The 55,906-nt window shown below is 55.7% G+C and carries 58 protein-coding genes and 5 tRNA genes (2 of these 63 running past the window's edge); 33 read left to right on the forward strand and 30 right to left on the reverse strand.

Going from position 1 to position 55,906, the window contains the following annotated elements:
* The 7 genes from HRR99_RS05805 to HRR99_RS05835 form a co-directional block, all read left to right on the forward strand.
* Window positions 1–1,625 carry the 3' portion of a hypothetical protein gene (locus HRR99_RS05805; RefSeq protein WP_233123089.1) on the forward strand. It extends 376 nt beyond the left edge of the window, so only the last 1,625 of its 2,001 coding nucleotides appear in the window; its start codon lies beyond the left edge, outside the window; it ends in the stop codon at window positions 1,623–1,625.
* Window positions 1,626–2,245: 620 nt separating this feature from the next.
* The gene (locus tag HRR99_RS05810) at window positions 2,246–2,773 is read left to right on the forward strand and encodes a hypothetical protein (protein ID WP_233123090.1); all 528 of its coding nucleotides are present in this window, start codon (window positions 2,246–2,248) and stop codon (window positions 2,771–2,773) included.
* Window positions 2,774–2,787: 14 nt separating this feature from the next.
* Window positions 2,788–3,714 carry a glycoside hydrolase family protein gene (locus HRR99_RS05815; RefSeq protein ID WP_233123091.1) on the forward strand — a complete coding sequence of 309 codons (927 nt, stop codon included), beginning with the start codon at window positions 2,788–2,790 and terminating at the stop codon, window positions 3,712–3,714.
* 175 nt (window positions 3,715–3,889) lie between these two features.
* On the forward strand, window positions 3,890–4,126 hold the full coding sequence (locus HRR99_RS05820) for a hypothetical protein (protein ID WP_233123092.1): 237 nt from the start codon (window positions 3,890–3,892) through the stop codon (window positions 4,124–4,126).
* A 117-nt stretch (window positions 4,127–4,243) separates the two neighbouring features.
* Complete coding sequence (locus HRR99_RS05825; protein WP_233123093.1) at window positions 4,244–4,591, forward strand: hypothetical protein; 348 nt, start codon at window positions 4,244–4,246, stop codon at window positions 4,589–4,591.
* A gap of 281 nt (window positions 4,592–4,872) precedes the next feature.
* Window positions 4,873–5,697, forward strand: a complete 825-nt coding sequence (locus HRR99_RS05830) for a polysaccharide pyruvyl transferase family protein (RefSeq protein WP_233123094.1) — start codon at window positions 4,873–4,875, stop codon at window positions 5,695–5,697.
* Window positions 5,698–5,740: 43 nt separating this feature from the next.
* A complete protein-coding gene (locus tag HRR99_RS05835) occupies window positions 5,741–6,829 on the forward strand; it encodes a class I SAM-dependent methyltransferase (RefSeq protein ID WP_233123095.1) in 1,089 nt (362 codons plus the stop codon).
* 489 nt (window positions 6,830–7,318) lie between these two features.
* Here HRR99_RS05835 and HRR99_RS05840 read toward each other — a convergent pair whose 3' ends face one another.
* The 7 genes from HRR99_RS05840 to HRR99_RS05870 all read right to left on the reverse strand — a co-directional run bounded on the left by HRR99_RS05840 (window position 7,319) and on the right by HRR99_RS05870 (window position 11,976).
* Window positions 7,319–7,735 carry a hypothetical protein gene (locus HRR99_RS05840; RefSeq protein ID WP_233123096.1) on the reverse strand — a complete coding sequence of 139 codons (417 nt, stop codon included), beginning with the start codon at window positions 7,733–7,735 and terminating at the stop codon, window positions 7,319–7,321.
* A 9-nt stretch (window positions 7,736–7,744) separates the two neighbouring features.
* Window positions 7,745–8,410 carry an SOS response-associated peptidase gene (locus HRR99_RS05845; RefSeq protein ID WP_233123097.1) on the reverse strand — a complete coding sequence of 222 codons (666 nt, stop codon included), beginning with the start codon at window positions 8,408–8,410 and terminating at the stop codon, window positions 7,745–7,747.
* 460 nt (window positions 8,411–8,870) lie between these two features.
* On the reverse strand, window positions 8,871–9,065 hold the full coding sequence (locus tag HRR99_RS05850; protein WP_233123098.1) for a hypothetical protein: 195 nt from the start codon (window positions 9,063–9,065) through the stop codon (window positions 8,871–8,873).
* Between the two features lie 376 nt (window positions 9,066–9,441).
* Window positions 9,442–10,137, reverse strand: coding sequence for a hypothetical protein (locus tag HRR99_RS05855; RefSeq protein WP_233123099.1), 696 nt, complete (start codon window positions 10,135–10,137; stop codon window positions 9,442–9,444).
* Between the two features lies 1 nt (window position 10,138).
* Window positions 10,139–10,438, reverse strand: a complete 300-nt coding sequence (locus HRR99_RS05860) for a hypothetical protein (protein ID WP_233123100.1) — start codon at window positions 10,436–10,438, stop codon at window positions 10,139–10,141.
* Window positions 10,435–11,532 carry a tyrosine-type recombinase/integrase gene (locus HRR99_RS05865; protein ID WP_233123101.1) on the reverse strand — a complete coding sequence of 366 codons (1,098 nt, stop codon included), beginning with the start codon at window positions 11,530–11,532 and terminating at the stop codon, window positions 10,435–10,437. The genes HRR99_RS05860 and HRR99_RS05865 overlap by 4 nt, the downstream gene beginning before the upstream one ends.
* Window positions 11,533–11,652: 120 nt before the next feature.
* Window positions 11,653–11,976: a helix-turn-helix domain-containing protein gene (locus HRR99_RS05870; protein ID WP_233123102.1), complete on the reverse strand. Its 324-nt coding sequence runs from the start codon at window positions 11,974–11,976 to the stop codon at window positions 11,653–11,655.
* A gap of 123 nt (window positions 11,977–12,099) precedes the next feature.
* Between HRR99_RS05870 and HRR99_RS05875 the strand changes: the two genes are divergently transcribed.
* From HRR99_RS05875 to HRR99_RS05890, 4 genes are all read left to right on the forward strand, one after another.
* Window positions 12,100–12,456, forward strand: a complete 357-nt coding sequence (locus HRR99_RS05875) for a hypothetical protein (RefSeq protein WP_233123103.1) — start codon at window positions 12,100–12,102, stop codon at window positions 12,454–12,456.
* Window positions 12,457–12,652: 196 nt separating this feature from the next.
* On the forward strand, window positions 12,653–12,865 hold the full coding sequence (locus HRR99_RS05880) for a hypothetical protein (protein WP_233123104.1): 213 nt from the start codon (window positions 12,653–12,655) through the stop codon (window positions 12,863–12,865).
* Window positions 12,866–12,872: 7 nt separating this feature from the next.
* Window positions 12,873–12,950: transfer RNA gene (locus tag HRR99_RS05885), tRNA-OTHER, on the forward strand.
* A 394-nt stretch (window positions 12,951–13,344) separates the two neighbouring features.
* Window positions 13,345–14,199 carry a nucleoside 2-deoxyribosyltransferase gene (locus HRR99_RS05890; RefSeq protein ID WP_233123105.1) on the forward strand — a complete coding sequence of 285 codons (855 nt, stop codon included), beginning with the start codon at window positions 13,345–13,347 and terminating at the stop codon, window positions 14,197–14,199.
* A 75-nt stretch (window positions 14,200–14,274) separates the two neighbouring features.
* On the opposite strand, the gene HRR99_RS05895 is transcribed toward HRR99_RS05890, so the two are convergent.
* From HRR99_RS05895 to HRR99_RS05915, 5 genes are all read right to left on the reverse strand, one after another.
* A tRNA-Pro gene (locus HRR99_RS05895) sits at window positions 14,275–14,351 on the reverse strand.
* Between the two features lie 295 nt (window positions 14,352–14,646).
* Entirely contained in the window at window positions 14,647–15,243 is a 597-nt protein-coding gene (locus tag HRR99_RS05900) for a hypothetical protein (RefSeq protein ID WP_233123106.1), read from the reverse strand.
* A gap of 171 nt (window positions 15,244–15,414) precedes the next feature.
* Complete coding sequence (locus tag HRR99_RS05905; RefSeq protein ID WP_111838955.1) at window positions 15,415–15,564, reverse strand: hypothetical protein; 150 nt, start codon at window positions 15,562–15,564, stop codon at window positions 15,415–15,417.
* A gap of 67 nt (window positions 15,565–15,631) precedes the next feature.
* On the reverse strand, window positions 15,632–17,185 hold the full coding sequence (locus HRR99_RS05910; RefSeq protein ID WP_233123107.1) for an undecaprenyl-phosphate glucose phosphotransferase: 1,554 nt from the start codon (window positions 17,183–17,185) through the stop codon (window positions 15,632–15,634).
* A 331-nt stretch (window positions 17,186–17,516) separates the two neighbouring features.
* The gene (locus HRR99_RS05915; RefSeq protein ID WP_111838957.1) at window positions 17,517–18,089 is read right to left on the reverse strand and encodes a polysaccharide biosynthesis/export family protein; all 573 of its coding nucleotides are present in this window, start codon (window positions 18,087–18,089) and stop codon (window positions 17,517–17,519) included.
* Window positions 18,090–18,290: 201 nt separating this feature from the next.
* Between HRR99_RS05915 and HRR99_RS05920 the strand changes: the two genes are divergently transcribed.
* Window positions 18,291–18,926: a tyrosine-protein kinase family protein gene (locus HRR99_RS05920; RefSeq protein WP_233123108.1), complete on the forward strand. Its 636-nt coding sequence runs from the start codon at window positions 18,291–18,293 to the stop codon at window positions 18,924–18,926.
* 3 nt (window positions 18,927–18,929) lie between these two features.
* Here the strand turns inward: HRR99_RS05920 and HRR99_RS05925 are convergent, their stop codons facing one another.
* Window positions 18,930–19,142, reverse strand: coding sequence for a DUF2842 domain-containing protein (locus tag HRR99_RS05925; protein ID WP_233123109.1), 213 nt, complete (start codon window positions 19,140–19,142; stop codon window positions 18,930–18,932).
* A gap of 162 nt (window positions 19,143–19,304) precedes the next feature.
* Between HRR99_RS05925 and HRR99_RS05930 the strand changes: the two genes are divergently transcribed.
* Entirely contained in the window at window positions 19,305–20,399 is a 1,095-nt protein-coding gene (locus HRR99_RS05930; protein ID WP_422387308.1) for a COX15/CtaA family protein, read from the forward strand.
* Between the two features lie 38 nt (window positions 20,400–20,437).
* Here HRR99_RS05930 and HRR99_RS05935 read toward each other — a convergent pair whose 3' ends face one another.
* The 6 genes from HRR99_RS05935 to HRR99_RS05960 all read right to left on the reverse strand — a co-directional run bounded on the left by HRR99_RS05935 (window position 20,438) and on the right by HRR99_RS05960 (window position 24,762).
* Entirely contained in the window at window positions 20,438–21,298 is an 861-nt protein-coding gene (locus HRR99_RS05935; protein ID WP_233123111.1) for an aminoglycoside phosphotransferase family protein, read from the reverse strand.
* A complete protein-coding gene (gene argC, locus HRR99_RS05940) occupies window positions 21,295–22,221 on the reverse strand; it encodes an N-acetyl-gamma-glutamyl-phosphate reductase (RefSeq protein ID WP_233123112.1) in 927 nt (308 codons plus the stop codon). Before argC ends, HRR99_RS05935 begins: the two co-directional genes overlap by 4 nt.
* A gap of 278 nt (window positions 22,222–22,499) precedes the next feature.
* Window positions 22,500–22,967, reverse strand: coding sequence for a 30S ribosomal protein S9 (rpsI, locus tag HRR99_RS05945; protein ID WP_111838963.1), 468 nt, complete (start codon window positions 22,965–22,967; stop codon window positions 22,500–22,502).
* Window positions 22,968–22,969: 2 nt separating this feature from the next.
* The gene (gene rplM / locus HRR99_RS05950) at window positions 22,970–23,434 is read right to left on the reverse strand and encodes a 50S ribosomal protein L13 (protein ID WP_111838964.1); all 465 of its coding nucleotides are present in this window, start codon (window positions 23,432–23,434) and stop codon (window positions 22,970–22,972) included.
* A 244-nt stretch (window positions 23,435–23,678) separates the two neighbouring features.
* Complete coding sequence (locus tag HRR99_RS05955) at window positions 23,679–24,515, reverse strand: EamA family transporter (RefSeq protein ID WP_233123113.1); 837 nt, start codon at window positions 24,513–24,515, stop codon at window positions 23,679–23,681.
* Between the two features lie 79 nt (window positions 24,516–24,594).
* Window positions 24,595–24,762, reverse strand: coding sequence for a hypothetical protein (locus HRR99_RS05960; RefSeq protein ID WP_233123114.1), 168 nt, complete (start codon window positions 24,760–24,762; stop codon window positions 24,595–24,597).
* 277 nt (window positions 24,763–25,039) lie between these two features.
* On the opposite strand from HRR99_RS05960, the gene HRR99_RS05965 reads away from it, so the two are divergent.
* The 3 genes from HRR99_RS05965 to HRR99_RS05975 all read left to right on the forward strand — a co-directional run bounded on the left by HRR99_RS05965 (window position 25,040) and on the right by HRR99_RS05975 (window position 27,222).
* Window positions 25,040–25,474, forward strand: coding sequence for a CoA-binding protein (locus HRR99_RS05965; RefSeq protein WP_233123115.1), 435 nt, complete (start codon window positions 25,040–25,042; stop codon window positions 25,472–25,474).
* An 87-nt stretch (window positions 25,475–25,561) separates the two neighbouring features.
* Complete coding sequence (locus tag HRR99_RS05970) at window positions 25,562–26,845, forward strand: O-acetylhomoserine aminocarboxypropyltransferase (RefSeq protein WP_233123116.1); 1,284 nt, start codon at window positions 25,562–25,564, stop codon at window positions 26,843–26,845.
* A gap of 20 nt (window positions 26,846–26,865) precedes the next feature.
* Entirely contained in the window at window positions 26,866–27,222 is a 357-nt protein-coding gene (locus HRR99_RS05975; protein ID WP_233123117.1) for a cupin domain-containing protein, read from the forward strand.
* On the opposite strand, the gene HRR99_RS05980 is transcribed toward HRR99_RS05975, so the two are convergent.
* The 4 genes from HRR99_RS05980 to HRR99_RS05995 all read right to left on the reverse strand — a co-directional run bounded on the left by HRR99_RS05980 (window position 27,212) and on the right by HRR99_RS05995 (window position 32,040).
* Window positions 27,212–27,736 (reverse strand): DUF3601 domain-containing protein, encoded by a 525-nt coding sequence (locus tag HRR99_RS05980; protein WP_233123118.1) that lies wholly within the window; start codon window positions 27,734–27,736, stop codon window positions 27,212–27,214. The genes HRR99_RS05975 and HRR99_RS05980 overlap by 11 nt on opposite strands.
* Entirely contained in the window at window positions 27,705–28,952 is a 1,248-nt protein-coding gene (locus tag HRR99_RS05985) for a cytochrome P450 (RefSeq protein ID WP_233123119.1), read from the reverse strand. The genes HRR99_RS05980 and HRR99_RS05985 overlap by 32 nt, the downstream gene beginning before the upstream one ends.
* 41 nt (window positions 28,953–28,993) lie before the next feature.
* Complete coding sequence (gene ggt, locus HRR99_RS05990) at window positions 28,994–30,751, reverse strand: gamma-glutamyltransferase (protein WP_233123120.1); 1,758 nt, start codon at window positions 30,749–30,751, stop codon at window positions 28,994–28,996.
* A 62-nt stretch (window positions 30,752–30,813) separates the two neighbouring features.
* Complete coding sequence (locus HRR99_RS05995; RefSeq protein ID WP_233123121.1) at window positions 30,814–32,040, reverse strand: GGDEF domain-containing protein; 1,227 nt, start codon at window positions 32,038–32,040, stop codon at window positions 30,814–30,816.
* Window positions 32,041–32,519: 479 nt separating this feature from the next.
* On the opposite strand from HRR99_RS05995, the gene clpP reads away from it, so the two are divergent.
* From clpP to HRR99_RS06030, 7 genes are all read left to right on the forward strand, one after another.
* The gene (clpP, locus tag HRR99_RS06000; protein ID WP_233123122.1) at window positions 32,520–33,152 is read left to right on the forward strand and encodes an ATP-dependent Clp endopeptidase proteolytic subunit ClpP; all 633 of its coding nucleotides are present in this window, start codon (window positions 32,520–32,522) and stop codon (window positions 33,150–33,152) included.
* A gap of 356 nt (window positions 33,153–33,508) precedes the next feature.
* Window positions 33,509–34,786, forward strand: coding sequence for an ATP-dependent Clp protease ATP-binding subunit ClpX (gene clpX, locus HRR99_RS06005; RefSeq protein WP_111838973.1), 1,278 nt, complete (start codon window positions 33,509–33,511; stop codon window positions 34,784–34,786).
* 410 nt (window positions 34,787–35,196) lie between these two features.
* Window positions 35,197–37,614, forward strand: a complete 2,418-nt coding sequence (gene lon, locus HRR99_RS06010; protein ID WP_112499432.1) for an endopeptidase La — start codon at window positions 35,197–35,199, stop codon at window positions 37,612–37,614.
* 201 nt (window positions 37,615–37,815) lie between these two features.
* Window positions 37,816–38,091, forward strand: coding sequence for a DNA-binding protein HupB (hupB, locus tag HRR99_RS06015; RefSeq protein WP_042619695.1), 276 nt, complete (start codon window positions 37,816–37,818; stop codon window positions 38,089–38,091).
* Window positions 38,092–38,362: 271 nt separating this feature from the next.
* Complete coding sequence (locus tag HRR99_RS06020) at window positions 38,363–40,561, forward strand: esterase-like activity of phytase family protein (protein ID WP_233123123.1); 2,199 nt, start codon at window positions 38,363–38,365, stop codon at window positions 40,559–40,561.
* Between the two features lie 187 nt (window positions 40,562–40,748).
* On the forward strand, window positions 40,749–41,387 hold the full coding sequence (locus HRR99_RS06025; RefSeq protein ID WP_233123124.1) for a VOC family protein: 639 nt from the start codon (window positions 40,749–40,751) through the stop codon (window positions 41,385–41,387).
* Window positions 41,388–41,538: 151 nt separating this feature from the next.
* Window positions 41,539–41,853 carry a GNAT family N-acetyltransferase gene (locus HRR99_RS06030; protein ID WP_233123125.1) on the forward strand — a complete coding sequence of 105 codons (315 nt, stop codon included), beginning with the start codon at window positions 41,539–41,541 and terminating at the stop codon, window positions 41,851–41,853.
* 54 nt (window positions 41,854–41,907) lie between these two features.
* On the opposite strand, the gene HRR99_RS06035 is transcribed toward HRR99_RS06030, so the two are convergent.
* Both HRR99_RS06035 and kdgD read right to left on the reverse strand, forming a co-directional pair.
* Window positions 41,908–43,041 carry a mandelate racemase/muconate lactonizing enzyme family protein gene (locus tag HRR99_RS06035; protein WP_233123126.1) on the reverse strand — a complete coding sequence of 378 codons (1,134 nt, stop codon included), beginning with the start codon at window positions 43,039–43,041 and terminating at the stop codon, window positions 41,908–41,910.
* Window positions 43,038–43,943, reverse strand: coding sequence for a 5-dehydro-4-deoxyglucarate dehydratase (gene kdgD / locus HRR99_RS06040; RefSeq protein WP_233123429.1), 906 nt, complete (start codon window positions 43,941–43,943; stop codon window positions 43,038–43,040). Before kdgD ends, HRR99_RS06035 begins: the two co-directional genes overlap by 4 nt.
* Window positions 43,944–44,232: 289 nt before the next feature.
* On the opposite strand from kdgD, the gene HRR99_RS06045 reads away from it, so the two are divergent.
* Window positions 44,233–45,033 (forward strand): NAD-dependent epimerase/dehydratase family protein, encoded by an 801-nt coding sequence (locus HRR99_RS06045; protein WP_112499428.1) that lies wholly within the window; start codon window positions 44,233–44,235, stop codon window positions 45,031–45,033.
* A gap of 358 nt (window positions 45,034–45,391) precedes the next feature.
* On the opposite strand, the gene HRR99_RS06050 is transcribed toward HRR99_RS06045, so the two are convergent.
* From HRR99_RS06050 to HRR99_RS06065, 4 genes are all read right to left on the reverse strand, one after another.
* Entirely contained in the window at window positions 45,392–46,663 is a 1,272-nt protein-coding gene (locus tag HRR99_RS06050; protein ID WP_233123127.1) for a lanthionine synthetase LanC family protein, read from the reverse strand.
* Window positions 46,664–46,686: 23 nt separating this feature from the next.
* Complete coding sequence (locus tag HRR99_RS06055; RefSeq protein ID WP_233123128.1) at window positions 46,687–47,739, reverse strand: T3SS effector HopA1 family protein; 1,053 nt, start codon at window positions 47,737–47,739, stop codon at window positions 46,687–46,689.
* 2 nt (window positions 47,740–47,741) lie between these two features.
* Complete coding sequence (locus HRR99_RS06060; protein ID WP_233123129.1) at window positions 47,742–48,854, reverse strand: phosphotransferase; 1,113 nt, start codon at window positions 48,852–48,854, stop codon at window positions 47,742–47,744.
* Window positions 48,855–49,001: 147 nt separating this feature from the next.
* Window positions 49,002–50,192, reverse strand: a complete 1,191-nt coding sequence (locus HRR99_RS06065; protein WP_233123130.1) for a hypothetical protein — start codon at window positions 50,190–50,192, stop codon at window positions 49,002–49,004.
* 276 nt (window positions 50,193–50,468) lie between these two features.
* Here HRR99_RS06065 and HRR99_RS06070 point away from each other — a divergent pair, with 276 nt between their 5' ends.
* Both HRR99_RS06070 and HRR99_RS06075 read left to right on the forward strand, forming a co-directional pair.
* Window positions 50,469–52,070, forward strand: a complete 1,602-nt coding sequence (locus tag HRR99_RS06070; RefSeq protein ID WP_233123131.1) for a S8 family serine peptidase — start codon at window positions 50,469–50,471, stop codon at window positions 52,068–52,070.
* A gap of 103 nt (window positions 52,071–52,173) precedes the next feature.
* On the forward strand, window positions 52,174–52,392 hold the full coding sequence (locus tag HRR99_RS06075; RefSeq protein WP_233123132.1) for a hypothetical protein: 219 nt from the start codon (window positions 52,174–52,176) through the stop codon (window positions 52,390–52,392).
* A gap of 79 nt (window positions 52,393–52,471) precedes the next feature.
* On the opposite strand, the gene HRR99_RS06080 is transcribed toward HRR99_RS06075, so the two are convergent.
* Window positions 52,472–52,547 (reverse strand) — tRNA-Val (locus tag HRR99_RS06080).
* Between the two features lie 611 nt (window positions 52,548–53,158).
* Here HRR99_RS06080 and HRR99_RS06085 point away from each other — a divergent pair.
* The 7 genes from HRR99_RS06085 to HRR99_RS06115 all read left to right on the forward strand — a co-directional run.
* Window positions 53,159–53,235: transfer RNA gene (locus HRR99_RS06085), tRNA-Asp, on the forward strand.
* 45 nt (window positions 53,236–53,280) lie between these two features.
* A tRNA-Asp gene (locus tag HRR99_RS06090) sits at window positions 53,281–53,357 on the forward strand.
* 498 nt (window positions 53,358–53,855) lie between these two features.
* Window positions 53,856–54,221: an NADH-quinone oxidoreductase subunit A gene (locus HRR99_RS06095; RefSeq protein WP_042619792.1), complete on the forward strand. Its 366-nt coding sequence runs from the start codon at window positions 53,856–53,858 to the stop codon at window positions 54,219–54,221.
* Entirely contained in the window at window positions 54,212–54,796 is a 585-nt protein-coding gene (locus tag HRR99_RS06100) for a NuoB/complex I 20 kDa subunit family protein (protein WP_062451383.1), read from the forward strand. The genes HRR99_RS06095 and HRR99_RS06100 overlap by 10 nt, the downstream gene beginning before the upstream one ends.
* Before the next feature lie 17 nt (window positions 54,797–54,813).
* Window positions 54,814–55,416 (forward strand): NADH-quinone oxidoreductase subunit C, encoded by a 603-nt coding sequence (locus tag HRR99_RS06105; protein ID WP_233123133.1) that lies wholly within the window; start codon window positions 54,814–54,816, stop codon window positions 55,414–55,416.
* Entirely contained in the window at window positions 55,413–55,844 is a 432-nt protein-coding gene (locus tag HRR99_RS06110; RefSeq protein ID WP_233123134.1) for a GFA family protein, read from the forward strand. The genes HRR99_RS06105 and HRR99_RS06110 overlap by 4 nt, the downstream gene beginning before the upstream one ends.
* Window positions 55,844–55,906, forward strand: partial view of an NADH-quinone oxidoreductase subunit D gene (locus HRR99_RS06115; protein WP_045230691.1) — the 5' portion only. 1,128 nt of this gene lie beyond the right edge of the window; 63 of the gene's 1,191 nt are visible here — the first part of the coding sequence; it begins with the start codon at window positions 55,844–55,846; its stop codon lies off the right edge, out of view. The genes HRR99_RS06110 and HRR99_RS06115 overlap by 1 nt, the downstream gene beginning before the upstream one ends.

Raw genomic sequence — 55,906 nt, forward strand, 5'->3', positions numbered from 1 at the left:
TGTCACTCGAATCCCTAGTCAACGGCGCGGACTATGACGTTCAGGTGGATACGCTTGCCGCGCGCGCTACCTACGACAGTTACCCCGCAAACTTTCGCGTCCTTGTCTCGAATGTCGGCGATGGTCGGTCTGCGATCTACAGCAAGAAGACCGCCACGGCTGCTGACTGGTCTGCTGCCGCTTATGTGACTGGCTCCTCTGGTCCTCCTGGTGCAACCCCAACAATCGCAGCAACAGCTTCGCAACTCGCTGCCGGTGCAACCCCGACCGCAACCGTAACGCCGACGACTGATGGTGTGAGTATTGCATTCGGCATTCCTGCTGCTCGGACAAGTGGATTCCCTTATCGCTGGTCAACGACCACCACGGACGCAAACCCTGGCAATGGATTCATTCGCGCGAACAATGCAGCGTTGGGTAGCGCAACGCTGTTATACGTCTCTAAGACCTCGCTGGCCGGATCGGCAATGGCGACGTTCCTGCTGGCAATGGCTGTTGCGGACAATGCGGTCAAGGGAACGCTGATCCTTCAGCGCGTGACGGACGGCCAAACGGTCAGCTTCAATGTTACCGGCGTCACTGATGCGACGAACTATGTCAAAGTCGCAGTGTCCGGCCAGTCTGGTTTGACGGCAATCGCCAACAACGTCGACCTGAACTTCCTGTTCACCCAAGCTGGCAATAAAGGCACCGACGGCGCGGGTGCGGGTACGGTTACAAGTGTAGGTGTGTCAGTCCCGGCTGGCTTCTCGATTGCCAATAGCCCAGTTACGTCCTCAGGTACGTTGGCGATAACATACACGACCGGCTATCAAGGCTACACAACAGCAGAGGCAAACAAGCTTTCTGGGATCGCAGCGGGTGCGCAGGTTAACACGGTTTCCAGCGTAAATGGTCAAGGCGGCGCAGTTGTTCTCGCCAAAGGAGACGTCGGGCTTGGGAATGTCGATAACACATCGGACGCCAGTAAGCCCGTATCCACGGCGCAGCAAACCGCGCTGAATGCAAAGGCAAACGTTGCTGGGCAAGCCTTCACGGGAGAGATTACCGTCCCGGCTTCGACCACCGCCACTGCAATGTGGAATATGCCGCACGGTGTAGCGCCAACAACGCTCGCCAATGGTGATGTGTGGACGCAAACGACAGGCATTTTTGCCCGCATCAATGGCGTGACCTTCAACCTGTCACCTGCCTTGATTTCTCAGGCGTTGGCGGAGGCCGGGGCCGATACGGCGATATCGAGCTGGTCTTCGTTGCGCGTCAGGCAGGCTATCATCGCCAGCCCAGCCGCGTTGCTGAATGTCGAAGACCAAACGCTTACAGGCGGCGCTCGTGTCACATCGAAAGACCTCGGCACGATCTCGACAGGAACTCTGACACTGGATACAGGCGACCGACCGTTGCAGCACTATACGAACAATGGCGCTCACACACTGGCGCCCGGAACAAATACTGGTTCGTTCATGCTCGACATTACCAACGGCGCCTCGGCAGGCGCAATCACTGTCACTGGTTGGACGAAAGTCGCCGGTGACGCTTTCACCACCACAAGCGGCAACAAATTCCGTCTCCATTGCTCAATCGGAAGCGGCGGCTCGCTGCTCATAGTACAGGCGTTGCAATAATGGTCGCGTTCTTTTGTCCCCCTCCGTTTATGAAGATAGGACTTGCATCTGAGTTCGTCGGTATTACTGCGCTCTACAGTGCCTCTGGCTCAATAACTTGGCCCTCTGGTACGCAAGTAGGCGATTTGGCAGTTGTGATTGCCGTTGGCGATAGCGCGATAGCTATATCGGGATGGACTGCTATTGCGGGTGATCCCGTCCCTACTTCTCCGGGAACAAGTAGTTTCGCTTACAAGGTCATTGTTTCTGGCGATATATCATCACCCCCTACAATTGCCATACCGAATTTTGGGGCGTTCTACGTTGCTGTTTACAGAGGCGGCACCCTCGTTTCCAAAAAATCCACAGCTGGATCAACGGCTTCGTCTGTGTCGGTTCCGGGCTTCACGAAGTCTGCACTATCAAGGCGAATTATAGCCGTAGGGCATGATAGAGACCCAGGCACATCACCAACACCGCCGACCGGTTTTTCTTTCCGGGCGACCGCTGCATCAACATATTTCATGAGCGCGGTCTACGATTTACCTTCCGCTTCCTATGTCAATGGCGCTTCCGTAACCTTTGGGCTAGTCGCTGGTTCCGGAATTCTAGGGCGTGGCACCCTTTTGGAGATCACCTAAATGCTCGCTCTTCTCAAAAATAACGCGGTTCTCAATCGCCTTGAAATCGTCGGGCAGTTTGCAGAGGGCAGTTGGGTCGATTTGCCTGACGGTTCGCGTGTCTCGCCAGCCTATGACGGCTGGGCACTGCGTGGCTATGAACTGCACACGATCCAGCCCGCCGATCCAGTTCCAAGCGGCTATCGCGTTGTGTCGTCTTCAGTACAGATGGTGAATGGTTTGCCGACATGGGTGGATGTGATTGAGGCGGTTCCAGTAACGCTAGATGATTACAAGGCTGCTTTCGACAATCACCTTGACGCCGTGGCGCATTCAAAGGGTTACGACAATCGACTCACGATTGCCACTTACACCGGCAGCACCAACCCAGTCTGGGCTGGTGAAGCTGCCGCTTATCTTGCTTGGCGTGATGCGGCGCTGGCCTCGATGTTCGCCCAGCTCGCCGCCGTCGAGGCCGGGGGCGATGCGCCAACCGTTGAAGAGTTTCTAGCGGCACTTCCGGCCATTGAGTGGCCAACCAACCCCTAAAAATTGAGGGCTAAATGCCAATTACCAAAATCTCCACACAGGGGAGGGCTTTCATGCGCCTGCATGAGGGCAATCCACTAACTTGCTATCTCGACCCTGTCGGCATCCCGACGATCGGGACGGGCTTCACAACGGGCAGCGATTCCGTTCGTCGCGAACTGGCCAAGATCGGCATCACGAAGCTGGTGCCAGGTAAGACCAAGATAACGGCCGCGCAGAGCGACGACATTCTAGATGCTGTCCTTGGCGCCGAATACGTGCCTGCTGTCGTCGCAGGCTCGCCGACTGACCGAAAACAGCACGAGCTCGATGCTGCATCGTCCGTGACGTTCAACCTCGGCGTTGGTGCGATGAAGTGGACTTGGGCCGACCTCTGGCGCAAAGGCAAGACCAAAGCGGCAGCCGCGCATCTCGCCAGCAACTACAATACCGCCAAAGGCAAGAAGCTGCCGGGACTGGTTCGTCGCCGCAGAGAAGAGGCACTTCTGTTCGAGAAGGGCACCTATACGGGCGTAGGTGGTGTGACCAAGGAAGTGACCGCCGAGCCGCCAGTATTACCGGATCCAGTCGTCAAGGAAGCGCAGGAACTGCTCACGACAGCTGGCCTCAATCCCGGTGCGGTGGATGGCTGGATGGGCGCAAAGACCAAAGCGGCTGTGATTGCATACCAAAAGGCACACCCGCACCTCATCGCGGACGGCATCATCGGTCCCGCCACGATTGCGCAGCTTCGTCGTGACGCAGGTGCAGCCAAGGACATGGTCACGAAGGGCGCAAGCTCGGCGGCTGGTTCTGGACTGCTGGCATTCACCGCTGGCCTTCCATGGGGCTGGATCACCGCCGGCGTGCTTGTCGCAGTCGTCGGCTACGTGGCCTACCGCAACCGAGACGTCGTTATCCGCCGCTGGAATAGCTGGCGCGGCAAGGAGGTGAAGGTTTGAAACATACTATCGAAGTGAAACGATTGCCGTCTGGCGAAACTACCGAATGGGGCGCGTTCTACGCTGAGGTTGATGGGCGCGCTGTAGGCGACCCGGAAAGACCATTCTGGCGCACAAGAAACCAAGCACAAGCCTGCGGCGAGCGATTTGTCTCCATCGTGCATGGGGAGGACACATGATCTTCCTCGCCAAACTCAAGGGCTACCTAGCCACCATCGGCACAGCGCTCGCGATTCTCGCGGGCGTCTTTTTTTACGGCCAGCGGACAGGCAGTTCGGCGGCAAGGGATGCACTGGCCGCAGCGAATGCAAAGGCCATCAAGCGGGCTGGGGAAGTCGAAAATGAAGTCAAAAATCTGGATGACGCTGGCGTTGATGATGCTCTTGGCAAGTGGATGCGCGACAAGCGGTAGCTACTGCGACATCGCAAAGGCGGTGCGGCCATCTGTTGAGGACAGCCTATCTATCGAAACCAAGCGTCAGATATTGGCCGAGAACGAAAAGCTGCAGAAGCTTTGCGGGGTGAAGCCTTGACCGGCCCAGAAATCATGGCCGTCGCGTTGTTCTTCATCGCGCTGTTCGGCTTCTTCTTTGGTCTCTGGAAGTATGTGGATGCAAAGATCAGTTCAGCCAGAACTGATGCAACCGGCACAGCGTCGGCAGCGCATGCTCTGGCAGCCCTCGCGCGCGACGAGCTTGCCTCACACCGGCTACACGTCGCCGAGACCTACATCACAAAGGCTGGTATGCGCGAGACGACAGAGCAGATCATGGATGCCATCAGCGGCGTGAAGGCTGCAGTCGATCACATGACTGTCCGCGTGGATCGAATTGTTGAAAATCAGGCTTCAAAGCCGAGGCCGACTAGATCGTCCTGACCTAACCCCGCTTGCCGAAAGGTGGGCGGGGATTTTTTTGTTTTAAGGGCGATTTGGCGATCCCGCCTCTCCAACCCGAAGGCTGGAGAGGATTGATCGGCACTGCACGTTGATTTCCAGTTGAATAAACGCACTGTCCAACCTCGAGCGGTTGCGGCAGGCGCTACACACCGTCCAGGTTGAAATTAGTGACGCAAAACTGTCACATTTCACTAGACTTCAACGGCTAATATTGTATTTGAATTTCCTCATGTTCTTTGTAGTTGCAGGGGAGGTCGTTTGTGAGAAAGATCAATGTATACTCAGCCGCGGTGAAAGGTGAGTTTGGCTCTACTGCAGAAAATTTTGGCGATAACTTAATGCATTTTATGTTGCCTGAATTGTTCAACGTCCAGGTACGATACGTGCATCATTCAAAAGCGGACCTCATAGGCGTAGGTAGCATCATTGACTCATATTGGCGTCGCCGACGAAATGGGCACGCCAAATTTTGGCAGAAGCGGCCTTGGCGGACGCTTTCAGTATGGGGGAGCGGATTCATGTCTTCTCATTCAATTGACCTGTGGCCCCAGAAACTTCGATATCACGCAGTCCGCGGCCCGCTTTCTGCCGCGCGCGTTCCTGATGGAGACAAGATTGCACTCGGTGACCCAGCAATTCTTTTGCCAAAAATTTGGGTCGGACCGACAGTAAAAGAACGTGAAGTACTGGTTATTCCCCATTTTGCGTCATATGAAAGCTTTTCATCGCACTATCAAAATCAACTGCCAAAACATTGGAAAATCGTTGACCTCCGGAGCGATCCTAAGCATGTATGCGAACAAATTGCTGCGAGCGAATTCGTTATCACAAGTAGCCTGCATGGTCTCATAGTTGCTGATGCTTACGGTGTGCCATCCTGTCGGGTCAATCCTATCAAGGAAATCAAGGGGGATGGTTTCAAGTACCGAGACTACGAGCAGCAGAGAGGTCAACGCTTGGCAGGGCCATTTGACTTTGAACAGATATTGAGAGGACCTCTGGATTTCAGTTCTGATGAATTCCGACCAATAGTGCCATCAGATGAAGTCGTTGAGAGCCTTATTTCGGCTTTTCCTTATCGGTGAGTTTGGCCCGTACAAGGAAGAAAAAATCTAAAAAGGTTGTGGTATGAAAGTTGGCAGAGAAACGGCTGGACTAAAAAGAATTATTCGGCGCTTCGCTTTGCGAAAAATTGCAAAGATGGAATTTGGCGAGCTAGAGCAGCTTCGATTTTATCAATTCAAATCATCGACTGCCAAATTTTTCTACGATCGCTTTGGTCGCACGGATATTCGGGTTTTGGATACTCCGCACTTTTCTTTCGCTAGATCTATTTCTTTGGATCAGGGCAGAGGCGAGGGTGAACAATACTATAGAGACTATCTAGCCGCTAGCTGGGGCGAGGCCTCAAGCGAAGAGCGTATCAATGCCAGAGTCAAAGACTTCCGAGCTCATTTCGAACATTGTCGAACCACACGTAATGTTCAGCGTCCAACAATAACGCGGATCCTAAATACATCGGACCCTTTCGTTATAGACGGCAATCACCGCACCGCGATGTTAGCAGCGTTGCAGAAGCCGGCAAGCGTTGAGATTTTGCCACCCGATCTCGCCACACTTATATTTTCTAGATCTACTGAGTTTTACGGCACTGGCTTCCGAGATATGCCTTACCAGAGCGTTTTTCTGAATGGTGAGGAAGTTATCAAAGGCCGTAGGAACGATGCTTTAGCGCGCCTAAAACTGCTGCCAGATGGAATTTTAAAAGGTGCGTCAGTCCTAGATGTCGCGAGCAACATTGGGATGAGCTCACTGTTTGCGCACCGCCTTGGGGCATCAAAGTGTGTTGGTCTTGAGATATCTCGCAAAATGGTAGATTTCGCCTCCAGATTTGCGATGTTCGATGGTCGCTACCCGCAGGTGCAATTCAGACAATTCAATATTGATGACGACGAACTTGCAGGCGAAACTAGGTACGATACAGCATTCATGTTTTCCATCCATGATCACTTGAAGCGACCTTCAAATCTCCTGAAGATCGCTGAAGAAGCCGTTGACAGATATGTGGTATTCGAAGGGCATCCTAACGGTAAACAAGAAGACTATTCTGGTTTCTTTGAGAGCGGAATTTTCAAGAATGTACAACAGCTTGGTGTTTTGCCTGAGTCCGTTTTCAATCAATCAATGAACAGGATTTTGTGGCTTTGCGAAAAGTGAGTTGATGGGTTCCCTACCCTTAGAACGTTTGGTGAAAGCGATCATCTAATGTTTGGGTTGATGCCCTTTTTTGGATAATGCTCCGCACACCACCTGAGGGCTCTGCCTTGCTGCGGGCGAATCCAAACCCACCCCACTTTGGACAGGAGGGTATGCAACAATAGTGGGTGTCGATGACGCCGTCGCCGGTCTTGCTTGTCAGGTCGCTCATCGTGGTCAGTCCTTATTGTTGCTCGGGCGTCAGACTTGCAGATAGCAAGCAAGGGAAGTGAGCCTCGCACTTTGCTGTGCCCGCGCTATCGCACCCGATCGCTAGCACACGTCTTAGGCTGACAAATTGCACGGATGCCCCGAACTTTTTCAGAAGTGACTTGCGCTCATAGATGCCGTATCGCTCGCACCTGTGACACGCCATGTCGATCTTTTCGCCCTTGTAATCCCTGAGGCGTTGCAGCTTTTCTTCGTTTGCCATTTGCGGCGTTCCTTGCGTCACAGCGCGCTTCTTTGAATAACGATTTGGCTTATGTCGCCTCTGATCACCGTGTATTTGGCTACGACCTTTTTGCGCCACTCGACCAATGCTTTCTCGGGAGAATCGCATGACACCCACTCGATAAACGCGCCGGAAAGGCTCGGGTTATCGTAGCGAAGTGCAGCTAGTTTTTTGCGTTTACTGAAGAGTATTTCCATCACCGCGCCGGTGGGCGCGTCATCCTCGTCGTCGGAAATTTCATCTGCAATATACGCAGTGTATGCGGTCAGGTCGGAATCATGGTCGACTTCAGAGACAAGGCTGGTGTCCATATCCTCGTGGAGTTTCTTCATCGGATCCAAAAAGAAACCGTCGCAGAGTTCATGCCGCGCATATACGCCATGATGCTCTAAAATATGCGGCCAGATTTTCATGACTGCCTCCTAACCAAACAGATCAGCGTTTTCCTGTCTCGGCTCCTCCACCGGAAGCAGGATCAGTTTCTCCGCCGGCAATGGTCGCTGAAGCTCTTTTGCTTCGTCCCATGGCGCGCCCATCCACACGTCGACCTCTTCCGCGGTGGTCAGTACGACCGGCATAGCTTTGGGGTGGATCGGCTTTACCACGTCATTCGGGTCGGTCGTCAGGAAGGCGAACAACTCGTGTTGTCCATCGCGTGGGTTTTTCATCGAGCCTCGCGTACCGTTCCAACCCGTCCATATGCCAGCGAAGAAGGCGAGGGGTTCTGCATCATCGATAGCGAACCAGCGCTTTGTCTTGCGCGGTTTGGTGTCTTCCCATTCGCAGAACCGAGTCCACGGCACGACACAGCGGTTCTCGACTTTCAGCCACTTGCGCCAATGAGGCGACGCGACATTGCGGATGTTTGTAACGCCGGTATCTGGCTTACCGCCGAGAATGTTTGGAGGCGTAGGCATGCCCCATGTCAATTCTACCAGTTCGCGCTCGCCGTCCTTGTTGCGGACGACAGGCGCACCCCTGTCAGGGTAGACCTCGACGTCTGGCTGAAGGTTGAGCCGCTCATTCATCGTGCCAGCGATGTCGCGCATGGCTTCCTGATTGGTCTTGACTTGATACAGATTGCACATGCGTCACCTCGGCATCTTTGCGACAGTGATTTTCACCTCGCCTCTTTTGCGGCACTTCTGACAACGCATCTGCGATCCGAGTTGATCCAGAGACTTGTCCTTATCGACATTCCTCATCCGCCATTGAGGAATGTTGGACACATGGCCACAGAACCTGCATTTGACGACAACGACCTCCCAAGGCCGTAGCTCGGAGACTTTCGCGCTCGAAGCTGGCTTTGCCAGCTGATCAATCGGGCTTGCCCGCTTGTAGTAAGCAATTCCGCAACGATCGGAAAACCCGACCATCGTCTTTTCGCATGTGAGCACGCTTTGCGAGATATGATGCAGCAATGTTGGCATCGGCAAATCGCCAAACTCTAGCATGAGCTCCGCGACGTTTAGAAATTTCAGCGTTTGGCACTTCTCGCAGATTACGCCGACAGGTTCGCCGCCGTAGTCCGAGAGAAGCATTGCTCCCTCAGACGGCATCACGCTCCTCACTCGGAACCCACCCCCGCGTGTAGCCCTTGCCCATGGCTCTAACTGCGAGACTCAGCTGGTGCTGTAAGTGCTCAATCTCATCTTGCATGGCCTTGATTGCGGCGGTTGCGTTGCCGTTGTGGCAGTCCAAAATGTAATCGGCTACGTCGGCCTCGTCGGGTTTTGGGCGCATGCTTTGATCTCCTCGTTGATCCAATTTTCGATCACCGGAGGCCGCATCGCTGATCGATGTTCCTATTATGTTCTTGTTGATCCGGGAGTCAAGGCGACATCTTTTTGATTGTCTCGTTTTGTTTTTTCTTCATATTCTGAGCGTGCGGGAGAAACACCTTTGACGGATCAAACAGACGGCCAGCGCAGGCTAAGCAGGAAAAAGAAATTGTGGCCGTGGCTGGTATTGTTATGCCTGACCCTGTTTGCGATCTATGTTTACGGCCAAGTCACCGAAACCATGGCTGACCTCTCCAGAACGTGGCGGGATCTAGTGCAGTTGTTCTGGTTGATAATTCCTGACGGGCAGGCGAAAACGCCCTCATAGGTCACGCAACTCACTCAAAGACCCAATTCTGATAAATATCGTCTCGCTCGATCTCTGCACGGCCTTCACCGGTGATATGCCACTCTTGACGGCCGCGATGATCCTTGCCTCCAGGTCGCGTACAGCCGACGTTTGCAAGCGCTTCCATAGTCTTCTCTCCGCATTGAGGGATGAGATCGACCGTCGTAATGTCAGGATGACCCGCGAGAAAGCGAAGCGCCCGCATCTGCGGCTTGTCGAGCCTATGCACCGGCCCGCGCTTTTTGCGCTCATCATCCTGTTCTTCCCACCGTTTAAAATAGCTTTGATTTCCGTCGACCGCAGGAGAGTCCAGCAGCGGCATCCGTTCGCGTCTGAGCGCCGGTCGCGTTTTCGCGAACCTGTTGTAGGTGTCTGAAATGAGGTCGAACAAATCATCCGCCTCCGGCAGTTTGACTGGCTCAACTACGACGAACCAAACCAGCCATTCCTTGTTTGATCCTTCATCGATGTGCCGCACGAAATACCGCCCAACGACCTCCATAAACGAAGATCCAATATTGTGGATGGTCAGCGCAATGTGGTCTCCAAAGCCGGGAACACTGCCTCCCAAATCGGACAACGAGTGTTCAGCGTCTATGTCATATTTCCCGTCGGCTTGCCGCTCGAGGAAGTAGACCACGTCATCAGCAACTTCTGAAACGCTTGGTCCTTCCGAACTCGTCATATTATGCTTTGCTCTTGAGCCGACGACTTCGCCGGCTTGTAGTCCATAACGTCTTGTCCTCTTCAGGAGTTGGACCACTTTGAATGTAACTCGTGCTGACACCAAGATACTGGTCGTAGTATTTCTTAACGAGTGGCACCGGTCGCCTGCCATGCAATGAATCAATCAGCGGAAAGCCTCTAGCTTCGAGTTTTGGCAATATGTGTTTAATCCATTCGTCGGCCACGGTTCTGCCGACAATGGCAAGGGCGATCTCCTTGTCAGACGCGAATATCGGTAACTTGTTGAGGGCGTCGTTCAAGCTCTCCTACCCCTGATGGATTGAACTTGTGACGCCTTAAGCGGATCGCACCACCACCACAGCCCACGCCAAGCATCCGGAACGGGCAGCGTGTTGATTGCCTTAATCAGCGGAGCCTGCGGCACGCTGGTATAGCGGCGCGACATGCTGTCGACTGCATGGCCGAGGATCTGGTCTTTGATGTGCGCGTGGACGCCATTGATTACCAACTGGGTGGAGACCGAGTGCCTAGCAGTATATGCGCTGATGTCGCGTACGCTAGTCTCGCGACGAGCGGTGTCTATGCTGGAACTCAGCTGGCCGCCGTGATTACCTGACACGCGATATGGCTTCCCTCTGAACGTCCTGAAAACTTGTGGCGCGTGGTCTCCTCGCTCTAGCAAAGATGTGAACAATGGTACCAAAATTTCGTGCATCGGCACACCACGCGGCTCGCCTGTCTTTGACGATCTCAAGACAATCCACCGGCCTTGCACGTCGACATCCGTCGCGCAAAGGGACAGCAATTCAATAGGACGCATGCCTGTATAAAACAGCGCCGTGAGAACCATCGCGGGAGCTGGTGGGAAGCCGGCGACGAATGCGGCTGCGTGTTCGTAGGTGACCGGAGCGCTACCGATACGCCTCTTGCGTGGCCCTGACGAAGTTGATCGGCGCTCTGAGGGCCTTCGCCATTTTCTCACCGTCGCCCAATCATTCTGCGCGGCGTAATTCCATACTGCGATGAATGGGGTGTAGATCTGCCGGTTTACCGTTTTAGCGGCCGCTGTCGGGTAGATCTTGCGCGCGGCCTCATCAAGGGCAGCTTGATTGATATTGCGAAGCTCGATCTTCCCAAGTGCGTCGCGCACCACCTTCAAAAAGCGATCTGATCCGCCAGAGGCAAGATAGGTTTCCGCAGCCTGGTCGAACGTTACCGTATGTCGCCTGCCAAAGATCGATTCTTCAAGAAGCTGCTGCTCGAGCACGATACGCACCGTGTCAGCAACCTTCTTATCAGTTGTTTTGGTGGACTTGCGGACGCTGATGCCACGCACGGTGCCACTAATCCACCAGGAGGGGCTGTCTTTGCGTTTGTAGAGTTTCAGAGGCACGATACATTCCCCACATTGAGACATGCCGCCGGCACGAGTGCCGAAAGCTCTTTAAAGCTCCTCAATGTGGTGATGCGGATGGTGGCCGCCTGTTTAAGCTATCGGCAGGTCAACCTGTCGTCAACCGCCGGCGCCCGTCGACGCATCTGGCTCCATGTTCTCTGGATACTGCACGGTTTCTGGGCCGGGGACCTCAGGCTTCGGTGATAAGGTAAGACGAACGCCTGGGCCACCTGCGGCAGATGTCTGATTGTCGTCTATAAACTTTACGCCGGCTTGTTCAAAGCATTGTTGAAGCATCTCGACGGTGGCGTTCTGCGGAACCGACTTTCCGCTTTCGAAATTACGAATCGTTGCGTTTCCAATTCTCGACTGATCGGCGAGTTTTTGTTGCGACCAGTCCAAAAGCGCTCTGGCTGCGCGGCATTGCGATGATGTCAGCATGTCTAAAACTACCACTTCCGAAAATAATCGCTAGCCCTAGCGATTTTCGCTTGCTTTGGTTAATTATGTCGTTTATCGCTATGTATATCGAAATTCGCTACACGTCAAACGGGAACTCACAGCATGGTAAATAACACATTACCGGCGCGCGCCGAAGGCATGCCCGAAGAAAGCTTCATCAGCCGCATGACCCGCCTTTTCGTTGAGCTCCACACCATCGGTGAGCGCGTTGGTGAAATGCCGGACGAAGCCATGGATCACATAACGTCGGCGCACTGGATCGTATCTGAGGCAATCATCAATGCACCTGTGACCTGTGAGGCCGACATTGCCGGTAAGCTTCGACATGCAATCCTGATGATCGAATGCCCGCACGGCATCTATAGCGATGAAGTGCCAGCCGTTGCCGGTGCGCTGGATGCGCTAGTCAAGTTTCGTGCTGATGAGTTCGAGCGGGATTGGAGGGGAGCGCGGGCATGATAAGGAAGGCCAAACGCTACCCGGTCGGCACGATGCTCGTTGTCGACAGTCTGATTTTCGAAGTAGTCCGCTACAGCGACGATTGCGTCATCTTATCGCGAAAGGGCCGTAGGTTCGCGACCACCGCCAACTGGCTTGCTCATATGGTCACTGACGCCATCCTTCCGCAGATACAAGCAGCAACAGAGGCACGGTCATGAACGAAGCCGAAGACCTAGTCCACGACGCCATGAAGCGCGTTGAGATCCTTCATAGCTTGATTGAGGCCATGCAGAAGAACGTCGGTGCCTTGATGAAGTTTGTTCCAGACGGGGTGACCGCGGGAGAACAATTGGTTCTTTACCAGTCGTTCGAAGTCATGGCCATCATGCGGGATCTGGTGGCCACGATAGAGGAAGCCAACTCTTAAAAGTTTCGGGCATGTATCGGGCCAGGTCTTCTACCCTCGGCACCCGTAACGGATGATGCGAGTTCGAATCTCGCCATGCTCTCCACCAACACCGATACCCCCGACCCAAGAGGCCTCACCAGCTGCACCACGCGCGCCACCACTGCGCGGGTCGGGGGTGGTTATCAACAACCCGAGGAGACCAAAGCAATTTTGCATTTACGAGCTCTGAAGATACAAAGGCTTGGAGAGTTCGTAGACAAGCTTTGCGAATTTTAAGTTTCCCCGCCAGCTCGCAGCCCATGAGTGCTGGCAAACTTGTCGGCGTGCACCCTCGGGCCGCGCGCCGACTTTTTCTTACAGAAGCGAAACGCGCCTCGACAGATTCACCAATTCGCTGGCTTGCCCATGCGTGTGAGACAAAATACGCTTTACAACTGTCAACTGTCTGATGAGATATGGAGCCGCGGTGTGCGCGCCCCCATATATCAGGATGGTCGATGTCAATAAAGCCTTTTGCGTTTGTGCTTATGCCCTTCTCGAACGATTTCGATGACATCTACAAGTTTGGCATTCAAGCGGCGGCCGTTGAATGTGGGGTCGTTGCGGAAAGGGTAGACGAGCAAATATACAGCGAAACGATGCTCGAACGAATCTACAGGCAGATAGATGCCGCGGACTTTATTATCGCGGATCTCACTGGAAAGAACCCGAACGTTTTTTATGAAATCGGCTATGCTCACGCAAAGGGCAAGCCATGCACGCTTTTAACGCAACGAACAGATGATATTCCTTTTGATCTGAAACATCACAGACATCTCGTCTACGAAGGAAAAATTAACAAACTCAAGGAGCTACTTAAGGGCGAAATTGAGTGGCAAAAAGCTGAATTGCAAAACCGCCGTTCCACCACATTCGATGTATCACTTGCGCGCCTTTCTGCCGATCTGTCGAAAACAAATTACTCGGCTACAGCGGAAGTGACCTTTAAGATCGATATACACAATCACACTCAGCGTCGCACACCAGAGATCGAAGCCATATACCTTCACACCCGTAAGGGTTGGACTTTTATGCAGAACGGTGAGCCGTGTGCACAGAATGATTCTACTGAGAAAGCAAGCCAAACACGACATTTTATTAAGTCTCCGGTCACGAGACTATCCCCTGGAGGGTGGGCGCAGCTGAACGTCGTGGGGAAAAAGTCCGTCTGGTCGAAGTACTCTCAGGGCTCAGAAGAGCCAAAGGATAAATACCAGCTTAAAGGCGTGCTCGCTGTCGAGATCGTTAGCTCTGAAGGAAACTTCGTCGAGCGTCTCAATGTCGATGTCGAAGCGGAGGAATTTCCGTTCTAGGAGCGAGGCTGGCTACAGTGTGGCTAAAAAAAATATAGCCAGCTCTGGGGGAGCTGGCTAACTATCTGATTAATTTGGTCGGAGCGGCGGGATTCGAACCCACGACCCCTTGACCCCCAGTCAAGTGCGCTACCGGGCTGCGCTACGCTCCGACACAGGACAGGCGTTTATATAGATGGCCGATCATGCGCAAGTGGAAAATCGAGATTGCTTCAAAAACACCGGCGAAGGGTGTTGATAGGTCCCAGTAGCTGCGCCGTTTTGCGTGTGTCGACGACTATTTGCACCTTATGAGGCGGCGTGAATAATTATTATGCAAAATCGCTGCCACGATCTTGCCATATTACGGTTCTCGTGGTTTTCTTCAGTTGCCCTGACTGGAGGGGTAAACGGTAGAGACCCGCCATATGCTGGGTGGGACAGCGGCGGGTCTCCCATTTCTTGATGTCACACCTCGGCGTTCATCTTTGGCCAAGTGAGATAATAGAACTTGCTGCCCACCGCGCCGAAGTAAGCGCTCTGTCCCGAAATCACATCCATGTAGTTGCCGTCTGCATCTTTGGCGTAACCAGCTTCGCCGCGCTTCACGCGTTGTTTCAGGAACTGGCTCCAGCCCACTGCATTGATTTCGTCGCGCTGAATGGTGTGCGGGCGCTCGCCAGACACATCCCAGGCCGTGATGGCGACGCCTTCTACTGGGTCGTGGATTTTCAAGGTTCCTGATGTCAGAGACTGTGCCATGGCATTGCCTTGGTTGACGCTTGCATGATCTGCCGATAGCTCGCCGATCCACGCTTTGAGGCTGCGCATGAATGGTGCGCCGGTAATGTCGTCGTCAGCTTCCGGCGTCTCGGGGACGAGGGAGATAAGGGGTGCCGAAGACACTGGCGCAGCTTCGTCCACAGCGCTTGCTGCGGTGGAGTCATATGGCTGATCGATCTCTGTGGGCAGCAGAGCGACGGAACGCTCCTGTTGCTGCTCTATGGCCTTGAGTGCGAGTTCGGTGGACAGAAGCTGTACATACGATACGAGTCCCGAAGCCATCACTGACTATTTCCTGATTTTCAGCCTGCCGCATGCATCTGCGACACAGCCATCACTTCCTTGAAGTGAGCATTCTCAAAGCCTCTTCTCATGAAAAGACCGGTTTTTGTCGTGTTAAAAAACTGACACAAACCGGTCTAGGTTCTTCAACCTGCGCGAAGCTGGTGGCGATCAATTTTCCTGGACGGAAACGCCGTTGGGCCCGATGTTCATTTCGATGCCCTTGGGCTTGCTCTCTTCGTGCCAGACGTAGATGCCAAGTCCAGCCACTGCAATAATCAGCGCGCCGATGATGAGATAAAGATTGTTTGTCCGCGTCATGTAATACCCCTGTGCAACAATTTTGCAGGGCGCAAACGCATGAAATTAAAAGAGGTTCCGTAACGGCTCAATAAGCGTTCTCGGATTTCAGAAGTCGAATGGGCGTCAGGACGAGAATTTTAAGATCGAGCCAGAGAGACCAGTTCTCGATGTAGTATAGATCGTGTGCGGTGCGGTTCTTGATCTTGTCACCGTGGTCGATTTCGCCGCGCCAACCGTTGATTTGCGCCCAGCCGGTCACGCCAGGTTTAACCTTATGACGTGCAAAATAATGCTCCACGACCTCGGTGTATTTGAGATCGCCGGTCTGCGCGTGCACGGCATGCGGGCGAGGGCCGACAAGCGAAAGGTCGCCAGCGAGCACGTTGAACAATTGCGGCAGCTCATCGATGGATGATTTGCGAAGGAACCTGCCGACGGGCGTGACGCGTGGGTCGTTCTTGGTCACGGCTTTTTTTGCGGTGGGATCGCTCATCTCCGTAAACATGGAGCGGAACTTCCAAACGTTTATCGTCTCGTTGTTGAAGCCGTGCCGCTTCTGTTTGAACAGAATCGGCCCCTTCGAGGTGGACTTTACTGCGATGGCGGCGCCCAGCATGAGAGGCCAAAGGATGGCGATGCACACGATGCTGAATATGACGTCGAATGCGCGCTTGGCAACCGAGTCCCAGTCGCGCAGGGGTTTGTCCATGACATCGAGCATCGGCACGGTGCCGATGTGCGAATAGGATCGCGGACGAAAGCGAAGCTTGTTGGCGTGGGCAGCAATCCGAATATCGACCGGCAGCACCCAGAGCTGGCGAATGAGCTCCAGTATGCGTGCTTCCGCGCTCATGGGAATGGAGATGATGAGCATGTCGAGCTTCGTCAGGCGGGCAAACTCCACCAGTTCCGCGAAAGTACCGAGTTTGGGGTAGCCAGCCACGACATCAGGCGAGCGTGCGCTTTTGCGATCATCAAATATGCCACAGATTCGGATGTCGTTGTCATGGTTTTCCAGCGAACGGATGAGATCCTTCGCCGCCTGACCACCTCCGACGATAACGGCGCGGCGTTCCATCACACCGTTTCTGCCCCAGTGGCGAATCATCAGGCCGACAATGATGCGCTCCACCAGCAGAAACACCGCACTTGCACCATACCATAGCCCCAGCATCTGCCACGAGTAGTGTTCGGCAGGCAGAAGAGCGGCGGTGAGCAGGATGGTCAGAGCAAACGATGCCAAAAGCGAGGCCTGAATGCGTGGCATGGTCTGCATGGCGCGCCGCAGCAGTGGGAGCTGGTAGGCATCCGCGGTTTGCAGCAGAATCGAGCAGAACACGCCGTTCCACACACAGATTGCAATCAGCGCTACGCGAGAGCCGAACGCTTCCGGTGCCTCCAGCGCGTTGATGAGAATACCGATAACCGTGAGGATAACGAAATCGAACAGCCTAAGCTGGCCTATGACGATGTTGGGTGAATGGCTTGTGGCGCGCAGCTGGTTTGCCACCTGTAGCGCCAGCGGGTTGAGCGTAACCGGTTCGCGCTGTTTTGCGCTGCCGCCGTCTGCATTGCGGGCAAGTTTCTTGCGCAAGGCATCCAGGTCGATCGGGGTGCTGTCTCCTCCAGCCTTGCTCATACCGTCTTTCCGCAGTCTCGAATGGCGGGAGAGTACAAAAAACTCACTAAGAAACGCTTAGAGTATAGGGCCTTTAGTGCCGGTTTTTGTACCATCATTCGGTGTATATATGCGTTTTCTAAAACTAACAATCGTTGTTTTGGCGCGCTATGGCCGTTTTTGGGGTCATTCGCGAAAATAGGGCGCGGGATACGCAATACCTGTTTACCCGCAACTGTGAGCCTTTTGGAAACGGTCGCTTCGGTGGCAACGTCGTTTCCAGGGCCGCAAACTGAGATGTCAAATCCTTTTGGATTGAGAGGCCGGTGCCGATGGGCAGGATGAAGACGACCTAGAAGAAGCGTTCACGAACATAGATCGTGTCACCGGCAATGACGGGGCCGGATATGATGATTCTGCCAGTCATGACATTGGCATTGATCTTGCGGGTGATATCCACATCGCTCTGATTGGCGCGGGAGGTGAAGCCACCTGCAACGGCAATCGCATTCTGCGCGGTCATGCCCGGAACATAGGAATACTGGCCAGGCCTGCCGACTTCGCCCATGACGAAGACGGGACGATAGCGATCGATCTCGATCGTCACGTCAGGGTTCTTGAGGAAGCCCTGCCGAAGCTTTTGTGCGATTCCCGATTCGAGCTGAGAGACGGTCTTGCCGCGCGCTGAAATCTGACCGACGAGCGGGAAGGCGACATAGCCTGCCTGATCCACAGTGTAAGTGTTTGTCAGATTGGTCTGGTCGAACACATTCACCCGCAACCGATCGCCGCTATCCAGCCGATAGGGCGCGAGGGCTGCTTCGTTAAAAGCGCGTGGTGCCGGTTTGTACGCTGAACAGCCTGCGAGCATCGCGGCCAAAGCTACGACAAGTGCGGGTATCAGGCGTGGGGCAGCGAATGTCATCCGCAATCATGCTCCAGAGAATTTCTTCACGCAGTTATCGGGTGCGTATGGTTAATGCCGGGTAAAGAAAAGAATTTTCCCTGTTGCTTTAATAGGATTTAGGAGCGCGAAGCGCGCGGCTTTAACGCTTGCGTTACCGGAAACTCCTATTGTCTCGGTCAATGCGGCGGGTGACGTCGCCCTTTGAAACAGAGAAATCTCGTGACCAAAAACGCCCCCCATGCCGATGATTTCGATGATGCCACGCAGGAGTGCTTTACCGTTTCGGTCAACGGTGCGGCGGATTTCCTGTCCATGCGCGGCGCAAAGCCCACTGTCGGCTTGTTTTCACCAAGCGGTGACGATGGCTCGACGGCAAGCGTCATGCTGGCGAGATCCATCGCCGAACTCGGTCGTTCCGTCGTTCTGGTGGATATGACTGCATCCGGCTGTCCGACCCGGCTGATGTCGCAGGAGCCGGGGCTTCCCGGCGTTTCCGATCTTCTTTTTGGTGAAACCGCTTTTGGGGAAACGATTCATCACGACCGGCTGTCCAATGCCCACATCGTGCCGCACGGCAATGCTCAGCCACAGCACACCGTCCGTGTCATCGAGCGGTTGACGATGGTTCTGCACGCTCTGGCCGATACCTATGACACCGTGCTTCTCGAGTTCGGTGCTGCGGATGTCGATGGCGTTACGAAACTGCTGAAATATGTCGACGCCGAAATCGTGGTTTCACGACCGGGTGCGGACAGTCCATTGGTCGAGGCGACACTCGATCAGCTGAAAGCTCTCGGATATGCCGAAGTCGTCATCATGGGTTCGCCGGATACTGGCGAGTCCGCGACGGCTTGAGAATCACTTCAGCTGTTTGGGACCAGCCATCCATTTGATGATGAGCATGGCCGGTAAAATCCACAGCACGCCCGAAACCACGAAATAGCCGAGATGTACCCACCACGGCTGCGTCGCCAGCATTGCCGATGCAAAGCTCGTCGCGATCACCGCATAGGCGACCACCAGCGCTATGATGATGATGGTGCCAATAAATGATCTGAGGCGCTGTGGCATGCCGTTTTTCGCTCCCTTGAAACTCTCGACGCTTATACAGCCGCGACCCAATGCCGCAAAGCTTATTGGCGGCGCGGACGGGTATGAGGGCTTGTTTTGCACGGTGCGTTGTTGCAAACCATCGAAAAGACTTGTGGAGTGTCAAGAATGCAGGCGAACACGGTGGCCAACGCTGAAACCTCTGTCGAACAGCGAGCGCTGAAGAGCAGAGAAAAAGACCGTCGTCTTCTGCGTATCTGGTTGCGGGTCGTTCTGTTCACGCTGTTCTGTCTCGTACTCGTCGGGGGCGCCACGCGCCTGACGGAATCAGGACTTTCCATCACCGAATGGAAGCCCATCCACGGTGCCATTCCGCCGCTTTCCGTGGCCGAGTGGGAAGAGGAATTCCAGCTTTACAAGCGCATTCCGCAATATCAGGAAATCAACAAGGGCATGTCGCTGGGCGAGTTCAAAACCATCTTCTGGTGGGAATGGGCGCATCGCCTGCTGGCCCGCGCAATCGGCCTGATCTTCGCGCTGCCGCTGGCCTATTTCTGGCTGACGGGCCGGATCGAAAAGCGCCTGAAGCTGCCGCTGGTGGGCCTGCTGGCGCTGGGTGGTTTTCAGGGCTTCGTCGGCTGGTGGATGGTGTCATCAGGCCTCGTCAACCGCACGGATGTTTCGCAATATCGCCTCGCCACCCATCTAACCATCGCCTGCCTGATCTTTGCGGGATGCATGTGGATTTTGCGCGGCCTTTCGCTTCATTCCCCGCAGGCGTCGAACGAACGGCAGGGCAGGGGTTTCGCCGCCTTGTTGGCGTGTCTCTGTCTTTTCCAGATTTATCTCGGCGCACTGGTCGCAGGCCTGAATGCCGGGCTTTCCTACAATACATGGCCGTTAATGGATGGCTCGCTTGTTCCCGGCGACCTCTTCATTCAAAATCCTTGGTGGATCAACGTCTTCGAAAACCCGAAGACCGTCCAATTCATCCACCGCCTCGGTGCCTACGTGCTGTTTGCTGCAACGCTGTGGAACATGGTCTACCTTTGCCGCACATTGCCGAATAGCCCACATGCTCGCCGCTCCGTGCTGTTCTTCGTGCTGGTCTGCATTCAGGCCGGGCTCGGCATCACCACGCTGCTGATGCACGTCGATATCCATGTCGCGTTGGCACACCAAGGCATGGCGCTGCTGGTCCTGGCATTCGCGATTGCCCACTGGCGCGGATTTGTGGGGGAGTATCCTGTGGACGTGAAGGCAATCGCAAAGAACTGAAAATCGTGAGCCGAAATGAGACCGCCTTCGACTGGAACCTAAGATAGCGATCTGGCGACGTTGATGAAAGCGAGACGCTCGCGAGCGTTTTTGCTCTCATCGAGCGGTATCCCATCCTCCAGCGACCAGCAAATCGACAGGCCTGCATGCGCAATGGCGTAGTTCAGGATTTTTTCTTCCGAACAGTCGAGCTTCCGGGCGAACTGGTTTCTCAAGGCGCTGATCCTCTGTGGATCAACGATGTCATGGAAAGCGCCGATCGGATTTCCAAAGACATTCGCAACATCATAGGCGGTATCACCGAGTAGTCCTTGCGGGTCTATAGCGAGCCATCCGCGTGCGCTGCCGGAGATGATGTTTTCGTGGTGAAGGTCTCCGTGTAGAGGCCGGATATTCTGTTGGTTGGCTAAAAGCATGCTTGCCACCTCTGCACAAAAGCGCAGCGGTTCTTTGAGACGAATGTCTTGCTCGATCTTCACCCGTGCAAAGAGTGCTTGGAAGTGCTGGTCGAGTGGGGTGAGGCCTTGCGGGATGTCTCGCTGCTGCTGTGAGTGTAGCCTCTGTATGACATCGGCGATGACGGTGTTCGATGCTGCTTCGCCGTTCATGAGGCGATAGTCTCGAAGAGTAACGTGGCCCGCGTCTTCGAGCAGGCATACGGTTCCCTCTCGTTCCAACATGCGCACCGCGCCTACGCCGTTTCGCCAATCCAGAAATGCCATGCCGGGCAGTTCACCCATGCCGCGTGGCTTCAGAGATTTCAGGATCGCTGTCGCGCCACTCTCCAGCGTTACGCGAAAGACGACGCTGCTGGCGGTGTCAGCAATGAGAAAGGCGGAGGATATGCTCCACCGCCTTGCAAGTTCAACTGGAATGCTTTCGGGCAGATTTTCAATCATGCCGAAAGCATGAGTTCCATGTTCTGGACCGCAGCGCCCGATGCACCCTTGCCGAGATTGTCAAGCACGGCAACGAGATTGATCTGTTCGTCGCTGCCGAACACGAAGAGCTTCATTATGTCCTGGTTGACCAGTTCTTCGGCGTCGATACGACTTAGCGAACGGCTGTCCTCAAGGGACACGACCTGCACGATGTCCTGGCCGGCGTAATGCGCGACCAGAGCGGCGTGGATGGTCTCGACACTGGTGCCCTCCTTCAGGTCAGCGAGGAACAGCGGTACCTGAACGATCATGCCCTGCGGAAACCGCCCGACGGATGGCGAAAAAAGGGGCGAGCGGTCGAGCTGGCCGTGGATTTTCATTTCCGGCACATGCTTGTGCTTCAGGGTCAGGCCGTAGAGAAAATTATTGGCGCTGATAGTGTCGTCGCGGCTCTGGTCTTCCATTTGCGCAATCATCTGCTTGCCGCCGCCGGTGTAACCGGACACAGCGTTGACGCTGACCGGATAGCCATCCGGCAGAATGCCAGACACGCGCAAAGGGCGAATGAGGCCGATGGCACCAGTGGGATAGCAGCCAGGATTGGCAACGAACCGGGCGGAACGCACTTTCTCTGCCTGCGCCTTGTCCATCTCGGCAAAGCCATAGGCCCAGTCCTGATGAACCCGATATGCCGTCGAGGTATCGATGATGCGGACCTTATTGTTGCCGGACACCATGGTCACGGCTTCCTTGGAGGCATCATCCGGCAGGCATAGGATCGAGATGTCCGCATTGTTGAGCATATCTTCCCGCATGGCTGCATTGCGACGCTCTGCCTCGGGAATGGACAGCAGTTCGATATCGCGGCGGTCGGCAAGGCGGGTGCGGATCTGCAAGCCTGTGGTGCCGTGTTCGCCGTCGATGAAGATTTTCGCTGTCATGTCCTTATCCTGAACTTTCAATGGGTTGAGGGAATATGCGGAATCAGTTTGCAAAGCGCTTGAATCAATCTGTCAGCCCGCTTTCGCAGGCCGCCCAGCACGCAGGCCATGCATATACAATGCAACGGGGGCCCCTGCAATGGTAGCGGTGCACCTGCCGGATGATCACGGAGACATCACCTAGCTAAGCTGAGACTGGTTTTCGATGAATGAGACAACAAAAAAAGGCGGAGCCGAAGCCCCGCCTTTTCGTATTCGTATTCGTATTCCGTTGCGAATTAACGCTTGGAGAACTGGAAGGAACGGCGAGCCTTGGCCTTACCGTACTTCTTACGTTCAACAACACGGCTGTCGCGGGTCAAGAAGCCACCCTTCTTCAGAGCTGGGCGCAGGCCCGGTTCGAAGTAGGTGAGGGCCTTGGAAAGACCGTGGCGAACTGCACCGGCCTGGCCGGAAAGACCGCCGCCTGCAACAGTTGCGATGATGTCGAACTGGCCAGCGCGAGCTGCTGCAACGAGCGGCTGCTGAAGGATCATCTGCAGGACGGGACGGGCGAAGTATGCCGAGAAGTCGCGACCGTTGATGATGATCTTGCCGGAACCAGCCTTGACCCATACGCGGGCTACGGCGTTCTTGCGCTTGCCGGTCGCGTAGGAGCGGCCGAGAGTGTCAACCTTGCGGACGTGCACGGGAGCAGAAGCTTCCGATGCAGGGGCGAGGTCTTTCAGGGAGGAAAGATCGGCCATTATCAGGCGCTCCTTACGTTCTTGCTGTTCAGCTGTGCCACGTCGAGAACGACTGGCTGCTGTGCTTCATGCGGATGGTTGGAACCGGCGTAAACGCGGAGGTTCTTCATCTGGCGACGGCCAAGAGGACCACGGGGAATCATACGCTCGATTGCCTTTTCGAGAACGCGCTCCGGGAAGCGGCCTTCGATGATCTGGCGAACGGTACGTTCCTTGATGCCACCTGGGTAACCAGTGTGCCAGTAGTACTTCTTGTCGGAATACTTCTTGCCGGTGAAAACGCACTTTTCAGCGTTGATGATGATAACGTTATCGCCATCGTCAACGTGCGGTGTGTACGTTGCCTTGTGCTTACCGCGCAGGCGGGTTGCAACAACAGTGGCGAGGCGACCAACAACGAGGCCTTCGGCGTCGATGATGACCCACTTCTTCTCCACCTCAGCAGGCTTCTGAACGAAAGTAGACATTCTTTTAACTTTCTCTAGGACCCGTCACACTCAAGCAGAGCATGCGGGCGTTTTTTGTTGCTTGAGGCTGAGCACATAGGCGCAGCCGGAATGACCGTATTTCCAGGGAAATTCTGTCTGCGGCGCTTATAGGCGGTGCGGAAAATTCCGTCAATGTTACTGTTTTCTAGCGTCGCAAAAATTGGCTTTTAAAATCAATAGCTTGGTAATGTGGTTTTATGATACCACAATAAAAACGTCTGATTCAGCCCAGTCTCATGGTCAAAACACCCAAGGCGATGATTGCGCCTGCGATATAGCGCCAGACACTGGCCCTTTCTTTCAGGATGACGACGGAGATAAGGATGGCAAAGAGAATGGACGTTTCCCGCAGGGCCGCGACCACTGCGACGGGTGCTTTGGTCATCGCCCAGAGCGCCAGACCATAGGACAGGATCGATCCCGCACCACCGGCCAGTCCCCGCCACCAGTTGCCGCGCACATGATTGACGACAGGTTCCCATCCCCGCTGATGGAATGCCCAACCAAACAACAGGATTGGCGGCAAAAGGGACATCCACAATGTGTAGGAAATCGGGCTTGATGAAAGCCGCGCGCCGACCCCATCGACAAATGTGTAGCCAGCGATAACAACTGCGTTGATCAACGCCAGCAAAATCGGGTGACGCCCGCCATGCCGCGCCTCGAAGGCGAGAGTGATAATGCCAGCGGAGATGATTGCGATGCCCGCGAGAGCCGCAAGGCCCAGCGTTTCGCCCAGAAAGAGATTGCTGCTGGCAGCGACGATCAGTGGAGCGACACCGCGCATGATGGGATAGACCAGACCGATATCACCCACCGTATAGGCCGCCGCAACCAGGCGGAAATAGGCGAACTGCAATATCGCTGAGATGACGAGAAACGGCAGAGCTACGGTGCCGGGAAGCGGGAGAAACGGCAGAAGCGGAATACAACAGGCCGCGGCGCCGGCGGCAATCAGGCTCGCGTCCAGTGCTTTGTCCACGCCGGATTTGACCAGCGCATTCCAGCCGGCATGCAGCAATGCCCCCAGCAAAACCAACAGCAATACATCAATCGACACGGGCGACTCGCAATGTTTCTCGTTTGATCGAACCCTATGCTTTCATGCGGCGAGTTGCACCGGGGTATGAAAGATAATGTCAGTCAGCCACCGGCTCAAAGCCTAGGTAATAAGTGCCGTGATGCAACTCTAGAATGTTTTCTGGGTTTTGGCTTGGAAGATCAAAATTAAGAGTTTTGATGATTTGGGCGAAAAATGAAACGATTGAACCGCCGGTCAATGAAAAAATCCAACGTTCGGAAGCCATATTTCAGTTTGAAGTGGCGTATTTTTGTCAAATAACGATTGAGTATTAAACAGTTCATCGATGTAACATATTTTGCTAATGTAACTATGAGTAGTTTCTAAAATGCGAGTGAACAGATGCGGTACAAAAAAAGTACGATTGGTGATTGGGCAAAAGGTTAGCGCAAACATTATGGTTGTGCCAATTTTCGTAAAGTTACAGGGCTTTGTGAAAACACTTTTCTCAACCACTATGAGATGCGGCAAAAGACTGAGCATGCCGATATTTGGAGGAAACGATGAACCACGATGTCTATGATGACGACTACATCCGCCGCGTTCTGAAGGATGTCAAAACCATCGCGTTGGTGGGCGCGTCACCCAATCCGGCGCGGCCAAGCAACGGCGTTATGAATTTCCTGTTGTCGAAGGGCTACTCGGTTTTTCCCGTCAATCCGGGGCAAGAGGGCAAGGATATCTTGGGCAGGCAGGTCTACGCCAAGCTGGCAGACATTCAGGAGCCGATCGACATGGTCGATGTGTTCAGAGCAGCGGAGTTTTTGCCAGCCATCGTGGAGGAAGTCATCTTGCTGTCGCCCCGACCCAAGTTTATCTGGGGGCAACTTTCCGTCCGCCACGATGATGCCGCCGCCAAGGCTGAGGCCTATGGCATAGAAGTGGTGATGGACCGGTGCCCCGCAATTGAGTATCCGCGTCTCAATATCGTATCATAGTTAGCATAAGTCGCACTTATCATTCGCCTTGAGGGCGTTATTATCCCTCTGCTCTCAAGGCAGGAAAAACATAAATCGGAGGGACACATGTCAGAGAATAATCCGGGCTTTTCGACACTGGCAATTCACGCCGGAGCCGAGCCAGACCCAACGACAGGCGCACGCGCCACGCCGATCTACCAGACGACAGCATACGAATTCCGTGATTCCGATCACGCTGCTGCGCTATTCGGGCTGAAGGAATTCGGTAACATCTACACCCGCATCATGAACCCGACGCAAGCGGTGCTGGAAGAGCGCGTTGCAGCCCTCGAAGGCGGCACGGCGGCTTTGGCCGTTGCGTCTGGCCACGCAGCGCAGTTGCTCGTGTTCCACACGCTCCTGCAATCTGGCGATAATTTCGTCGCGGCCCGCCAGCTTTACGGTGGCTCCATCAACCAGTTCGGCCATTCCTTCCAGAATTTCGGCTGGCAGGTGCGGTGGGCGGATGCGGCGGATTCCGGCAGTTTCGAAAGCGAGATCGATGAGCGCACCAAGGCGATCTTCATCGAGAGCCTGGCCAACCCCGGTGGCACTTTCGTCGATATCGCAGCCATTGCAGAAGTCGCCCATAAGCACGGCCTCCCGCTGATCGTGGATAACACCATGGCGAGCCCTTATCTGCTGCGCCCAATCGAACATGGTGCCGATATCGTCGTGCACTCGCTCACCAAGTTCCTCGGCGGCCATGGCAACTCCATGGGTGGAATCATCATCGATGGCGGCACCTTCGACTGGTCGGCCAGCGACAAATTCCCGGCATTGTCCAAGCCGCGACCAGAATATTCCGGCGTCGTGCTGCACCAGACATTCGGCAACTTCGCTTTTGCCATTGCAACCCGTGTCCTTGGCTTGCGAGACCTTGGCCCATCCATCGCGCCATTCAACGCGTTTCTGATTCTCACTGGCATCGAGACGCTGGCCTTGCGTGTTCAACGCCATTCGGACAACGCTCTTGCCGTGGCCAAATGGTTGAACGCACATCCAAAAGTCGGCTGGGTCAATTATGCCGGTCTTGAGGACAGCGACAATCACGCGCTGCAACAGCGTTATTCGCCAAAGGGGGCAGGGTCTGTCTTTACATTCGGTGTGAAGGACGGTTATGCGGCAGGCAAGGCCATCGTCGAAGGTTTGCAACTGTTCTCGCACGTCGCCAACATCGGTGATACGCGCTCGCTCGTCATCCATCCGGCCTCCACCACCCATGCCCAGCTGACGCCAGAGCAACAGACGGCGGCAGGTGCCGGACCGGACGTCGTGCGTCTGTCCGTCGGCATCGAAGACGTAAAGGACATCATCGCAGACCTCGAGCAGGCGCTCGCAAAGGTCTGATCAAAAAAGGAAGGTCGCTCATGACGCATAGTCTCAACTTCAAGTCAGAGGGCGACCTCGCCACCATCCAGCCGGAAAAGGGTGCGCCTGCACCTGACCGTCTCATCTCGGGCAATCCAGAGTTCACGACTTGGAACCTCGAAGAAGCATCAGGCGGTCTCTATGCGGGCATCTGGCAATCGACGCCCGGAAAGTGGCGTGTCGAATATGACGAGTGGGAATATTTCAACATTCTAGAAGGCTACTCCGTCCTCACCGAAGACGGTGCAGACCCAATCCACCTGAGACCCGGTGATCGGCTTATTCTCAGACCCGGCTTTAAGGGACGCTGGGAAGTGGTTGAAACGACTCGCAAGGATTATGTGGTCAGGGTGTAAGGGGGCCTGAGGGTAGCCCGGCGATGGGAGGATCATAAGGTTTGCCAAGCATTTTAAGTGCATCGCTTCTATCAGAGGGATCCACTGCGGCCTTAAAATAACGCATTGGATCCCTCTTGAAGGCGCTGCAAATTTTCTCTGGTGATTCTGGAAAGAGATCGACAAATTCGAAGATGCGTTCGCGGTCTCCGTCATGAAAGAAGAGCCGGTACACTCCATCATATGGAAAGCAGTACCAGCCCAAAAACCAAAACCGTTCTCCGGCTGAAGCTGCTCCAGTGGCGTTGGCTTTGAAAGCGCATATGCACTCGTAGTACCCACCAAAGTAAAGATCGACATTATAGTCTTTGTCCGCATTTAATCCTTTGCGACAAGTCTCCAAGTGTCCGTGGCCCGAGACGTAAGGTGAGATAACGTTTCGTGCCCAATCGATAGCGTTCTGATCCACGCGGAACTCAATCTGTGATTGTTGATGATGTTTGCTACCACACCAAATCCAGCCGCTCAAGTCCATGAAAATGATAGACGTCCTTCACCGTCGGCGGGCTCGCTAGGCGTAGGTTGGGCAAGCGCTTGAAAAGCAGTGGCAACACGATGTTGAGTTCCAGCCTTGCGAGCGGTGCGCCGATGCAAAAGTGGATGCCAGCGCCGAAAGAGAGGTTGGGGGCTTCGGCGCGATCCGGTTTGAAGGTGAGGGGATCGGTGAATTTCTGCGGGTCCAGATTGGCTGCGGCAAGGATCAGGCTGAGCTTGTCGCCGCGTTGAAACTGGACGCCATCGACCTCGACCGGCTCCAGTGCCCAGCGTTGAAAGATGTGGACCGGCGCGCCGATGCGCAACGTTTCCTCGACGGTTCTTTCTGTCGTCTTTTCATCCATAAACAGCGTGGCGGGGTCGAGACCACTTTTGAGGATGACATCAACGGAATTACCGATCTGGTGCACTGTTGCTTCATGTCCGGCGTTGAGAAGCACGATCGTGGTCGAGATCAACTCATCGTCTGTAAGAAGCTGGCCTTTGTGTTCCGTGTGGATCATGTGGCTGAGCAGATCGTCCTTCGGCTCGGCGCGACGTTGTACAATGACGGTGCGGATATAATCAGCGAACTCCTGGGCAGCTATATCTGCGGCCAGCTCATCGGCGCGGGTGCGCTTGAACATGTACATGCCGACATAGGCATGGGACCACTTCAGCAGTTGCGGACCCATCTCTTCGGGGATGCCGATCATCCGCGCGATCATGGTCACGGGGATGATATCTGCAAAGGATGAGAGCAGTTCCGTCTTTCCATCATGCTCGAAGCGGTCGATCAACCCTTTGGCCAACTCCTCGATTTCTGGCTTCATCTTTTCGACGTGCCGCGACACGAAGGCACGGTTCACCAGCGTGCGCAGCCGCGTATGCTCGGGCGGCTCGATTTCCAGCAGGGAATGGCGCTCTGCCGCATCGAAGTGGCGCGTGTGTTCTGCGGGCTCGGGCAATCCCAACTCTTCGCGGCTGGCAATGTGGAGAATTTGCCGTCCGAAGCGTCTGTCGCGCAGCAGGGCGTTCACGTGGTCATAACTGGTGAAGAACCATTGCTTCTGCTCTTCCCAGAAGAAGGTGGGACAATGTGCATGCAATGCAGCATAGGCAGCGTTAGGCGCGCTGTAGAAAGCGGGGTTACGAGCGTCGAGCGAAACCGAGCGGGTACCTGGCGAGATGCGGAGGAAATCGGGCAATGTTGTCATGCCCGATCTTTAGCCCAAGGCGGTGCGGTGCGAAAGCGGTTCTATTCCCCTACTGCCACACCTTCGCGCCTCGGATCGGCACTGCCGATCAGTCCGCTGCCGGTGATTTCTATCGCGTGCAGGCCGGAATTCATCTCTCCGGGTTTCACCTCGTAACCCATCGCCTTTAGCGGCTCTGCGAATTTTTCCCCAGTTGTTCCGGCTTCGATGTCGTAGGTTCCGAAGCGATTGATGAGGTGCGGCTGCGCCACGATCTGCTCCACCGGCATGCCCCAGTCGATATAGGCCACCAGCGCCTGCGCAACATAGCCGATGATCTGACTGCCGCCGGGCGAGCCGATGGCCAGCAGCGGCTTTCCGTCCTTCATGACGATGGTCGGCGCCATGGAGGAGCGCGGTCTTTTACCCGGCTCCACACGGTTGGCGACGGGCAGGCTGCCATCATGCGTCTTGAATGAGAAGTCCGTGAGTTCGTTGTTGAGCAGGAAGCCGTTGGTCATGAGCCGCGAGCCGAAGCCGCTCTCGATTGTCGTCGTCATGGAAAGCACGTTGCCCTGTTTGTCGACGATCACGAAATGGCTGGTCGATGGCATTTCCAACGCCGGGCCGCGACCGAACAATAGGGCGTGATCCCACTCAGGCTCGCCTGCCTTCACAGCGTCGGCTGCTAGAGCTTTGTCGCCGTCCAGAAGGGCGGCGCGGGTGGCCAGATAATCCTTGCGCAACAGTCCCTTGATGGGGAGTGGCATGAAATCCGGGTCTGCCAGATAGCGTTCGCGGTCCGCAAAAGCGAGGCGCTGCGCATCGCCGATCAGACGCCAGCTCTCGACATTGTCGGCCCCGAGCGCCTTGATATCGAAGTTCTCGATGGTGCCGAGGATTTGGCCGACAGCGACAGCACCGGAGGAGGGTGGTCCCATGCCGCAAATATCCAGCGCCCGGTAGCTAGCACAGACCGGGTCACGTTCCTTGGTGCGATAATTGGAGAGATCGGCCAGCGACAGAACGCCGGGATTGCCGGTGGCCTCGCGCACCGTCTTGACGATGGCCTCGGCAATGGGGCCGCTGTAAAACGCATCGGCACCCTTGGTGGCGATGGTCTTTAGAGTTTCCGCATAGGCCGGATTTTTGAGAACGGTGCCTGCCTTGAGCGGCGCGCCGGATGCATCGTAGAAATAGTTTCGCGCGCCCTCGAATCTTTTCAGCCGGTCTCCCTCTGACGCAATGAGAGAAGCAAGGCGGGGCGATACGGTAAAGCCGTTGGACGCCAGCGTTTCTGCGGGTTTGAGCAAATCCGCCAAGGGCAGCTTGCCGTACTTCTTGTGAACATCCGATAGCAATCGCACCGTGCCCGGCGTGCCGACAGAGCGACCGCCCACCACCGCGTCCATGAATTTCAGCGGCTGACCGCTCTCATCGAGAAAGAGTTTCGGCGTTGCTTCCATCGGCGCGGTTTCACGCCCATCGAAGGTGGTCAGCTTCTTTTGTGCGGCGTCGTAGTAGACGAGAAAGCTGCCGCCACCCAGACCGGAGCTTTGTGGCTCAACCAGCCCCAGAACGGTCTGAACCGCCACCATGGCGTCAATCGCGTTGCCACCATTGGCGATCACCTTGCGGCCCGCCTCCGCTGCCAGCGGATTGGCGGCGGCCACCATGAAGTCTTTGGCTTGGACGCGCTTTGCGGTGGTCGTTCCCGTCGCGCGTTCCGGCGCGAGTGTGTCGGAAGCCTGTTGGGCATGCGCGGTGCCGGTGACCAGTGTGGCGGATATCAATAGGCTGGTGACGAAGCCGAGATGCATGGCGAACCCTCCGTTGCTTGCGTCCATGATGGGAGAGCAAGCGCCCGAAGGTCAAGTCGCCATTAGCGATTGGCGATGTTTGCGATGCGGGTGAGGGCGGCAACCTGCCTGTCCGCATTGTTGTCGCAGGGGTCTTCGTCACGGTCGTTGGCGGGAATGACGATGTTGATCGAGCCTTCGCGAACGACGGTGCGATTACGCCCCTCTTTCTTTGCGCCGTAAAGCGCGCGGTCCGACATCGTCAGCATAGCGTTGAGATCGGCATCCGGCGCTCTCTGGCAGAAAACGCCAGCGCTGACGGTGGCGGAGAAGCGTTGGGCATCGGCAAACATTTCCAGCCTGCTGAAGTGGATGCGGATGGCTTCGGCCAAAATGGCAACCTTGGCAGGATCGTCGGTTTCGATCAGACAGCCGAACTCCTCGCCGCCCATGCGGATCACCACGCCTTGTCCATCGGCAATCATCCCGGCCTGGGCGCAGAACTTCACCAGCACATCGTCACCGCACTGGTGGCCGTATTCATCGTTGATTTTTTTGAAGTGGTCGATATCGAAAAGGATGAAACCGATATGCCGCGACGTGCTGGAGAAACGCGCCTTCATGGCATCGAAAGCTTGCGCCAGCCCACGGCGGTTGAGTGTTCCCGTCAGGTGATCCGTCATCGCCAGATATTGGAGTCGGCGCTCTGCATCTTCCGTGAACATCTTGACGCTGAGCATCATCAGCACCGTGAAGCCGAATGCGCCGACGACGGCTATCGGGCCCGTCAGGGGTATGATCTGACCCGTCGCCAGATTGTAGGGAATAACGAGCGAAGCGGCCACGGCGCCTGCGAAGGATTGGACGATAAGTGCCGTCGCCAGAACTTTTCGGGTTTTCGAAATGAACTCTTTCGATGTCAGCAACACGCCCGCCAGCATGAAATATCCGATACCGGCGCAGACGTGGTAAAGAATGATCCGCGCGCTCGTGGTGTCACGAACAGGCGGAACGAACATGAAGGCGATCCAGACCAGAGGCGGAATGGCCACCCAGCCTTCGATCTTGCGGCCTTCCAGCAACAAGAGACCCGCCAGCCAGAAGCTGAAGCCCGCCAGTGCCGATATGTTGCCGAACTGGATGGATATGAAATCGGGTATTACGCCACGCAGTGCGACAAGTATGGCACCGATGCCTACAAGAGCGAAACCTATACCGAAACACAGGTGGTGCTTCTTGGTCGGCTGATGCAGCCACAGAACGGCCAGAACCGCCGAAAGCGTCAAGGTCTCCATGGACCAGAGTAGCATGCCCGTTTTGGCGTCTAACACAGACCAAACCCCATCCGTCTCGGTGTTGCGCGGATAGGTGAGCTGCATACTTAGAAAAGTACGCGACCATTCCGCATCTTAAACGAATTCCAGGTAAATACCTTCAGCCACGCTGGGGTGGTGTAAAATCGCCTCGGCAGCACTATCTGCCTCAATAACTAACAAGTCGTTTCTACTTGACGTTACGAGAGGTGACGAATGAATTATTTCAACGTGTTTAACCTTTGGTTGACCAACTTTGCGTTTCATCGTTGATGACGTCATTGCGCGTAGGAATGCCGGTGGTGTCATTTCGCGCGGCCCTGTAAGGCGACATGATCATTTGCCGGTGCGACATTAAGGATATCCGTCACCTCAGTCTTGAAGAACCGGGCAATCACACTCTATGTAGAGAGTAGACGAATAGAATTGATTCCGGCTGCGAATGCTCGCCGGTTAAGAGTTGACAAAGGACGGACATGACAAATCCAGTTGATACCGCCATGGCTCTGGTGCCGATGGTCGTGGAACAGACCAATCGCGGCGAGCGGTCCTACGATATCTATTCGCGTCTTCTCAAAGAGCGGATCATCTTCCTGACCGGTCCGGTCGAAGACCACATGGCATCGCTCGTTTGCGCACAGCTGCTGTTCCTGGAATCGGAAAACCCGAAGAAGGAAATCGCGCTGTACATCAATTCACCTGGTGGTGTCGTGACCGCCGGTATGGCGATTTACGATACGATGCAGTTCATCCGTCCTGCCGTGTCCACGCTGTGCGTCGGTCAGGCCGCGTCCATGGGTTCGCTGCTTCTGGCGGCCGGTGAAAAGGGCATGCGCTTCTGCACGCCCAATGCACGTATCATGGTTCACCAGCCATCTGGCGGTTTCCAGGGCCAGGCTTCCGACATCGAGCGTCACGCCCGCGACATCATCAAGATGAAGCGCCGCCTCAATGACGTCTATGTGAAGCACACGGGCCGCACGCTTGAAGAAGTTGAAAATACCCTCGACCGTGACCATTTCATGGATGCGGATGAAGCGAAGAACTGGGGTGTCGTCGACAAGATTCTGACATCACGTCAGGAAATCGAAGGCGCGACCGTAAGCTAAATTGCTGTTGTTCCGCGCAGGCTTTGAAGCTCCGAAGTGAAATTCGGGGTTTCAACGGAAAAATAAAGCGGTAATAGTAGTTATTAAGGCTGTGTTGAATTTTTATGACATAGCTTGAGATAAGCCTGCCTTAGCCTGATTTCGGGTTGAGAAGGGTGTTTGACCGAATAACCGGGCGAAGGCCCTGGAATTTGAAGGGGAATTCGTTGCCGCCGTCTATCAGGTCAAAAGCCTGATGCGGTTAGTACCCCGGGAACGAAGCGGACATGGATGCTTATAGGAAGCGACCGGTCCGCAGACGGTAAGTTGACCGCGTTTCGCATTGCGAAATTGCGGCGTGCTGGAAGGAAAGAGATATGAGCAAAGTCAGCGGCAGCAACGGCGGCGACTCTAAAAATACACTCTATTGTTCATTCTGCGGCAAGAGCCAGCACGAAGTCCGGAAACTCATTGCCGGGCCGACAGTATTCATCTGCGATGAATGCGTCGAATTGTGCATGGACATCATCCGCGAGGAGAACAAGACCTCGATGGTAAAGTCGCGCGAGGGTGTGCCCACCCCGCAGGACATCATCAAGATTCTCGATGAATATGTCATCGGACAGAAGCAGGCGAAGAAAATCCTGTCCGTGGCTGTTCACAACCATTACAAGCGCCTCGCGAATTCGTCGAAGAACGGCGATATCGAGTTGGCGAAATCCAACATCATGCTGGTCGGCCCAACCGGTTGCGGCAAGACCTATCTCGCCCAGACCTTGGCCCGCATCATCGATGTGCCCTTCACAATGGCTGACGCAACAACACTGACCGAAGCCGGTTACGTGGGTGAGGATGTCGAAAACATCATCCTCAAGCTGCTCCAGTCTGCCGATTACAACGTTGAACGCGCCCAGCGCGGCATCGTCTATATCGACGAAGTGGACAAGATTTCCCGCAAGTCGGACAATCCTTCGATCACACGCGACGTGTCGGGCGAGGGCGTCCAGCAAGCGCTTCTGAAGATCATGGAAGGTACGGTTGCTTCCGTTCCTCCACAGGGTGGCCGCAAGCATCCGCAGCAGGAATTCCTGCAGGTGGATACGACCAACATCCTGTTCATCTGCGGCGGCGCATTTGCCGGTCTCGACAAGATCATTTCTGCCCGTGGCGAAAAGACCTCGATCGGTTTTGGCGCAACGGTGAAGGCGGAAGACGATCGTCGCGTTGGCGAAGTGCTGCGTGAACTGGAGCCGGAAGATCTCGTCAAGTTTGGCCTCATCCCGGAATTCATCGGTCGTCTGCCGGTTCTGGCAACGCTCGAAGATTTGGATGAAGACGCACTGATCCAGATTCTGTCGGAGCCGAAGAACGCACTGATCAAGCAGTATCAGCGCCTGTTCGAGATGGAAGACGTGGAACTGACATTCCAGGGAGATGCCCTGCGTGAGATCGCTCGCAAGGCGATCACGCGTAAGACCGGTGCACGCGGACTGCGTTCGATCATGGAGAAAATCCTGCTCGATACCATGTTCGAATTGCCGACCCTGGAAGGTGTGCGTGAAGTCGTCATTTCCGACGACGTCGTCAGCGGTGCTGCGCGTCCGCTCTACATCTATGCTGATCGTCAGGACGAGAAGGCCAACGTTTCGGCCTGATCCATCATCGATAACAGAAATAGCGAAAGGTCTGCCTCTGGTGGGCCTTTTTGCGTATTATGCACGGGAAAGGACGCATTATCCCGTTGTGGTTCCATTTTGCGTTTGGAGCGCATTGCGCTTTGCTGCTAAAGTTTTAGAAGTGATTTGCAGCGCTGTATGACGTTTTTTTGAACGTCGGCTGTTTTCCCTGATCGTACTAGCGGAAGGATGATCGGGAGGGCGGGAGCGCAGAGTGATGTATTGCGTATTCAGGATTTTATCCGGCCCGGTGGGGCAGGGTATATGCTCTTGTGACTTGAAAATGACAGTGGCGAACTCCACTTTCAGTCACGACAAAGAATATGCCGGAAACTCCCAAGAAAGTCCGGCAGGCGTCCCTCTCAAGGGGACCATTGAAAGGAAATGATATGACGAACATTACGTCTGCTGCATCTGGTGGTACATATCCCGTACTTCCTCTGCGCGACATTGTCGTTTTCCCGCATATGATCGTTCCGCTGTTCGTTGGCCGGGAAAAATCCATCCGTGCTCTGGAAGAGGTCATGGGCTCCGACAAGCAGATCATGCTTGTCACGCAGATCAACGCCAGTGACGACGACCCGGACACTTCTGCAATCCACCGCGTCGGCACCATTGCAAACGTCCTGCAATTGCTGAAGCTGCCGGATGGTACCGTCAAGGTGCTGGTTGAAGGTAAGGGCCGCGCCAAGATCGAAGAATACACAGATCGCGAAGATTTCTACGAGGCAACTGCTGTTTCGCTGGGTGAGCCCGAGGAAGACCCGGTCGAAATCGAAGCACTGTCGCGCTCGGTGGTTTCCGAGTTCGAGAGCTACGTAAAGCTCAACAAGAAGATCTCGCCTGAGGTCGTTGGCGCTGCCGGCCAGATCGACGACTATTCCAAGCTCGCCGATACGGTCGCATCGCATCTGTCCATTAAGATCGTTGAAAAGCAGGAAATGCTTGAAACGGTGAGCGTGAAGCAGCGCCTTGAAAAGGCACTCGGCTTCATGGAAGGCGAGATTTCCGTTCTTCAGGTCGAGAAGCGTATCCGCTCGCGCGTCAAGCGCCAGATGGAAAAGACCCAGCGCGAATATTATCTGAACGAGCAGATGAAGGCGATCCAGAAGGAGCTTGGCGACGGCGAGGATGGCCGCGACGAGATGGCCGAGCTGGAAGAGCGCATCTCCAAGACGAAGCTTTCTAAGGAGGCCCGCGAAAAGGCGGATGCCGAAATGAAAAAGCTGCGTCAGATGAGCCCGATGTCTGCCGAATCGACTGTCGTTCGCAACTATCTCGATTGGTTGATTGGTCTGCCATGGGGCAAGAAGTCCAAGATCAAGACCGACCTGAATGCTGCTGAATCCGTTCTCGAACTCGATCATTTCGGCCTCGACAAGGTCAAGGAACGCATCGTCGAATATCTCGCCGTGCAGGCCCGTGCGACGAAGATTCGCGGCCCGATCCTATGCCTTGTGGGTCCTCCAGGCGTCGGTAAAACGTCGCTTGCCAAGTCGATTGCCAAGGCAACCGGTCGCGAATATGTCCGCATGGCACTGGGTGGCGTTCGCGATGAGGCGGAAATCCGCGGTCACCGTCGGACCTATATCGGCTCCATGCCTGGCAAAATCGTTCAGTCGATGAAGAAAGCCAAGAAGTCCAATCCGCTCTTCCTGCTCGATGAAATCGACAAGATGGGCCAGGATTTCCGTGGCGATCCGTCGTCCGCTCTGCTGGAGGTCCTGGATCCGGAACAGAACTCCACATTCATGGACCACTATCTCGAAGTGGAATATGACCTGTCGGACGTCATGTTCGTGACCACGGCCAATACGCTGAACATTCCTGGCCCATTGATGGACCGTATGGAAGTCATCCGTATCGCCGGTTACACGGAAGACGAAAAGCGCGAAATCGCTAAGCGTCACCTGCTGCCAAAGGCCATCAAGGAACATGCGTTGCGCCCGGAGGAGTTCTCCGTCAGCGACGATGCTCTGATGGCCATCAGCCAGCAATACACCCGTGAAGCAGGCGTTCGTAACTTTGAGCGCGAATTGATGAAACTGGCGCGTAAGGCCGTGACCGAGATCATCAAGGGCAAGTCGACATCCGTTGCTGTCACCGCCGCCAACATTCAGGACTATCTGGGTGTGCCGCGCTTCCGCCACGGCGAAGCCGAGCGTGAAGATCAGGTCGGTGTCGTCACCGGTCTTGCATGGACCGAGGTGGGCGGCGAGTTGCTCACCATCGAAGGCGTCATGATGCCGGGCAAGGGTCGTATGACCGTGACCGGTAACCTGAAGGAAGTGATGAAGGAATCAATTTCAGCTGCGGCGTCCTATGTCCGCTCGCGCGCGGTTGATTTCGGCATTGAGCCTCCACGTTTCGACAAGTCTGATATCCACGTTCACGTGCCAGAAGGTGCGACACCGAAGGATGGTCCATCTGCCGGTGTGGCCATGGCCACCGCAATCGTGTCGATCATGACCGGTATTGCTGTCGATAAGAATGTTGCGATGACGGGTGAAATCACTCTTCGTGGTCGCGTTCTGCCGATTGGCGGTTTGAAGGAGAAGTTGCTTGCGGCGCTTCGTGGCGGCATCAAGAAGGTGCTGATCCCCGAAGAGAACGCGAAAGACCTCGCCGACATTCCCGATAACGTGAAAAACGAGATGGAAATCATCCCGGTTTCGCTCATGGGAGAGGTGCTGAAACATGCGCTGGTCCGCATGCCTGACCCTATCGAATGGGATGGTAGCATCGAGACGCCGTTGATTGCGACCGTTGAAGGTGTGGACGATGGCGGCCAGACAATCGCACATTGAGATGTGACTGACAGGTCTGGTGCTAATTTAGCACAAAAACGTTGAAAGGCTGGCAGAAATGCCAGCCTTTTTTGTGAAAAGATTGCTGGACCCCTTGTTTTTCAGGCCATTCCAGCGCTTTTGGGTGGCGGTACGCGAATAGATAAGTATTCTGCGCCAATCCAATTTGAGTCGTTTCAAACCATTGAAAGGGGTGGAAACATGAACAAGAACGAGCTCGTTTCTGCAGTTGCCGAAAAGGCTGGTCTTACTAAGGCTGATGCCGCTTCTGCCGTCGACGCAGTATTCGAAACCGTCCAGGGCGAACTGAAGGCCGGTGGCGACATTCGTCTCGCTGGCTTCGGCAGCTTCACCGTAAGCCGCCGCGAAGCCTCCAAGGGCCGTAACCCATCCACGGGTGCAGAAGTCGATATTCCGGCTCGCAACGTTCCAAAGTTCTCTGCAGGCAAGGGCCTGAAGGATGCTGTTAACTCCTAAGTTTCCGGGAGCTGTCTGCGCCTACGGCGTGGCAACAGTGTTCAGGTATACCAGGAATGAATTTGGCTCTTTGCTCAATTGAGCGAAATGACGCCACTGAAATGCTAAAAGCCCGGCTCTGTCCGGGCTTTTTGTTTTCAGGTGAGTTCCTGCTATCGATCTTTGATTACAATACGCCTCATATTCTTTAGCGCTTTCTGATTGTCATGCGCCCGTCACGTCCATGTCGCAAAAGCCATCATGCATTTTTCAATGCCATGAAGGGGATACCATGACATTTCGCTTTTCCAGTGCCGCGCTTACCGCTGCCCTGTTTGCATCCGCCGCCTTTCCAGCCGCTGCCGAGCAGGTCTTTAACCGCGTCGCATCCTTTCCGGTCGCTCTCAATCTGCCCGCTGACAAGGACCAGAAAACGATAACCTCGGCGGAAATCGTCACTGCCAGTGAAGATGGCAACACGCTTGTCTACTCCGACAGCCCGCTTGGTGGCATCGGGTTCATCGACATCAAGGATGCCAAGGCCCCGAAGGCGCTTGGCGCGCTGATGATGGATGGCGAACCGACATCGGTTGCCGTGTCGGGCTCCAAGGTTCTTGCTGGCGTCAACACCTCCGAGAGCTACGTCAAACCATCGGGCAAGCTGGTGACGGTCGATATCGCCACCCGCAAGATCGAAGCCAGTTGCGACCTTGGCGGTCAGCCGGACTCGGTTGCTATTTCTCCTGATAAGAGCTTCGTAGCGATTGCCATCGAAAACGAGCGCGACGAAGAGGTCAATGACGGCGCGCTTCCGCAAATGCCTGCCGGTTTCCTTGTCACGATCGGCCTGAAAGATGGCGCACCGGATTGCTCGACGCTGAAGAAGATCGATGTCACCGGCCTTGCCGAAATCTCCCCTGAAGATCCAGAGCCGGAATTCGTTTCCATCAATGCCAATGGCGAGATTGCTCTGACGCTTCAGGAAAACAACCACATCGTCATCATCGACGGCAAAAGCGGAAAAGTGACCAGCCACTTTTCCGCCGGTACGGTTGATCTGAAGGGCATCGACACCAAGACCGATGGCCAGTTGAAATTCACAGACAGCCAGGATGCGCGCAAGCGCGAGCCGGACGCCGTGAAATGGCTGGACAATGACCGCATCGTCATCGCCAACGAGGGTGACTGGCAGGGCGGCTCACGTGGTTTCACCATTTTCGATAAGACCGGCAATCTTCTCTATGAAGCCAATTCGTCCTTCGAACATGCCGTCGCAGCGCTCGGCCACTACCCGGAAAAGCGTTCCAAGGCGAAGGGCATCGAGCCTGAAGGTCTTGAGACCGCGACGTTCGGTAATGATAAATATTTCTTCGTTCTGGCCGAGCGCGCATCCGTCGTTGGCGTTTACAAAGATACCGGCGGCCAGCCACAACTCACACAGATCCTGCCATCGGGCATTTCGCCGGAAGGTGCAGTCGCCATTCCCTCCCGAAACCTGCTGGTGACAGCCAACGAGGCCGATCTGGTCGAGGATGGCGGCGCCCGCTCGCATGTGATGATTTATGAGCGTGCGGAAGGCGAGGCGGCTTATCCACAGCTCACCTCTGCCACCGTTGATGGCGCACCCATCGGTTGGGGCGCTCTTTCCGGCCTCGTTGGCGATGCGGACAAGGATGGTATTCTCTACGCAATCTCCGACTCGGTCTACGGCAACCAACCCTCGATCTACACCATCGACGCCACCAAGAAGCCTGCAGTGATCACCAGCGTTCTGCGCGTAAAGCGTGACGGTCAGCCTGCGCAAAAACTCGACATGGAAGGCATCACGCTGGATGGCAAGGGCGGCTTCTGGGTCGCATCCGAAGGCAACAGCGAAAAGCTCGTTCCGCACGCGCTTTACAACATCAATGCCAAAGGCGAGATCAAGGCCGAGATTGCTCTTCCAAAAGAATTGCTGGAAGGCGAAACCCGCTTCGGTTTCGAAGGCGTGACGTTGATCGGCAAGGGCGATGACGCAACGCTTTGGATGGCCGTTCAGCGCGAATGGGGCAAGGCTGAAAAAGGCAAGGTTAAGCTCGTCTCCTACAATCTGAAGTCCAAGGAGTGGGGTGCCGTGCACTATCAGCTTGATAAGACCGATGACGGCTGGGTCGGCCTATCCGAGATTACCGCGCACGGCGACAACGTCTATATCGTCGAGCGCGATAACCAGATCGGTGACAAAGCTAAGATCAAGAAGCTCTACAGCGTCGCAATCGCTGACCTGAAGCCGGGCAAGATCGGTGGTGAACTGCCGCTCGTCAAAAAGACCGAAGTGCACGATTTCCTGCCGGACCTGAAAGCCCAGACCAACGGTTATGTCGTCGACAAGCTGGAAGGCTTCGCCTTCGACAAATCCGGCAAGGCGTTCGCTGTGACAGACAATGATGGCGTTGACGATTCGTCCGGTGAGACTTTGTTCTTCCCGGTCGATATCAAGGGGACGCATTAAGCGCGAGGCGGATGGCCGGGATGTTGATATCTCGGCATCAGGACGACATGAGAAGTCAGCATTGATATTGAAGCGCTCGCAATCGACAGGTTGCGGGCGTTTTTATTGAGGGACATATTGTCACCACGCATTTTGGCAGCCACTGCTGCGCCGTCTATATTTGCAACAGATGCATTGGAATTCACGCATGCTGAAGCTCGACCACCTTACAGTCATCGCCCCGACCTTGAGCGACGGGGTTTCGCATGTCGAAAATTGTCTCGGTGTCAGCGTGCCCTTCGTGACGAACCACGAATATATGGGCACCCACAATCATCGCCTTCAGCTGGGAAATTCCATCTATCTCGAGATCGTGGCTCTCGATCCGGTTGGCAAAACGCCTGGTCGTGCGCGCTGGTTCGGTCTCGACAATCAGGAGAAAGTGAGAGCAGACTGGAATGAAGGGCGCCGTTTACGAGGATGGGTTGCCAATACGAATGCGATCGATCCTGTCGTTGCACGGCATGGCGCAATTCTGGGCGAAAAGGTCTCGCTGCCGGATGACGATCCAACTTTCGACTTCGCCATTCCCAGGGATGGTGCACTCCCTTTGGACGGCGTCGCTCCCTCAGTGATCGACCATTGGGGAGACGACGCCTATGTGGCCTTAATTCCCGATCTGGGCGCGCGACTTCGCTCTCTCACACTTGAGCATCCCGACCCTGCCAGCATCGGGGCCCTTTACCGCGAACTGGGAGTCGATCATCCACCGATTATTGTTCAAAGTCCGTCAATCCGCTACCGCGCCCTCATCGACACACCCAGTGGATTGCGAGAGCTGACCTGAACCGGAAGAAACTCGAGGGACAGAATATTTGCCAATACGAATTGAGATAGAAAGCCAGCCCCATGAGCAAGACCAGCGTCGCATCGATGACGGGCTGGACATATTCAATTTCGCAAAAGCCGGGCCGGACAATCCGCAGGATTTATGGGTTATGGCGCGGGACGCCAACGAAAGCCTGATCGGCGGCCTGAAAGGGCGTTCAACCTATGCCTGGCTTTTTATCGACTGGCTGTGGGTTTCATCCGAGGTGCGGGGGCAGGGCGTCGGCGCGAAACTCATGAAGAAGGCAGAGGATGCCGCGCAGCAACGTAAATGCCTTGGCGCTTACGTGTCTACGTTCAGTTTCCAGGCACCGGAATTTTATCGTCGGATCGGCTATGAGGATTTTGGACGAATCGAGGACTTTCCGGTCGGCCACGCCTGCATTTGGCTCAAAAAGACTTTTAACCAGCCAGAAAACGCGTGAGGCCCGCTTGGAAGGATAGTGTCAGGTGCCGGGTGTGCAACACCCGGCCTCTCGTTAGTCCTTCAAAGCATACTTTTCCAGCGCATCCCGGTTGATCTCGATCCCGAGACCTGGGCCATCCGGTATCTGCACCACGCCATCGACGTGATCCAGCGGGCTGGTCAGCACGGCCTGGCGGTACGGATTCTCCGTGCGGTCGAATTCCAGAATTGGCGGACGCGGGTTGCGGCGGGCAGGGTCCGGTGTCAGTGATGCCATCAATTGCAACGCGGCTGCGATGGCAACACCCGTGCCCCAGACATGCGGAACGACGCGCACGCCATAGAGGCTTGCTAGATCGACGATGCGTTTCGTTTCTGAAAAGCCACCAGCACCGGCAAGGTCCGGTTGGAGAATATCAACGGATCGGCTTTCCAGTGGCGCGCGCATGCCGTAGCGGCCGTGCCAGGTTTCGCCACCGGCAACAGGGATGGGTTGACCGGCTCGCACCGCCTGATAGGCTTCCAGTTGTTCCGGCACCACAGGCTCTTCGAACCAATCGATGCCGAGAGGAGCCAGCGCCTTGCCGACCTCGATAGCCTCGAGCGCGTCGTATCCGTGATTGGCGTCGATCATGATGCGGACATCGGGACCGACGGCTTCGCGTGCAGCACGGATAACGGCTATGTCTTCGGCCACATCGAAGCCGATCTTGATCTTGACGGCGTGGAAGCCCTGCTTTGCGTAGCCCGCAACCTCTGCTGCCACATCGGAAACGGCATCCACACCATCCTTGCGGAAGGAGCCCGTTGCATAGGCCTTGACGCTTTCACGGAAGCGCCCACCCAGCAGGCGGGAGATGGAGGTGCCGAACCGCTTGCCTTTTATATCCCAGAGCGCAATGTCGATGCCGCTCAGTGCCGTCACGGTTAGACCGCGTTGGCCCTGATCCCGCAGCAGATTGTAAAGCTGATGCCAGATGATTTCGATATCGAGCGGGTCTTTGCCAATCAGGTGAGGGGTGTAAGCGGCAACGACAGCGGCGTTAGGCTTGGCCGGGCCAAGGCATTCGCCCCAGCCCACGGTGCCATCATCGCAAATAATTTCCACGAGGCAGTGAATACGCCGGTCGAAGCGCATGGAGGCGCTTTCGAAGGCATGGCCCAGCTTGTAATCCAGCAGATGCGTGCGAACCGCTTCTATCTTCATGGCTTGTAGGGTCCGATCAACGCTTCAAGCATTCCCACTTCTTCCGCTGTGAGGTCTGTCAGTGGCGCCCGAACCGGGCCTGCATCGAAGCCCATGAGACGGACACCGGCCTTAATGGCAGATACGGCGTAGCCCTTCTGACGGTTGCGGATGTCCATGAAGGGGTAGAAGAAGTCGATGAGAATACGGTCCGTCGTTGCCCTGTCGCCTGCGCGCAGCGCCTTGTAGAACTCCTGCGCCAGCGCTGGCACGAAGTTGAAGACGGCGGAAGAATAGGTCGTCACGCCAGCGCCTAGATAGGCATCGGCAAAAAGCTCGGCCGTTGGCATGCCGCCGAGATAGGTCAGGCGCTCGCCAAGCGTCGCGGTTATCTTACGCACGAGGCCGATATCCCCGGATCCATCCTTGAAGCCAACGAGGTTCGGGCAGCTATCGCAAAGTTTCTGAAGCGTTTCAGCCGTCAAAATGGAATTGTCGCGGTTATAGACCATGACGCCGATGGCGACGGAATCACAGACCGCCTTGATGTGGGCGTAGAGACCTGCCTGCGATGCATCCATCAGGTAATGCGGCAGCAGCAGAATGCCATCGGCACCGGCTTTTTCCGCACTCTGCGCGATCTGGATGGCGATCTTAGTGCCGTAACCGCAGCCAGAAACGATGGGCACGGAACCCGCAGCGGACTTCGCAGCCTTAACCACAGTGCCTACTTCTTCGGGCGCCAGCGAGAAAAACTCACCCGTTCCACCGGCGGCGAAAAGCACCGTCGCATCGAAGCCGGACAGCCAGCTGACGTGGTCGAGATAAGGCTTTTCGTTGAATTCGCCGTCTTGGGTGAAAGGTGTGACAGGGAAAGAGAGCAGGCCCGCACCGAGTGCGACTTTAAGTTCCTGTGGGTCCATAGCCATGAAATTCGAGTCTCCGATTGTTTGTTGAGGCCGATAATATTCGAGATATGACCTGTGTCAATAACTTATAATACAAGTTGGAAAATTTGATTGATGGCTTTTGTCCCAAAGATACCTGTACAGAGCGGCATGATGCGCCTTTAGAGACACATCCAAGCTGACCGCAACATGAGGGTCTTGAATATCGCCCGCCGCCTAGCGTAGACATAAGATAACAGAGGAATTTACGTATGACCACAGGCCGAATAGCGCCGAGGACATACGGGAGAATCGAGGAGGAAACATGCTGAAGACACTGTTGTTGACGGGGGCTGCGGGTGGCGTAGGCAAAGCGATTCGCCCGCTGCTGAAGGACATCGCCGAAACGGTCGTGCTATCCGACATGGTCGAGATCACCGATCTGGCGGCACATGAAAGTTTCGTGCAATGCGATCTTTCCAACCGGGCCGAGGTCGATAAGGCCGTATCTGGTGTGGATGGCATCATCCATCTCGGCGGCATTTCAGTGGAGAAGCCGTTCGAACTGATCCTCAAGGGCAACATCGAGGGGGTCTACAACCTCTATGAAGCGGCGCGGCACAATGGTCAGCCGCGTATCATCTTTGCCAGCTCTAATCATACGATTGGTTATCACCGCCGCGACGAGAGGCTGGACGGAAACTCGCTCATGCGTCCCGATTCGCTCTATGGCGTTTCGAAATGCTTCGGTGAAAATCTGGCCAGCTTCTATTTCGACAAATTCGGGCAGGAAACACTGTCGGTGCGCATCGGTTCGCTGACCCCAAAGCCGCAAACCACACGCATGCTGGCGACGTGGCTGAGCGCCGGTGATTTCGTGTCGCTTTGCGCGCGTGGTTTCGAGGCGCCAAGGCTCGGCAATGCCGTGGTATACGGCGCGTCTAACAACGATGACAGCTGGTGGGACAATGGCGGCGCGGCGTTCCTGGGTTGGAAGCCGCAGGACAACTCGGCGAAGTGGCGCGCCGAGGTGCTGAGCGAAGCCGGAAAAGAGGACCCGAAAGATCCAGCCCATATCTATCAAGGTGGTGCTTTCACCAAGCTTGGACATCCGGCGGACGGTTGATAGCGGGCTTCAAGGGGGAGGGAATTGCCGGGGTGCGATGCTACTTCGGCTTATCCTGGTTCTCTGAGTCGTATTGCACCCAGCGGAAAAAGAAGTAGATCGGCAGCGCAATCAGCGCCAGCGTGACGATTGAGTTCGCAAACATGGTTCATCCCATAGCAACGCGGCTTCATCATGAAGTCGACGGGATGATTATGAGCGACCAATTATTGAGAAATATTGAATCTAACGGGTAAAATCATGGGGCGGGCGAGAGCCCCATGTCCTGAGATAGTACATTTGCACAACAAGTCGAAAAGATCGTTAATAAGACGTTACTCCGCTTGCTCGGCCTTTCCGCATCCGGCACGCATCCGCGTCAGGGCTTCAAAAGCAGCATAGAAGGCAATGTTTGCCGCTCCATCAGCCGCAGAAAGAAGTAGCCGATGCCTGCCTTGCCCATCAGCAGTCCCGGAGCTTCGCCCCTTTGCTGCACACCGCAGGGCAGCGGCAACTCCGAGTCCAGAAAATTCTCGATGATGAAGTGACCGACCTGATCGGCATGAACCGCGACATCGTCACGATTCAGTTGGACGCCAGCAGACAACACGAAGTCCGCGATTCCAGTCAGTCCATGGCACAGGCACAGATCCATCGCTTGCAGTGAAACCCCAGATGTCAGCAAGCGCGACGCGTCCTGAAGCGCCACATTCACCTCGCCCGCGGCGACTTCGTCATCCGGCATCAGTTCCATGAGGCGCAATCGGGTCAGCCCGATGCCGACAGAGCCTGCGCACCACGTGCAATTGCAGCGAGGCGTGAGGGTTGCAGCGCCAGCCGTGATCGTATCCACGCGAAAATCGGGCCACCCCTGGCTCGCGGCATCGAACCAGCTTCTTTCGTATCGCAATGCTTCCTGCGCACCGTGCAGCAACGCTTCGTTACCATCCACCGCATGCGCCTCCAAAAGCGCCATCGCCATGCCGGAAACACCATGGGCGTAACCGAGGAGATTGCGATGTTTCGGCATGAGCGATGGCCATGACAGGCCCTGGGCATCCAGCACCCCCGCGGTCAGCAATCGCTCGGCGTGGCTCACTGCCGCCGCTGTCAATTCGGGGCGTGCATACCGTTTGCCCAGATGCAGCAAAGCAGGCACTGCGCTGGCGCAGCCCGCAATCACATCCAGCGCGTCGTCCGCAAAGGGCAGGTCCGCGTCATGTCCGGCCAGCGCCAGCCCCTGTTCGACCCATTCGAGCCTGTCTAGTGCGCTACCTGCTTCACACAAAAAGTAGGCCGCACCCAGACTGCCGGTGTAGAAGCTGCGTTGCGATGATTCGGCGAAATCTGGCAACCGCGCCTGTACCTGGCGAACTGCACCTTCGATTGTTGCGTTAAGGCGCCGCGACGGTGCGTGAACCGCCAAGCGTGCCAGAAAAAGGGCAATACCGGCAACCCCGTCATAAAGCGACGTCGTCGCCGTGCGGTAGGCTGTCGTGGCGCTGCCGTCGGCAACGGTCATGGCCCATCCCATCCACGTGCAGCGGTCCTCATGCCACAAAGCGTCACGGCACAGTTGCGTGCCAATGCGGTTCGCAGCGTCGAGAAAACCATGCTGGCTTCGTGCGTTGCTGGTATCCGGAACTGTCATCACGCTCATCTCCAGAATTCCTTTCAGACGGGATAGGTATATAGGTCGCTGTTTCCGGCGCTCAGATGCGGTGCGGTCAACGAAAGACCGGCCTCGGCAAAGCGCTTTTCGAGATAGTCCAGCCGCGTTTCCACCGACTGACTGCCCGCCGCCCAGGCGCGCACGATCGCGTCGGCCATCAGCATGGTGCGGACCTGTCCGAAGCTCATGCCATAGCCAGGATCATCCGCCCCACCTACGCCACCGGTCAGTGATTTCGAAAACAGGGGCACGTCTGCTCCAATATCCGGTGCCGTCTCTACAAACGCATCGCGCAGCAGCGCGAGCATGAACGGCAGGTGCCTGCGCGCAAGGTAGAACACGGTGCTGTCCGTGCGGTCGTAAGTGGAAGGGTCCAGCAGTGTTTTCGCGCGAAACGGCACCGCGTAACCATTCAAAAGCCCCGCCAACAGCGCCATCAAAGACACGACCGTTTCTGGTCTTGTGTTGAGATAAAGCCGTGCCAGCGCGGCATCGTCATGATCGCAATGCGGCACATGCCCGGTGATGTGGTAAAAGGCCGACTGAACCTGTGATGACGCCAGTGGCAGCAGGATCGAGACATTGCTGTTGACCTGCACAGGGCCAGGCGAAGAAAGAGTGAAGGCGCCAGGAAGAACGTGGCGACAGCAATCGCCCTTGCGCACGTGGATCGCACCACTCGCATCCGTCTTGTAGACCTGCCACTGCTGAGACCAGCGTGAGCCCTCCGGGAATGCAGCGCGAAGCTGCGATAGCAGGTCGACATCCGTTGCCATGTTCTTCGGTGCGGGCGGGTCTGGAGTAAAGGGCCGCGCATAGGCCGCATCGTAAAGCGCTGGCCACAGGGCCTCCGAAAGCCGGGTCGTCACAGGCTTTGGTGGTTCCGACGGTGCGGCGGGCGGGAGCGTCACCACAGGTCGGTTGCCTATCCTGAACTGCCCCAGATTGATGATTTTGACCGCGCCGAGAATGTCAGCCAGCGATGGCTGCAACTGCGTTGGCAGGGTGATGGGCTGTGTGCGGGTTGCGACGAATGTTCGATCAATGGCGTTCATCATCATGCTCCGGGGTCTGCGAGGCCGAACAGTTGCTGCACGGCACTGCGCGGATCGTTGAAAATGCTGGTTGCCGTGCGGATGGCGAGAACCGCCGAGGCCGAAATCTCCGGTGTCGCCTGCGCGATTTCATAAGCCGTGAGATCGAGCCGCGCCGCTGCGAAACGGGCGCATCGGTCTTTCGCTTGCACCTGCTGTTGCGCTGTCAGTGAGAATGCTGCGGTGTAGGCGGTCCAGAACGCTTTGCAGCATGCCTGTGCACGTGCGATGTCTTCCGTCGGTGCCGGGCCAAGGAATTGTCCCTGCGCGGAAAAGCGCCCAACGATGACGGGTTGCATGAAGCTTGCGAGCACGCACGCCACGTCCCACGCGGCATCCCCAAGGTCCGCCAGTTCCCAGTCTATCAGTTGAACACTCGCCTTGGCGTTTTCATCCGGCTGAGAAACGAGGAAGTTTTCCCATTTCAGATCGCCATGAATGAGACAGCCGCGCTGCCATTCGGCTTTCAGCAGTGCCATATGCGCTTTTAATCCCGGCTCCTTGCGAACAGCCGCCAGAACACCCTTTGCACCACCGCTCATGTTCGGCATCATCGTTTCGCCAAAATCGGAAAAGCTCAGTATCCATGGTGGCTGCACTGGGAACACACCCTGTTTCGCAGCAGTGCCCAGAATGTCGGTCGCGTGGCCGTGGCATGTGGATAGCAGGGTGCCCAGTTGCGTCGCAATGTCCTCCATCGCGCCAGCAACCGCTGAAACCCGCATTTGATAAAAAGTAAGGCTTTGCGAATTCGGCACCAGATCGACCGCCAGCAAATGCCGGGTCTTATCGTAATGGCGAATCTGCGGCATGAGCGCTTTCAGGTCCGCAGTCGAAACACCGCTGTCTGCCAGTGCGTAAAGCGTTGCCTCGCGCTGTACCGACTGCATCGTTTCGGCTGCAACAAGGGGAATTTGCTTGACGAAAAGGCCGGTTCCATCCCGGCGCAAAACCTTGAAGTTTCTGTTGCGACGCCCAGCCTCGACAATGGTAATGTCATCATCGAGAAGCTCAGTTGCCGAAAGTACGCGTCGATCCATGAGATAAGGCACGAGTGTGCCGCTGGTCAGATACATCGGTTTTCCCCAAGGCCGGATTGATGTGCTTCCAAGGAAGCCGCTGAAACCGAGCCGCAGTGCTGGCTCGAAATAGTCCCATCGGCCGCGAGCGGCCGATGGGTTGAACTCATGTCACCTGTTGATGACATACGTCAGACATTCCTCTTACTGGCCCGTGCAATGAATGTGCGTCGGGTTGCAAACAGTGGCCAGAGTACCGCAGCCGATGGATGTCGGCGGTGTCACCGTTGCCTGTGCAGCCGCCGCTGCGCCATTGCAGATGATGGGAACACCCGTCTGCGGGCAAATCGGCGTGATGTTGGTGATCTGGCACACCGGCGTCAGTGTGATGCTCTGCTGTTGTTGCTGCTGAGGCGCTGCCGCCTGCTGAATTGCCACACCACCACTGCAAACAATCGGGATGCCCGTGGAGCAAATCGGCGTAAGCGTAATCTGGCACACTGGCGTCAGCGTAATGCTCTGCTGCTGCTGCGGGGCTGGCGCCTGCTGATAGGCGGCTGCACCATTGCAGATGATGGGAACACCTGTCGTGGGGCAAATCGGCGTGATGTTGGTGATCTGGCAGACAGGCGTGAGCGTGATGCCCTGTTCCTGCTGCTGCTGCGGGGCTGGCGCCTGCTGATAGGCAGCCGCACCGTTGCAGATGATGGGAACGCCTGTCGTCGGGCAAATCGGTGTGATGTTGGTGATCTGGCACACTGGTGTGAGTGTGATGCCCTGTTCCTGCTGCTGTTGAGGCGCTGCCGCCTGCTGATTAGCCGCGCCACCATAGCAAACAAATGGGATGCCTGTGGAGCAAATCGGCGTAAGCGTAATCTGGCACACTGGCGTCAGCGTAATGCTCTGCTGTTGCTGCTGCATATCGCCAGCTGGCTGCGGTGGCATGACGGTGAGTTGCGGGCACGGGTTTGTAGACGTGTGGCAGCCTGGAATATTGGTCGGCTGGCAATGAAAGTATGCCGTCGGACCAACAGGCGTCTGCTGCCCTTGATGAGCAGGAGGCTGGCAATGCTGAACCGCAGTCTGGCAACCAGGCATGCTTGTCTGCGGGCAATGCAGGTAGGCTGTCTGCCCAATCGGCGTCTGCTGTCCCTGACCAGCTGGAGGCTGGCAATGCTGGACCGCAGTCTGGCAACCAGGCATGCTCGTCTGTGGGCAATGCAGGTAAGCCGTCGGGCCGTACGGTCCCTGCTGGTTCTGATCAGCTGGCGGCTGGCAATACTGCACGGCGGTCTGGCAACCAAGAAGGCTTGTTGGCGGGCAATGCCAATAGGCCGTAGGGCCGACGATAGTCTGCGCGGCTGCTGGCTGGCAGCCGAAAGAGGTGTAGGTCATCGATCAAATCCCGATTTTTCGTTGAAGGGAGCTCTGTGACATGTCTGGAGAGCGCAGCCTGCCGAGAGCAACCACCGGTAATTGCTTGGCGTACTCCTAACTCGCCTTTGACGAGAAAATTTCTATTGCACTTTTTAAAGTTGTGCAATTAAAAAATACATTTATAACGAGTAATTGGAAATTTACAGTCGGATTGCGTGTGTAAGCGATACGATCACTTCCCAGCAAATCCGGCCTTTCCGAAGTATCGACCTCCCGCTTTAGGAGAAGAGAGCCATGACATCCGATACAACCGATATCAACAATGAGAGCCCAGCCGAGCCGGAGCGTCCGTCCGGTCGCTTCATCATTTCGCACCGCATGGCACAGTACCGCGATGGCCGCGCTCGCCGCTCTGCCAAGGCCAATTTCAGCGACCGTTTGACGCGCGCTCTCGGTGGCGGAATGGATATCGTCAGCGACAATGGTGTGGAGAGGGACAATGTACGCCGCGTGCTTGTCGTAAACGCGGATGAGAACGAGTTGCTGGCAAAGACGCGCGACCTTTCACCCGATACGATTGTAGAGCGGGAAGCGTTACGCTGGCCAGCATCATTGCGACTTGCCCCCTGGGGCACGCCATTACCCACATCCGCACCGCCCTCTGTCCAGTCGGCGAGCAACACAGCGGCAGGCCCGCTTCCTTTTACGCTCAACTTGACATCATCAGGTGCGCCGCTCTTTAATGCGCAGGTGGAATTCGGGCTGACAGCTCTCACGCCGGGCGCTCACCCCTCCAGCAGCAGCATCATGGTCACGACGGACGCGCACGGTCTGGCGTCCTGTCAGTTCGACGCGACCCAATGGTTTCCGGTCTCCGCACAGATTTCGCCACATGGGGCGGTTTGGTCAGGCATGGTTGTTCGCCCCGTTTCGGGCAGCATCATCAATCTCGATCCACTGCCGGCGGCAGGCCCGTTGGGCTGGTGGCATCAGCTTGCGGGAATCAATGCATTCGATGCACAGGCGGGCACGGGCATCCGCGTCGGCGTCATCGATTCCGGCCTGGGTCCCCATCCATATCTCGATCACATCGTTGCTGCCGGTGCGTTCATCGACGGCGGTTTTCAGCCGGGGGCTGACGCTACCACCGATGTCATCTGGCATGGAACGCATGTGTCGGGCCTCATCGGTGCGCGTCCTCCCGCAGACAGCCGCGAATATGCAGGGCTCGCGCCGGGTGCGGATGTTTTTACCGCAAGGGTTTTCGCGCCGGGCAGGGGGGCGAACCAGGGCGACATTGCCGCCGCCATCGATGCAATGGTCAATGCCCATGAGGTGGATCTGATCAATCTTAGCCTAGGCGGCACGCCATCCGCCATCGAATATGATGCCGTTCTCGCAGCCTACGGGCGCGGCGCGCTCTGTATCTGCGCAGCCGGGAATAATTTCGGTCAGCCGGTTCTGGCGCCTGCTAGCTATCCACTCTCGGTGGCGGTGTCGGCGGTAACGAGACCGGGGACATACCCCGTCTATAATCTCGCCAATCTCACCACACCGCCTCAGGCAGATCATTACGCAAGAAATGGCTTGTTTTTGCCCACCTATTCCAATTTCGGGCCACAGATCGCCATCACCGCCGGTGGCTCAGCCGTCATCTCCACCGTCCCGGCCACAGACGAGGATGCCGCACCTTACGCCGACATGTCGGGTACATCCATGGCTACACCTGTCACCACTGGCGCGCTCGCGGTCATGCTCTCGCGAGACGCGATATACACCAGCCTGCAACGAACCTCCGCTCGCGCCAAATATGCACGCGCTATTCTTGAACAAAGCGCGCTGACCATCGGCCTCCCGCCGCAATACCAGGGCAACGGCCTCAGCCGCGCGCAATAACGGCAACAAAGTCAGAAACGGGACTAAGACTGCTCCATTCGATCTCCAACGATGTCGAATGGAGCCAATTCGTGCGATACTTCACCTTCTCTGGGAGGACGATATGAGCAAATCGCGAAAAATCTACCGCATAACGTTCCGCCACGATGCTACCCCGCCAGCAAACTGGCAGACCATCATATCCAACACGCCCGGCCTGACCCTGCTGGCTACGACCGGTCGCCACGCACGCATAGAAGCCGCGCCCGAGGCACTCGACACATTGCGTGCCATAATGGGTGACGGCGTGATGATGGAGGAGGAGATGCAGCGTTATTTCTAAAGGGAAGAGGCAAGGCGGCTACGCAGAGGCAAAATCGCTGACGCGTATTACACTTCTATGTCTTCAAGGAAAGATGAAATGGTGGGCGATGAGAGACTCGAACTCCCGACATCCTCGGTGTAAACGAGGCGCTCTACCAACTGAGCTAATCGCCCTTCGCGTCATGCAGATCGTGTCTGCCGCGTCGGTGGCCGTGATGTATTGGTATCGGAAAAAAACCGCAAGAGCTTTTGTGAAGTTTTTTTGTTTTTTTCGATTTTTGTGACGGCAGCTATTGGTCTTTCCTCATGGCTAAGACACCAAAAGCCCTGAAGGGAAGGGGGGGTGAGCGCGCAGTGGCGTATGGTTCTCTCTATTTTGTCCACAGCCTTACTGGCAGCATGGATGCTAAAGGTTCGCGCCGGAACCGAATTTTTGCTCCACTACAGAGTGGCCTCCTTTCGTTAAAGCTTCGATCGCTTCGTGAGCACGAATCCAAATGCGACTTACGAGTCGATTCATGCGCACCTACGAGCCCACCAACAGCTCCGCTTCCACTCCCCAATGGCTTTGAATAAATGCGGTCGTCGGTGGGCGAAAAAAATGGAAACAACAAAACTGCCGGGAAACCGGGCCTTCCTGGCGGTTTGTGAAATCAAAATGACAAAGCTTATTCTTTTGTCGTGAAAGCTGCTTGACACCCCACCGCGAACGCCTTAGTTAGCCGCTCAACGAACAGCCGAGGCGAGTTCGTGAGACGGGTTTCGGCCAGTCTTTTTGGGAATGTGCGGGTGTAGCTCAGTTGGTTAGAGTGCCGGCCTGTCACGCCGGAGGTCGCGGGTTCGAGCCCCGTCACTCGCGCCATTCCTTCCTCGATATCTACGGACTTCCAACAGTCCGACATAATGCGCGGGTGTAGCTCAGTTGGTTAGAGTGCCGGCCTGTCACGCCGGAGGTCGCGGGTTCGAGCCCCGTCACTCGCGCCATTTTCTTCTGATAGCAGAAGTCAATGTCCTTTTTTCAAATCGCAGTTGTTGCGTAAAAATCTCCAAGACATCGTTTTTAACAAATCCACACGTCGTGTTGTCGGGCTTCGTGTTCGCTGCAAAACATGCCCTCTAAGCCATCTTCAGTATCGTTTCAGTTCGAGCGATTTCTTGGGTTTTTAAGTCATCTTTTTATTGTCGTTTTTGTCGAGCTGCAGTCATTTTTAAGCTCAAAAATATGCGACAATTTGGTGGCGCCAAATCCTGTTTGATTATCCATGTTTTTGAATAGCTTAGCGCTGTAAATTCTGGCGTTCGGCAAGGCGTGCGCATATAATGGTAGCTTCTCGAAGTCACGATTGACTCGAAATGGCACTTAATCTCTTGCAGAGAGAGCGTGGCTGGGATAACCACTGCGGCGTTGCAACATAATTTCGACCCTATGGATTCTCATCCAAAAGGGATATACTCGACGCTCGGTCGGGTAAGGAAGAGACAATGACTGAACTCCTCAGTTCCTACATTCCGATCGCAATCTTCATTGGTATCGCGCTTGTCATCGGTCTGGCGCTGTTGATTGCGCCTTTCGCCGTTGCCTACAAGAACCCCGACCCGGAAAAGCTCTCGGCCTTCGAGTGCGGCTTCAATGCTTTTGATGACGCGCGTATGAAGTTCGACATTCGCTTTTATCTGGTGTCGATTCTGTTCATCATCTTCGATCTTGAAGTCGCATTCCTGTTTCCGTGGGCTGTGTCCTTCGGTGAAATCGGCTGGTTCGGTTTCTGGTCCATGATGGTGTTCCTTGGTGTTCTCACCATCGGCTTTATCTATGAATGGAAGAAGGGGGCACTGGAATGGGCGTAGTTCAAAACGACACCACGCTTGTCGCGCCAAAGCCCAAGGGCATTATCGATCCATCGACTGGCAAGCCTGTCGGTAGCGACGATGGCTATTTCACTGAAATCAACGATGAGCTTGCCGACAAGGGTTTTCTGGTCACGTCCACGGACGAGCTGATCACCTGGGCTCGCACAGGCTCCTTGATGTGGATGCAGTTCGGCTTGGCCTGCTGCGCCGTTGAAGGTCTGATGCAGGCCTCCGGCCCGCGTTATGATATGGAACGCTTCGGCGTTGCTCCGCGCGCGTCGCCGCGTCAGTCGGACGTGATGATCGTTGCCGGTACGCTCACCAACAAGATGGCGCCAGCGCTTCGGAAGGTCTATGATCAGATGCCGGAGCCACGCTACGTCATCTCCATGGGCTCCTGTGCCAATGGCGGCGGTTACTACCATTATTCCTACGCCGTCGTGCGCGGTTGTGACCGTGTGGTTCCTGTCGATATCTACGTGCCGGGCTGTCCCCCCACGGCGGAAGCGCTGCTTTACGGCGTGCTTCTGCTGCAGAAGAAAATCCGCCGTACCGGTACGATCGAGCGTTAAGGGCAGAGGACTGACAAATGAGCGAAGCTCTCAACGATCTCTCGGCCTATGTGCAGGAAGTGCGCGGTTCCCTGCTGGAATCTGCGGTGATTGCCTATGGCGAACTGACGCTGAACACCACTCCTGAGAACGTCATCGCGCTGTTGACCTTCCTGCGTGACGACGTGCAGTGCGGTTTCGTCAACATCATCGATATCTGCGGCGTGGACTGGCCGAGCCGCGAAAAGCGTTTCGACGTGGTCTACCACCTGCTGTCGCCGCGCCAGAATTTGCGCGTGCGTATCAAGCTTCAGGCCGCCGAAGACGAAGCCGTCCCATCGGCGACGTCCGTTTTCCTTGGTGCTGAATGGTTCGAGCGCGAAGCATGGGATATGTATGGCATTCCATTCGAAGGCCATTCGGACCTGCGCCGCATTTTGACCGACTACGGTTTCGAAGGTCATCCGCTGCGCAAGGATTTCCCGGTCACGGGCTTTGTGGAAGTGCGCTACGATGACGTGCTGAAGCGCGTTCTTTATGAGCCTGTCGAACTGAAACAGGAATTCCGTAACTTCGACTTCCTTTCCCCTTGGGAAGGAACGGATTACGTTCTTCCCGGTGACGAAAAGGCCAAGCCATGAGCGAAGCTGCCGCCATAGAGCAGGGGCAGTGTCTTTGCGGCGCCGTGCGCTTTTCAGCGACGATCGGTGCCCGTGAAGTCGGCGCGTGCCATTGCTCCATGTGCCGTCGCTGGACGGGTGGGGTGTTCCTCGCCGTCGAGTGCGAGGCGGTAACCCTCGAAAATGACGCAAAACTGGGCGTTTATTCGTCTTCCGAATGGGGCGAGCGTTGCTTTTGCACCACGTGCGGCAGTACGGTCATGTGGCGCTCGAAAGATGGTGCGCACCATGCGGTTTCTCTGCAGTCCTTCGAAGACCCGTCCAGTTTCCGTTTCGCATCGCAAATCTTCATAGACGAAAAGCCGACAAACTATTCGTTCGCCGAGGCCACGAAGAACATGACCGGCCCCGAATTCATCGCCATGATTACGTCGGCGGAGCAACACTGATGACAGAACATAACGTTCGCAATTTTACGATCAACTTCGGCCCGGAACACCCGTCCGCGCAC

This window comes from Agrobacterium vaccinii (assembly GCF_021310995.1).
Lineage (GTDB): Bacteria > Pseudomonadota > Alphaproteobacteria > Rhizobiales > Rhizobiaceae > Agrobacterium > Agrobacterium vaccinii.

Coding starts and splice junctions, on each gene's coding strand:
- clpP (WP_233123122.1), top strand. CDS start 32,520: ATGACAAATCCAGTTGATACCGCCATGGCTCTGGTGCCGATGGTCGTG.
- HRR99_RS05995 (WP_233123121.1), bottom strand. CDS start 32,040: ATGCTACTCTGGTCCATGGAGACCTTGACGCTTTCGGCGGTTCTGGCC.
- HRR99_RS05900 (WP_233123106.1), bottom strand. CDS start 15,243: ATGGCTTCGGGACTCGTATCGTATGTACAGCTTCTGTCCACCGAACTC.
- HRR99_RS05845 (WP_233123097.1), bottom strand. CDS start 8,410: ATGTGCAATCTGTATCAAGTCAAGACCAATCAGGAAGCCATGCGCGAC.
- HRR99_RS05915 (WP_111838957.1), bottom strand. CDS start 18,089: ATGACATTCGCTGCCCCACGCCTGATACCCGCACTTGTCGTAGCTTTG.
- HRR99_RS05890 (WP_233123105.1), top strand. CDS start 13,345: ATGTCAATAAAGCCTTTTGCGTTTGTGCTTATGCCCTTCTCGAACGAT.
- hupB (WP_042619695.1), top strand. CDS start 37,816: ATGAACAAGAACGAGCTCGTTTCTGCAGTTGCCGAAAAGGCTGGTCTT.
- HRR99_RS06035 (WP_233123126.1), bottom strand. CDS start 43,041: ATGAAGATAGAAGCGGTTCGCACGCATCTGCTGGATTACAAGCTGGGC.
- HRR99_RS05870 (WP_233123102.1), bottom strand. CDS start 11,976: ATGCTGACATCATCGCAATGCCGCGCAGCCAGAGCGCTTTTGGACTGG.
- ggt (WP_233123120.1), bottom strand. CDS start 30,751: ATGCATCTCGGCTTCGTCACCAGCCTATTGATATCCGCCACACTGGTC.
- HRR99_RS05820 (WP_233123092.1), top strand. CDS start 3,890: ATGATCTTCCTCGCCAAACTCAAGGGCTACCTAGCCACCATCGGCACA.
- HRR99_RS05875 (WP_233123103.1), top strand. CDS start 12,100: ATGGTAAATAACACATTACCGGCGCGCGCCGAAGGCATGCCCGAAGAA.
- HRR99_RS05960 (WP_233123114.1), bottom strand. CDS start 24,762: ATGGCTTCCGAACGTTGGATTTTTTCATTGACCGGCGGTTCAATCGTT.
- kdgD (WP_233123429.1), bottom strand. CDS start 43,943: ATGGACCCACAGGAACTTAAAGTCGCACTCGGTGCGGGCCTGCTCTCT.
- rplM (WP_111838964.1), bottom strand. CDS start 23,434: ATGTCTACTTTCGTTCAGAAGCCTGCTGAGGTGGAGAAGAAGTGGGTC.
- HRR99_RS05980 (WP_233123118.1), bottom strand. CDS start 27,736: ATGGACTTGAGCGGCTGGATTTGGTGTGGTAGCAAACATCATCAACAA.
- HRR99_RS05970 (WP_233123116.1), top strand. CDS start 25,562: ATGTCAGAGAATAATCCGGGCTTTTCGACACTGGCAATTCACGCCGGA.
- HRR99_RS05975 (WP_233123117.1), top strand. CDS start 26,866: ATGACGCATAGTCTCAACTTCAAGTCAGAGGGCGACCTCGCCACCATC.
- HRR99_RS06020 (WP_233123123.1), top strand. CDS start 38,363: ATGACATTTCGCTTTTCCAGTGCCGCGCTTACCGCTGCCCTGTTTGCA.
- HRR99_RS06075 (WP_233123132.1), top strand. CDS start 52,174: ATGAGCAAATCGCGAAAAATCTACCGCATAACGTTCCGCCACGATGCT.
- HRR99_RS05910 (WP_233123107.1), bottom strand. CDS start 17,185: ATGAGCAAGGCTGGAGGAGACAGCACCCCGATCGACCTGGATGCCTTG.
- HRR99_RS06025 (WP_233123124.1), top strand. CDS start 40,749: ATGCTGAAGCTCGACCACCTTACAGTCATCGCCCCGACCTTGAGCGAC.
- rpsI (WP_111838963.1), bottom strand. CDS start 22,967: ATGGCCGATCTTTCCTCCCTGAAAGACCTCGCCCCTGCATCGGAAGCT.
- HRR99_RS06060 (WP_233123129.1), bottom strand. CDS start 48,854: ATGTATCTGACCAGCGGCACACTCGTGCCTTATCTCATGGATCGACGC.
- HRR99_RS05835 (WP_233123095.1), top strand. CDS start 5,741: ATGAAAGTTGGCAGAGAAACGGCTGGACTAAAAAGAATTATTCGGCGC.
- HRR99_RS05850 (WP_233123098.1), bottom strand. CDS start 9,065: ATGCGCCCAAAACCCGACGAGGCCGACGTAGCCGATTACATTTTGGAC.
- argC (WP_233123112.1), bottom strand. CDS start 22,221: ATGACAGCGAAAATCTTCATCGACGGCGAACACGGCACCACAGGCTTG.
- HRR99_RS05815 (WP_233123091.1), top strand. CDS start 2,788: ATGCCAATTACCAAAATCTCCACACAGGGGAGGGCTTTCATGCGCCTG.
- HRR99_RS06030 (WP_233123125.1), top strand. CDS start 41,539: ATGGCGCGGGACGCCAACGAAAGCCTGATCGGCGGCCTGAAAGGGCGT.
- HRR99_RS06045 (WP_112499428.1), top strand. CDS start 44,233: ATGCTGAAGACACTGTTGTTGACGGGGGCTGCGGGTGGCGTAGGCAAA.
- HRR99_RS05935 (WP_233123111.1), bottom strand. CDS start 21,298: ATGATTGAAAATCTGCCCGAAAGCATTCCAGTTGAACTTGCAAGGCGG.
- HRR99_RS06105 (WP_233123133.1), top strand. CDS start 54,814: ATGAGCGAAGCTCTCAACGATCTCTCGGCCTATGTGCAGGAAGTGCGC.
- HRR99_RS06070 (WP_233123131.1), top strand. CDS start 50,469: ATGACATCCGATACAACCGATATCAACAATGAGAGCCCAGCCGAGCCG.
- HRR99_RS06055 (WP_233123128.1), bottom strand. CDS start 47,739: ATGAACGCCATTGATCGAACATTCGTCGCAACCCGCACACAGCCCATC.
- HRR99_RS05810 (WP_233123090.1), top strand. CDS start 2,246: ATGCTCGCTCTTCTCAAAAATAACGCGGTTCTCAATCGCCTTGAAATC.
- HRR99_RS05965 (WP_233123115.1), top strand. CDS start 25,040: ATGAACCACGATGTCTATGATGACGACTACATCCGCCGCGTTCTGAAG.
- HRR99_RS05985 (WP_233123119.1), bottom strand. CDS start 28,952: ATGACAACATTGCCCGATTTCCTCCGCATCTCGCCAGGTACCCGCTCG.
- HRR99_RS05855 (WP_233123099.1), bottom strand. CDS start 10,137: ATGACGAGTTCGGAAGGACCAAGCGTTTCAGAAGTTGCTGATGACGTG.
- HRR99_RS06100 (WP_062451383.1), top strand. CDS start 54,212: ATGGGCGTAGTTCAAAACGACACCACGCTTGTCGCGCCAAAGCCCAAG.
- HRR99_RS05925 (WP_233123109.1), bottom strand. CDS start 19,142: ATGCCACAGCGCCTCAGATCATTTATTGGCACCATCATCATCATAGCG.
- HRR99_RS05880 (WP_233123104.1), top strand. CDS start 12,653: ATGAACGAAGCCGAAGACCTAGTCCACGACGCCATGAAGCGCGTTGAG.
- lon (WP_112499432.1), top strand. CDS start 35,197: ATGACGAACATTACGTCTGCTGCATCTGGTGGTACATATCCCGTACTT.
- HRR99_RS05840 (WP_233123096.1), bottom strand. CDS start 7,735: ATGAAAATCTGGCCGCATATTTTAGAGCATCATGGCGTATATGCGCGG.
- clpX (WP_111838973.1), top strand. CDS start 33,509: ATGAGCAAAGTCAGCGGCAGCAACGGCGGCGACTCTAAAAATACACTC.
- HRR99_RS05905 (WP_111838955.1), bottom strand. CDS start 15,564: ATGACGCGGACAAACAATCTTTATCTCATCATCGGCGCGCTGATTATT.
- HRR99_RS06110 (WP_233123134.1), top strand. CDS start 55,413: ATGAGCGAAGCTGCCGCCATAGAGCAGGGGCAGTGTCTTTGCGGCGCC.
- HRR99_RS06095 (WP_042619792.1), top strand. CDS start 53,856: ATGACTGAACTCCTCAGTTCCTACATTCCGATCGCAATCTTCATTGGT.
- HRR99_RS06050 (WP_233123127.1), bottom strand. CDS start 46,663: ATGACAGTTCCGGATACCAGCAACGCACGAAGCCAGCATGGTTTTCTC.
- HRR99_RS06065 (WP_233123130.1), bottom strand. CDS start 50,192: ATGACCTACACCTCTTTCGGCTGCCAGCCAGCAGCCGCGCAGACTATC.